Source organism: Actinacidiphila acidipaludis, from assembly GCF_019890725.1.
GTDB classification, from domain to species: Bacteria; Actinomycetota; Actinomycetes; order Streptomycetales; family Streptomycetaceae; genus Actinacidiphila; species Actinacidiphila acidipaludis.
In genome coordinates this window covers 57,318-114,204 of the sequence record NZ_JAINZZ010000019.1, presented here as the reverse complement: position 1 = coordinate 114,204, position 56,887 = coordinate 57,318, and the positions used below count along the sequence as shown (strand labels likewise).

At 72.9% G+C, this 56,887-nt stretch carries 47 protein-coding genes (1 of these 47 running past the window's edge); 17 read left to right on the top strand and 30 right to left on the bottom strand.

The features are described from left to right. Positions 1-67: 67 nt before the first annotated feature. Positions 68-1,501 carry an MFS transporter gene (locus K7862_RS17515; RefSeq protein WP_222963546.1) on the top strand — a complete coding sequence of 478 codons (1,434 nt, stop codon included), beginning with the start codon at positions 68-70 and terminating at the stop codon, positions 1,499-1,501. Between the two features lie 277 nt (positions 1,502-1,778). On the opposite strand, the gene K7862_RS17510 is transcribed toward K7862_RS17515, so the two are convergent. The 5 genes from K7862_RS17510 to K7862_RS17490 form a co-directional block, all read right to left on the bottom strand. Further along, positions 1,779-4,394: a pectate lyase-like domain-containing protein gene (locus tag K7862_RS17510; protein ID WP_222963545.1), complete on the bottom strand. Its 2,616-nt coding sequence runs from the start codon at positions 4,392-4,394 to the stop codon at positions 1,779-1,781. A gap of 449 nt (positions 4,395-4,843) precedes the next feature. Next, entirely contained in the window at positions 4,844-6,706 is a 1,863-nt protein-coding gene (locus K7862_RS17505; protein WP_262413313.1) for an alkaline phosphatase family protein, read from the bottom strand. A gap of 241 nt (positions 6,707-6,947) precedes the next feature. Beyond that, positions 6,948-8,222 carry an iron uptake transporter deferrochelatase/peroxidase subunit gene (gene efeB / locus K7862_RS17500; RefSeq protein ID WP_222963543.1) on the bottom strand — a complete coding sequence of 425 codons (1,275 nt, stop codon included), beginning with the start codon at positions 8,220-8,222 and terminating at the stop codon, positions 6,948-6,950. Further along, positions 8,219-9,556: an EfeM/EfeO family lipoprotein gene (locus K7862_RS17495; protein ID WP_308012038.1), complete on the bottom strand. Its 1,338-nt coding sequence runs from the start codon at positions 9,554-9,556 to the stop codon at positions 8,219-8,221. The genes efeB and K7862_RS17495 overlap by 4 nt, the downstream gene beginning before the upstream one ends. Before the next feature lie 138 nt (positions 9,557-9,694). Then, the gene (locus K7862_RS17490) at positions 9,695-10,555 is read right to left on the bottom strand and encodes a dienelactone hydrolase family protein (protein WP_222963541.1); all 861 of its coding nucleotides are present in this window, start codon (positions 10,553-10,555) and stop codon (positions 9,695-9,697) included. Positions 10,556-10,642: 87 nt separating this feature from the next. Here K7862_RS17490 and K7862_RS17485 point away from each other — a divergent pair, with 87 nt between their 5' ends. Continuing rightward, entirely contained in the window at positions 10,643-11,590 is a 948-nt protein-coding gene (locus K7862_RS17485; RefSeq protein ID WP_222963540.1) for a LysR family transcriptional regulator, read from the top strand. Here the strand turns inward: K7862_RS17485 and K7862_RS17480 are convergent. The 4 genes from K7862_RS17480 to K7862_RS17465 form a co-directional block, all read right to left on the bottom strand. Beyond that, complete coding sequence (locus tag K7862_RS17480) at positions 11,577-12,896, bottom strand: glycoside hydrolase family 3 N-terminal domain-containing protein (protein WP_222963539.1); 1,320 nt, start codon at positions 12,894-12,896, stop codon at positions 11,577-11,579. The two genes, K7862_RS17485 and K7862_RS17480, sit on opposite strands and share 14 nt — an antisense overlap. A 381-nt stretch (positions 12,897-13,277) precedes the next feature. Beyond that, positions 13,278-14,618 carry an RNA polymerase sigma factor gene (locus K7862_RS17475; protein WP_222963538.1) on the bottom strand — a complete coding sequence of 447 codons (1,341 nt, stop codon included), beginning with the start codon at positions 14,616-14,618 and terminating at the stop codon, positions 13,278-13,280. A gap of 7 nt (positions 14,619-14,625) precedes the next feature. Beyond that, complete coding sequence (locus K7862_RS17470) at positions 14,626-14,955, bottom strand: YciI family protein (protein ID WP_222963537.1); 330 nt, start codon at positions 14,953-14,955, stop codon at positions 14,626-14,628. Between the two features lie 112 nt (positions 14,956-15,067). Beyond that, on the bottom strand, positions 15,068-15,796 hold the full coding sequence (locus K7862_RS17465) for a YoaK family protein (RefSeq protein ID WP_222963536.1): 729 nt from the start codon (positions 15,794-15,796) through the stop codon (positions 15,068-15,070). Between the two features lie 107 nt (positions 15,797-15,903). Between K7862_RS17465 and K7862_RS17460 the strand changes: the two genes are divergently transcribed. Beyond that, entirely contained in the window at positions 15,904-17,400 is a 1,497-nt protein-coding gene (locus K7862_RS17460; RefSeq protein ID WP_222963535.1) for an MFS transporter, read from the top strand. A 202-nt stretch (positions 17,401-17,602) separates the two neighbouring features. Here the strand turns inward: K7862_RS17460 and K7862_RS17455 are convergent, their stop codons facing one another. The 3 genes from K7862_RS17455 to K7862_RS17445 all read right to left on the bottom strand — a co-directional run bounded on the left by K7862_RS17455 (position 17,603) and on the right by K7862_RS17445 (position 20,337). Then, positions 17,603-18,505 (bottom strand): RNA polymerase sigma factor SigF, encoded by a 903-nt coding sequence (locus tag K7862_RS17455; RefSeq protein ID WP_222963534.1) that lies wholly within the window; start codon positions 18,503-18,505, stop codon positions 17,603-17,605. A 78-nt stretch (positions 18,506-18,583) separates the two neighbouring features. Next, positions 18,584-19,582 (bottom strand): acetylxylan esterase, encoded by a 999-nt coding sequence (locus K7862_RS17450; protein WP_222963533.1) that lies wholly within the window; start codon positions 19,580-19,582, stop codon positions 18,584-18,586. Positions 19,583-19,752: 170 nt separating this feature from the next. After that, positions 19,753-20,337, bottom strand: a complete 585-nt coding sequence (locus K7862_RS17445; RefSeq protein WP_222963532.1) for a TetR/AcrR family transcriptional regulator — start codon at positions 20,335-20,337, stop codon at positions 19,753-19,755. A 241-nt stretch (positions 20,338-20,578) separates the two neighbouring features. Between K7862_RS17445 and K7862_RS17440 the strand changes: the two genes are divergently transcribed. After that, complete coding sequence (locus K7862_RS17440; protein WP_222963531.1) at positions 20,579-21,556, top strand: SDR family NAD(P)-dependent oxidoreductase; 978 nt, start codon at positions 20,579-20,581, stop codon at positions 21,554-21,556. Between the two features lie 131 nt (positions 21,557-21,687). Here K7862_RS17440 and K7862_RS17435 read toward each other — a convergent pair whose 3' ends face one another. Then, the gene (locus tag K7862_RS17435) at positions 21,688-22,353 is read right to left on the bottom strand and encodes a GNAT family N-acetyltransferase (RefSeq protein ID WP_222963530.1); all 666 of its coding nucleotides are present in this window, start codon (positions 22,351-22,353) and stop codon (positions 21,688-21,690) included. A 413-nt stretch (positions 22,354-22,766) separates the two neighbouring features. Here K7862_RS17435 and glgA point away from each other — a divergent pair, with 413 nt between their 5' ends. Further along, on the top strand, positions 22,767-23,930 hold the full coding sequence (gene glgA, locus K7862_RS17430; protein WP_308012037.1) for a glycogen synthase: 1,164 nt from the start codon (positions 22,767-22,769) through the stop codon (positions 23,928-23,930). A 58-nt stretch (positions 23,931-23,988) separates the two neighbouring features. Further along, entirely contained in the window at positions 23,989-25,206 is a 1,218-nt protein-coding gene (gene glgC, locus K7862_RS17425; RefSeq protein WP_222963529.1) for a glucose-1-phosphate adenylyltransferase, read from the top strand. Positions 25,207-25,354: 148 nt separating this feature from the next. On the opposite strand, the gene K7862_RS17420 is transcribed toward glgC, so the two are convergent. Then, entirely contained in the window at positions 25,355-28,480 is a 3,126-nt protein-coding gene (locus K7862_RS17420; protein ID WP_222963528.1) for a GH92 family glycosyl hydrolase, read from the bottom strand. Between the two features lie 411 nt (positions 28,481-28,891). Here K7862_RS17420 and K7862_RS17415 point away from each other — a divergent pair, with 411 nt between their 5' ends. Next, positions 28,892-29,899 carry a LacI family DNA-binding transcriptional regulator gene (locus K7862_RS17415; RefSeq protein ID WP_308012036.1) on the top strand — a complete coding sequence of 336 codons (1,008 nt, stop codon included), beginning with the start codon at positions 28,892-28,894 and terminating at the stop codon, positions 29,897-29,899. A 9-nt stretch (positions 29,900-29,908) separates the two neighbouring features. On the opposite strand, the gene K7862_RS17410 is transcribed toward K7862_RS17415, so the two are convergent. Then, positions 29,909-30,742 carry an aldo/keto reductase gene (locus K7862_RS17410; RefSeq protein ID WP_222963527.1) on the bottom strand — a complete coding sequence of 278 codons (834 nt, stop codon included), beginning with the start codon at positions 30,740-30,742 and terminating at the stop codon, positions 29,909-29,911. Between the two features lie 167 nt (positions 30,743-30,909). Here K7862_RS17410 and K7862_RS17405 point away from each other — a divergent pair, with 167 nt between their 5' ends. Further along, positions 30,910-33,009 carry a SpoIIE family protein phosphatase gene (locus K7862_RS17405; protein WP_222963526.1) on the top strand — a complete coding sequence of 700 codons (2,100 nt, stop codon included), beginning with the start codon at positions 30,910-30,912 and terminating at the stop codon, positions 33,007-33,009. Positions 33,010-33,080: 71 nt separating this feature from the next. On the opposite strand, the gene K7862_RS17400 is transcribed toward K7862_RS17405, so the two are convergent. Continuing rightward, positions 33,081-33,695: a LysE/ArgO family amino acid transporter gene (locus tag K7862_RS17400; protein WP_222963525.1), complete on the bottom strand. Its 615-nt coding sequence runs from the start codon at positions 33,693-33,695 to the stop codon at positions 33,081-33,083. A gap of 137 nt (positions 33,696-33,832) precedes the next feature. On the opposite strand from K7862_RS17400, the gene K7862_RS17395 reads away from it, so the two are divergent. Beyond that, positions 33,833-34,750: a LysR family transcriptional regulator ArgP gene (locus K7862_RS17395; RefSeq protein WP_222963524.1), complete on the top strand. Its 918-nt coding sequence runs from the start codon at positions 33,833-33,835 to the stop codon at positions 34,748-34,750. Between the two features lie 49 nt (positions 34,751-34,799). On the opposite strand, the gene K7862_RS17390 is transcribed toward K7862_RS17395, so the two are convergent. The 4 genes from K7862_RS17390 to K7862_RS17375 form a co-directional block, all read right to left on the bottom strand. Further along, positions 34,800-35,351, bottom strand: coding sequence for a cysteine hydrolase family protein (locus tag K7862_RS17390; RefSeq protein WP_222963523.1), 552 nt, complete (start codon positions 35,349-35,351; stop codon positions 34,800-34,802). Between the two features lie 201 nt (positions 35,352-35,552). Next, complete coding sequence (locus K7862_RS17385; RefSeq protein ID WP_222963566.1) at positions 35,553-36,923, bottom strand: MFS transporter; 1,371 nt, start codon at positions 36,921-36,923, stop codon at positions 35,553-35,555. 98 nt (positions 36,924-37,021) lie between these two features. Continuing rightward, positions 37,022-37,486, bottom strand: coding sequence for a MarR family winged helix-turn-helix transcriptional regulator (locus tag K7862_RS17380; protein ID WP_222963522.1), 465 nt, complete (start codon positions 37,484-37,486; stop codon positions 37,022-37,024). A gap of 225 nt (positions 37,487-37,711) precedes the next feature. Beyond that, positions 37,712-38,053 carry a hypothetical protein gene (locus K7862_RS17375; RefSeq protein WP_222963521.1) on the bottom strand — a complete coding sequence of 114 codons (342 nt, stop codon included), beginning with the start codon at positions 38,051-38,053 and terminating at the stop codon, positions 37,712-37,714. A 157-nt stretch (positions 38,054-38,210) separates the two neighbouring features. Between K7862_RS17375 and ykgO the strand changes: the two genes are divergently transcribed. Continuing rightward, positions 38,211-38,333 carry a type B 50S ribosomal protein L36 gene (ykgO, locus tag K7862_RS17370; protein WP_222963520.1) on the top strand — a complete coding sequence of 41 codons (123 nt, stop codon included), beginning with the start codon at positions 38,211-38,213 and terminating at the stop codon, positions 38,331-38,333. Between the two features lie 79 nt (positions 38,334-38,412). On the opposite strand, the gene K7862_RS17365 is transcribed toward ykgO, so the two are convergent. The 4 genes from K7862_RS17365 to K7862_RS17350 form a co-directional block, all read right to left on the bottom strand. Next, a complete protein-coding gene (locus K7862_RS17365; protein ID WP_222963519.1) occupies positions 38,413-39,084 on the bottom strand; it encodes a TetR/AcrR family transcriptional regulator in 672 nt (223 codons plus the stop codon). A gap of 84 nt (positions 39,085-39,168) precedes the next feature. Beyond that, positions 39,169-40,656, bottom strand: coding sequence for an MFS transporter (locus tag K7862_RS17360; protein ID WP_222963518.1), 1,488 nt, complete (start codon positions 40,654-40,656; stop codon positions 39,169-39,171). A 167-nt stretch (positions 40,657-40,823) separates the two neighbouring features. Beyond that, positions 40,824-42,077, bottom strand: a complete 1,254-nt coding sequence (locus tag K7862_RS17355) for an RNA polymerase sigma factor (RefSeq protein WP_222963517.1) — start codon at positions 42,075-42,077, stop codon at positions 40,824-40,826. A 220-nt stretch (positions 42,078-42,297) separates the two neighbouring features. Continuing rightward, on the bottom strand, positions 42,298-42,645 hold the full coding sequence (locus tag K7862_RS17350) for a YciI family protein (protein ID WP_222963516.1): 348 nt from the start codon (positions 42,643-42,645) through the stop codon (positions 42,298-42,300). Positions 42,646-42,993: 348 nt separating this feature from the next. Here K7862_RS17350 and uppS point away from each other — a divergent pair, with 348 nt between their 5' ends. After that, a complete protein-coding gene (gene uppS, locus K7862_RS17345) occupies positions 42,994-43,770 on the top strand; it encodes a polyprenyl diphosphate synthase (protein WP_222963515.1) in 777 nt (258 codons plus the stop codon). A 27-nt stretch (positions 43,771-43,797) separates the two neighbouring features. Beyond that, complete coding sequence (locus K7862_RS17340; RefSeq protein ID WP_222963514.1) at positions 43,798-44,529, top strand: class I SAM-dependent methyltransferase; 732 nt, start codon at positions 43,798-43,800, stop codon at positions 44,527-44,529. A gap of 45 nt (positions 44,530-44,574) precedes the next feature. Here the strand turns inward: K7862_RS17340 and K7862_RS17335 are convergent, their stop codons facing one another. Then, complete coding sequence (locus K7862_RS17335; RefSeq protein ID WP_262413311.1) at positions 44,575-46,101, bottom strand: extracellular catalytic domain type 1 short-chain-length polyhydroxyalkanoate depolymerase; 1,527 nt, start codon at positions 46,099-46,101, stop codon at positions 44,575-44,577. A 282-nt stretch (positions 46,102-46,383) separates the two neighbouring features. On the opposite strand from K7862_RS17335, the gene K7862_RS17330 reads away from it, so the two are divergent. The 3 genes from K7862_RS17330 (at position 46,384) to K7862_RS17320 (ending at position 50,806) form a co-directional block, all read left to right on the top strand. Then, on the top strand, positions 46,384-47,187 hold the full coding sequence (locus K7862_RS17330) for a 3-hydroxybutyrate dehydrogenase (protein WP_222963512.1): 804 nt from the start codon (positions 46,384-46,386) through the stop codon (positions 47,185-47,187). Between the two features lie 94 nt (positions 47,188-47,281). Beyond that, positions 47,282-48,739 carry an MFS transporter gene (locus K7862_RS17325; protein ID WP_222963511.1) on the top strand — a complete coding sequence of 486 codons (1,458 nt, stop codon included), beginning with the start codon at positions 47,282-47,284 and terminating at the stop codon, positions 48,737-48,739. Between the two features lie 84 nt (positions 48,740-48,823). After that, the gene (locus tag K7862_RS17320) at positions 48,824-50,806 is read left to right on the top strand and encodes a helix-turn-helix domain-containing protein (protein WP_222963510.1); all 1,983 of its coding nucleotides are present in this window, start codon (positions 48,824-48,826) and stop codon (positions 50,804-50,806) included. Positions 50,807-50,828: 22 nt separating this feature from the next. Here the strand turns inward: K7862_RS17320 and K7862_RS17315 are convergent, their stop codons facing one another. From K7862_RS17315 to K7862_RS17295, 5 genes are read right to left on the bottom strand one after another with little or no spacing between them, the layout of a single operon-like run. After that, positions 50,829-51,935: a branched-chain amino acid ABC transporter permease gene (locus K7862_RS17315; RefSeq protein ID WP_222963509.1), complete on the bottom strand. Its 1,107-nt coding sequence runs from the start codon at positions 51,933-51,935 to the stop codon at positions 50,829-50,831. Beyond that, positions 51,932-52,819 carry a branched-chain amino acid ABC transporter permease gene (locus K7862_RS17310; RefSeq protein ID WP_222963508.1) on the bottom strand — a complete coding sequence of 296 codons (888 nt, stop codon included), beginning with the start codon at positions 52,817-52,819 and terminating at the stop codon, positions 51,932-51,934. The genes K7862_RS17315 and K7862_RS17310 overlap by 4 nt, the downstream gene beginning before the upstream one ends. Beyond that, positions 52,819-53,646: an ABC transporter ATP-binding protein gene (locus K7862_RS17305; protein WP_222963565.1), complete on the bottom strand. Its 828-nt coding sequence runs from the start codon at positions 53,644-53,646 to the stop codon at positions 52,819-52,821. The genes K7862_RS17310 and K7862_RS17305 overlap by 1 nt, the downstream gene beginning before the upstream one ends. A 35-nt stretch (positions 53,647-53,681) precedes the next feature. After that, positions 53,682-54,425, bottom strand: a complete 744-nt coding sequence (locus K7862_RS17300) for an ABC transporter ATP-binding protein (RefSeq protein WP_222963507.1) — start codon at positions 54,423-54,425, stop codon at positions 53,682-53,684. A 3-nt stretch (positions 54,426-54,428) separates the two neighbouring features. Continuing rightward, positions 54,429-55,685, bottom strand: a complete 1,257-nt coding sequence (locus tag K7862_RS17295; RefSeq protein WP_222963506.1) for a substrate-binding domain-containing protein — start codon at positions 55,683-55,685, stop codon at positions 54,429-54,431. A 251-nt stretch (positions 55,686-55,936) separates the two neighbouring features. On the opposite strand from K7862_RS17295, the gene K7862_RS17290 reads away from it, so the two are divergent. Both K7862_RS17290 and K7862_RS17285 read left to right on the top strand, forming a co-directional pair. Continuing rightward, on the top strand, positions 55,937-56,704 hold the full coding sequence (locus K7862_RS17290; protein ID WP_222963505.1) for a CoA transferase subunit A: 768 nt from the start codon (positions 55,937-55,939) through the stop codon (positions 56,702-56,704). 2 nt (positions 56,705-56,706) lie between these two features. After that, positions 56,707-56,887, top strand: the start of a protein-coding gene (locus tag K7862_RS17285; RefSeq protein WP_222963564.1) for a CoA transferase subunit B. It continues 464 nt past the right edge of the window; 181 of the gene's 645 nt are visible here — the first part of the coding sequence; it begins with the start codon at positions 56,707-56,709; its stop codon lies beyond the right edge, outside the window.

The window sequence follows — 56,887 nt, the reverse complement described above, 5'->3', positions numbered from 1 at the left end:
CAGCAGTCTAGCGCTCGAACTGAACTGAACCGTTGAGTTCATCTGAACTGTGCCGTACAGTTCAGTTATGACGCACTCGACACTCGGTGCGAGCCTCACGCCGCATCGCGAACCACGCTCCGATTCCCGCCGCTGGGCGGCCCTGACCCTCCTCTGCCTGGCCCAGTTCATGCTGATCCTCGACGTCACGGTGGTGAACGTCGCGCTGCCCGACATCGGCGCCGACCTGCATCTCGGCCGCAGCGCCCTGACCTGGGTGGTGACGTCGTACACGCTCGCGTTCGGCGGCCTGATGCTGTTCGGCGGACGGCTGGCCGACGCGCTCGGCGCCCGTCGCACCTTCGTCGCCGGGCTCGCGCTGTTCACCGGCGCCTCGCTGGCCGCCGGGCTCGCCGGCGGCCCCGGCACCCTGCTCACCGCGCGGGTCGCCCAGGGCGTCGGGGCGGCGCTCCTGTCACCGGCCGCACTATCGCTGGTCACCTCAACGTTCGAGGAGGAGGCCGAACGCCGCCGTGCCCTGGGCGTCTGGGCCGGCATCGGCGGCGCCGGCTCGGCCGTCGGCGTGCTGCTGGGCGGCCTGCTGACCAGCGGCCCCGGCTGGAACTGGATCTTCTATGTGAACGTGCCGGTGGGCCTGCTGGTGCTCGCCCTCCTGCCGTCGCTGGTGGCCGCCCGGCGGCCGCGGCCGGCCCGGCTCGATCTGCCCGGCGCGGTCCTGGTGACCGGCGGCACCGCCGCGCTGATCAAGGGCCTGGTCACGGCGGGGGACCAGGGCTGGACGGCCCCCGAGACACTCGGCCCGCTCGGGCTCGCGGTGGCGCTCTACGCGGCCTTCGCCGTCACCGAGCGGACGGTGAGCGCCCCGCTGATCGACGTGCGGGTGCTCAGCCGGCGGCCGGTGGTGGCGGGCGCGTTCCTGATCCTGGTGGCGACCGGGCTGCTCATCGGGATGTTCTTCCTCAGCTCCGTCCACCTGCAGCGCGACCGCGGTTACAGCGCGCTCGCCACGGGCCTGGCCTTCCTGCCGGTGGCGGTCGCCACCGCGGCGGGGGCCCACATCGCCGGGCGGCTGCTGGGCACGCTCGGCGCCAGGCCGGTGGCCGCGGCCGCCATGGCCGTCACGGCGGCGGGTCTGGTCGTCCCGGCACGGATGAACGCCGGCACCGGGGTCTGGTCCACACTGGTGCCCGCGCTGTGCGTGGCCGCGTTCGGCGTCGGCGCGGTCTTCGTCACCGCCTTCACCACCGCGCTGGCGCTGGTGCCGGCGGACGTCTCCGGGCTGGCCTCCGGCGCGCTGAACACCTTCCACGAGGTGGGCGGTTCGATCGGCGTCGCCGTCGTGTCCACCGTCGCGGCGAGCGGAGTCGAACGCGGTGTGGCCGGCTCCTTCGCGCACGCCTACGCGGTCTGCGCCGGCACGGCCGCGGCCGCGGCCCTGATCGCCCTGGTGCTGGTGCCCCGCGGCAGGCCGCGGCCCGCGGGCGGGATGCACGGCCACTGAACCGCGGGCACGCCCGCCGGATCGAGGACGGCCACGCCGAACCGGCCGTGCCCGCCCGGGTCCATGGAGACCTCTCTCGAACTCGTGGCGGCCGGCGTCCTGCCGGGACGTCACGAGCCGCGGCCCCGCTGCCGGGAACGGCGGGGCCGCGGTCCTTTTCCCGTCCGCCGGCCTCGTCCGCCGGCCCGTCCGGCGGACGGGAAGGGCCGCCGTCCCGCGGGTGCGGGACGGCGGCCCTCAGATCACCGCTGTGCCGATCGCCGCGTCTCCCGACGACCTACGGGTAGGACGTCACGGTCGACGGCGTGGTGGACGTGCCGGACGTGCCCGGCCCGGTGTTGTTGATGACGTGCGCGTATTGGCCCATCCCGCCGAGCGACACCACGAGCAGGTCGTGGAACTTCACGCCGGCCGTCGTCGGCGCCTCGAACCCGTGGTCCATGACGATCGAGGGGTCGGCGGTGAAGTTGCAGTAGCTGCCGAGCCCCCAGCCCTCGTGCGTGGTCACGTTGTCGTCGACCTTGTAGGCCGCGAAGCCCCGGGTGCCGCCGTTCTGGACCGCGGCCTGGTTCGGGGCGTCGTAGGCGATCTCGTTCTGGAAGAAGATCGTCCTGCCGTTCTGGCCGGCCCACTCCACGTCGTACTTCTCGAAGTGCTCCACGAACAGGCCGGTGGCCAGCACGTTGTTGCCGTTGACCTTCAGGCCCTCGTCGGCCGGGTTGGTCGTCCAGCCGACGCCGGCCCCGTGGTCGGCGCGCCACAGCCAGGTGTGGTCGATGATCACGTCGTTGCTGTTGATCTCGAACGCCGTGCCGGCCTGGCCCGGGCCCGCGCCGCCGACCCGGGCGAACACGTCCTGGATCGTGGTGGGGTTGCCGGAGTGGCTCGCCGACGATCCCGGTGCGCCGACCTGGAGCAGCTGCGGCGACTTGCCCGTGCCGGCGTCGATCAGGAAGCCGGCCAGCCGCACCCCGTCGACGTCCGCGACCTTCATCGCGTCCACACCGTTGTCCGGCACGATCGTGGCGTAACCCAGGCCCAGCACCACGGTGTTGGCGCGGGTCACGTTGATCGGCTGGTCGACGTGGTAGATGCCGGGGGTGAACAGCAGGTTGAGGCCCTGGGCCAGCGCCGCGTTGATCGTCGCCGCCGAGACGCCCGGCTTCGCCACGTAGAACTGGCTCAGCGGGAGCGAGGTGCCCGGGGTGTTCGGCCAGGACACACCGCTGACGTTGGTGCGCAGGTTCGGCACGAACACCGCGTAGTTGCCGCTGCCGTCCAGGTACATGTACGGCTTCTCACGCGACTCGGGCGTGGTGTTGAGCGTGGTGTACACCGGGTTCGGGAAGCCCTGCGCGGGCGCGCCCTGGACACCGGAGAAGGTCATGTTCCACACGCCGTTGGTCCAGCCGCCGATCGAGCTGTCCCGGGTGTACCACTGCTGCTGCGAGTACGGTCCGACGGTGCCGTCGATCTTGCTGTCGGCGATGTAGCCGCCGCTCGCCCAGCCGTAGCCGTTCGGCGCGAGGTTGAGCCCGCCCTTGACGTGGATCCGGCGGAAGGGCGCCGCCTGCGCGACGGCCCACCGGTCGGTGCCGTTGGAGGGAGTGATGGCCAGGTTCTCCACCGAACGCCAGAAGTTCTGCGTGGCGTTGCCGTTGAACCAGCCGGCGTCGACGGTGATGTCGCCGTTGATCTGCACGTCGTCCGGGTTCTTGCCCAGGCCGGAGACCGAGGTGTAGAAGCCCACCTGGTCGTTGAGACCGCTGTAGGTGCCGGGCTTGAAGAAGACCTGGTAGCGGGCGTCGCCGAACTGGTTGCTCTCCTGCTGGGAGAAGATCTGGTCGAGCTGCGCCTGGATGTTCGGCGTGGACGGGTCGAAGACCTTCACGTTCGGCCCGAGGTCGCCGCCGCCCTGGATCGGGCCGGTGCCGCCACCGCCGCTGCCTGCGGTGCCGTAGACCTGGAACTCCCAGAGGGAGTAGCCGTATCCGGTGGCGCGGGTGGTGCCGTACATCCGGACATAGCGGCCGGAACCGTTTACGGCGAGTGTCTGCGTGCCGCCGGTCCCGGTCGTGGTGGAGTAGACGTCGGTCCACGTGGTGGCGTCGTCCGAGGTCTGGATCTTGAACGCCTTGGCGTACGCGGTCTCCCAGTTGAGCACGACCGAGCTGATCGTCGAGGTGCTGCCCAGGTCGACCTGCAGCCACTGCGGGTCGGAGGCCGCGCTGGACCAGCGGGTGCCGGTGTTGCCGTCCACGGCGGCCGAGGCCGGCGTGCCGGCGTTCTCGGTGGAGGACGCGGTGGCGGTCTTGCCCTGCGAGATCAGCGAACCGGACGGGGGAGTGGTGCCGCCTCCGCCGCTGCCGGCGGTGCCGTAGACCTGGAACTCCCAGAGGGAGTAGCCGTATCCGGTGGCGCGCGTGGTGCCGTACATCCGGACATAGCGCCCGGAACCGTTTACGGCGAGCGTCTGCGTGCCGCCGGTCCCGGTCGTGGTCGAGTAGACGTCGGTCCAGTTGGCGCCGTCCGCCGAGGTCTGGATCTTGAACGCCTTGGCGTACGCCGATTCCCAGTTGAGGGTGACGGAGCTGATGGTGGCCGTGGCGCCCAGGTCGACCTGCAGCCACTGCGGGTCGCTGAAGGCGCTGGACCAGCGGGTGCCGGTGTCGCCGTCGACCGCGGCGGACGCCGGGGTGCCGGCGTTCTCGGAGGAGGAGGCCGTCGCCGTCTTGCCCTGCGAGAGCAGGGTGTCGGCGGCGTGGGCGGAACGGGTCGGCACGAAGAGGAGCAGGGAAGCGACGAGCGCGGTGATCACCGCGGCGACGATGTTGCGCCGGCGCCACGGGGCCGCTGATCTCAGCGCCGTAGAGCCGGTGGGGGGAGCGAGCATGAGCAACTCTCCTGGTTCCACAAGTGGGGGGCAGCTAGGAGCGGCCCGGCCGTGGGCCGACCGGGCCGTGAGATGCCGTGAACAACGCGAAGTCCGGTCGGGCGCCCGCGCGTTGACGAGTGAGAGCGCTCTCCCGGTGCACTCCGGAATGTTTCTCCCTGTGTTTCATCCATGTCAAGAGTTGTGCACAGGACCCGTGCGACGGAGGGCCGTGATGACGCCCGCGCGCCACGAGGACGGAATTGTCTCCAACTCATGAACGCAGCCGCCCTCTTGACAACTCGGTGGCGTTCAAGTCCGAATCGGCCACGGAGGGACGCGGAGGGAGGGGAATCGGGGCCGGAACGGCGAAGGGGGCCGTCCCGGTGTGCGCCGGGGCGGCCCCCTCGGGGCCTCACGTCACGCCGCCGTGGAAACGGTGCGGACGGAAGGGATCAGCTGGTGCGGTTTCAGGCGGTGACGGTCGCCGAGCGGCGGTGCCGGCGGGCGTAGTACAGCGCGCCGCCTCCGACGAGCAGGGCGCCCGCGGTGATCCCGAGCGGCAGCGCCGGGGACGTGCCGCCGGTCTCCGCCAGGGTCTGCGTGGACAGGTTGTTGCCCGCGCCGTTGCCGCCGGAGGTGCCGCCCGTCGCCGAGGTGCCGGTGGCGGGCGGGTTGGTGTGGTGGGAGATGTGCTTGACCGACTTCACGGAGCCGTCGGCGTTCAGCAGCACCTGCTTGTCGTTCGGGTGCTTGAAGTCGAAGGCGCCGGAGAGGGTGTTGGCCCGCTGGTCGAACGAGGCGTCGCCGATGCGGCCGGTCTTCCAGTTGTCCTCGATGAACTTGGTGATCGAGGCCTGCTCGGTGCGGGTGTGGTCGACCGAGTTCACCTTGCTGTAGGGCGAGATGACCAGCAGCGGCTGACGGGTACCCGGGCCGCAGCGGTCCGCGTAGCCGCCGGCGGCAGCGGGGCCGGCCTGGCACGCCGGGCTGTCGACGGCCTTGCCGTTGGAGCCGACGGTGCTGTCCTTGGAGCCGGTCTCCGGCTTGGCGTACGCGTGGTCGTACCAGCCGTCCGAGTCGTCGTAGGCGATGACGACCGCGGTGTCCTTCCAGGAGGAGGACGACTGGACCGCGTTGATCTCCTTGACGAGGAAGTTCTGCTCGTCGATCGGGTCGGAGTAGGCGGCGTGGCCGTCCTGGTACTCGGCGGCCTTCAGGAAGCTGACGGCCGGCAGGCTGCCCGCCTTCAGCGCGGAGTCGAAGTCGGTCAGGTCGTAGTTGTGGTTCGCCTGGCCGTTGTGACCGATCTCGGCCGTGTTCTTGGGCGCGAGGTGGTGCGGGTTCGCCGTGGACTTGTAGTACTGGAAGGGCGAGTGGTGCGGGCTGTAGTCCACCGAGGACGCGCCGCCCACGTTGGTGTGGGTGCTGCCGGCGCAGCTCGCGTAGTCGCCCTGCTTGCCGTCCCACGCGGTGGAGGGACGGAAGCCGCCCTGGAACCAGCCCCAGGTCACGTTCTTCTCGTTGAGCAGGTCACCGATGTTCTTGCCCTGCATCGAGGCGAGCGCGTTGCTGCTGGCGTGGCTGTTGTCCGAGCAGTCGTCGAACGCCGGGTCGGGGTCGTTGATGACCGTGCCGACGCCCTTGGCGTCCGGCGAGACGACCGTGTACGCGTCGGGCGTCGCCGTCTGCTTGGGGTTCTCCGTGCCGGTCTTGGGGTCGACCGAGATCACGCCGTGCGTCTGACCCGCGACCAGGTTCAGCGCGCCGGGGGTGGAGGGGCCGTACGTGCTGCTGTACGAGTTGTCGCCCAGCGAGTAGTTCTGGGCGTAGTTCCAGAGCGCCGTGACGGTGTTGCCGTCGTAGTAGTCCATGACCAGGCCGGGCTCGCCGAACAGGCCACCGGAGCACTTGCTCGTCTCGGTGTTCTGCACGTACGCGTCGGCCTTGCCGCCGTTCGCCGCGTACTGCTCGGGGCCGTAGCCGTGGTTCTGGTCGCAGGTGACGGCCTGCGAGGGCGCCAGGCGCTTGGGGGCGTACTGGTTCGGGTTGTTCTTCAGCAGGCCCGCGTGGGCGACGGTGTCGATGTTCTTCGGCGTGTGCTTGTCCGCCGTGAACTTCGTGCCGTCGGTGTTCGCCGCCACCGGGTAGGTGCCGAAGTAGTGGTCGAACGAGACGTTCTCGTCGTAGATGACGACCAGGTGCTTGATCGGGGTGGAGGTGCTGTCGCCGCCCCCGTGGTGCGCGGGGGAGTCGGCGTGGGCCGGCGCGGTGCCGCCCAGCAGTACGAGAGCCGCCGTGCCGGCGTAGGCCCCCCAGCGTGCCGCACGCATGCGTGCGCTCGCCCGCCTTCTCTTTCCCGTACCGCTCGTGGTGCTCATGCTGTCTCAGCCTCCGCTAAGTGGCGCTAAGTAGTGCTTTTCGGCGTGCTGCGTGGAATTCGCGCACGTGTCGAACGCGATCGTCGAGGGGGTGACCTACCGGCCAACGGCCCCGTGGTGGCGTCCGGGTGAACAGCCGGTCAGATAATCCAGGACAAGTCTTGACTCGCTCTTTGCCATCTTTCGGGCGGGCTCATGCCAACAGGGAGCGGCCCAGCCAGTCGCCGCGGTCCCGCACGCCCGGCAGCGCGAAGAAGTAACCACCGCCGAACGGCGTGATGTAGTCGACCAGCGGTTCGCCCGCGAGCCGCTTCTGCACGGTCTCGAACTGCCGCTCCAGGTCCTGCTGGTAGCAGACGAAGATCAGCCCGACGTCGAGGTTGCCGTTGCCGTCCATGCCCCGGTCGTAGTTGTAGCCCCGGCGCAGCAGACGGGATCCGGCCGTGTCCGCGGTGCGCGGGTTCGCCTTGCGTATGTGGCTGTCCAGCGGGATGACGTCGCCCATCGGGTCCTGCGCGAACTGCGGGGTGTCGAACTCCCGTGAGCCGTCCAGCGGCGCGCCGGTGTCCTTGGCCCGGCCGAACATCCGCTCCTGCTCGGTGATCGAGACCCGGTCCCAGAACTCCACCAGCATCCGGATCAGCCGGACCACCTGGTACGTACCGCCGGTCGTCCAGGCGGGCTCTGCGCCGTCGCCGACCCACAGCAACTTCCCGGCCGTCGCCGGGTCGCCGACGTCCGGGTTGCCGGTGCCGTCCTTGAACCCCAGGTGGTTGCGCGGGGTGCCGCTCGGCCGCGGCGGGCTGGTGAAACCGTCGAGCCGCCAGCGCACCTGCATGCCGCCGCGGGTGTGCCGGGCGATGTCGCGGAGCGCGTGCAGCACCGTGTCCTGGTGGGGCGCGCTGAGCTGCAGGCTCAGATCGCCGTGGCACCAGGCCGGGTCGAGGTCGTCGTCCTCGAAGGCCGGCATCGCCTTCAGGCGCAGCGGCTTGCGGTCCTTCAGCCCGAACCGGTCGTCGAACAGCGACGCCCCGGCGCCCACGGTGACCGACAGCCCGTCACGCGGGACCTGCGGCCCCAACGTGCCGCTGTCCGAGGGCGGGGCCGTGATGCCCAGGGCCTGCGGAGTGCCGCCCGCGGTCAGGAACCGCGCGCGGTCGGTCACGGTGTGCAGCAGTTCGGTGAGCTCGCGCCGGTCCGCCGCCGTCACGTCGAACGCCAGGAAGGCGGTGGCCTGCTGGACGGGCCGGATGATGCCGGCCTGGTGCTCGCCGTGGAACGGCGCGTCCTGCGCCGCCACGGGCGTCGCGGCCGGAGCCGGGGTGGCCGCGTGGGCGCTCGGGCCGGTGAGCGCCGCCGTGGCGGCCCCCGCGCCGGCGACCGCGCCCACCGTGCCGACACCCAGCGCCGCTCCCCGCAGGAAACCGCGCCTGCGCAGCTCGCCCGCCGCGTCCCGGGTGTCGCTCATGCCGTCCTCCGTACGTCGAAGATCGCCGCCACCGGGGCGAGTTGTTCCAGGAGATCGCCGGTGTCGGCGTTGATCTGCTCGCGCTGGGCCCGGCCGAGCCGGTCCAGCGGGGTCCAGGCGTCGCCGTGGCCGGCGGCGTCCAGGTCGTGCTGCAGCCGTTCCACCGCGGAGTCCAGGCGCGGCAGCGCCGGGTCGCGCGGGGTGAGCAGCGGACGCAGCAGGCTCAGGATCTCCCGCGTGCCGTCGAGGTTCGCGCGGGCGGTCGCCAGGTTGGTGCCGCTGCCGTAGTCGGTGCGGCCGGTCAGCTCGAACTGCTCGGTGTTCTCGATGATCTCGTGCGCACGCAGACCCATCTCGGCCGGGTCCATCCGGGCCTGTGACCAGCCGTCGCGCAACGCCCCGACGTTCTTGTCGAGTTCGGCCGCCGGCGCCTTGAGCGCCGCCGCGGGCTGCCCGTGCCACAGGCCGTACTCCACGCGGTGGAAACCGGCGAAGGACGCGTCGTCCACGGCGCCGGGAGTGCGTGCGGCCGTGCCGTTGATCGCGCCGTCGGCGTCGCCGAAGGTGCCGTACGCGGCGCCCATGCGCTCGTACACCAGGTGCGCGGAGAGCCAGTCGCGCTTGGCGGCGGCCAGGTCCCCGCGGTCGATGTCGGCCTTGAGCGTGCCGGTGCCGCGCGCCAGGTCGCCCATCCGGGCCCCAATCCACTGCTGATAGGCGAGCGTCGGCGGAATGAGGTCGTGCTGGGTGACCGGCAGGGTCGCGGCCCCCTGCGGCTGGTGGCCGGGCACGGTGACCGAGGGCCCGGTGACCGCGTCGGTGTCCTCCGGCAGGCACTTGAAGGCGTAGGTGCCGCTGCCCAGGTCCACCAGCATCTGCCGGGTGGTCCCCGGTGCCAGGCCCTCCAACTCCCCGTAGAGCTTCCCCGACTTCGGGTCGGACAGGTAGACCTCGCTCGCGGCGGAGCCGGAGTTGTGCAGATCGAAGACCTGGGTTCCGGCGTGCGGGTGGCCCCAGCCGCGCCCGCAGCCACCCGTCGAGACGTCGATGGCGGTGTGCGGCAGGCCGTCGGCGGCCTGCGTCGCCGTCGCGCCCTTGCCGTCCGCGGAGTCACCGCCGTGTCCGCCGCCCCCGCCGGCGAGCACGGCGGCGGTGACCGCCGCGGCCACCGCCACCACGGCGCCCGCGGCCGGTGCGACGCGCCGCCGCGTCAGCGAGCGCGTGGTGGGGGAAGCGGCGGCTATCCCGCCTGGCTCGCCGTCCGCCTCCGCGATCGGCTCGGGCTCCGGTGCGGCGGCGGGCGACGCGGGTTCGGTGTCGGATTCGGCGGACACGCCGGCCTCCGGATGACGTTGCGGTGGTTCGCTGGCGCCGCTCATGCTAGGCACGCGATGTGGGGCGTACCCACCCGCTCAGGGGGCGGCGACCCACAATTCCCCCGCAGTTCACCCGCTCGACACTGTTAGGGCACCCTAACCCGGGTTTCGGGCCCCGAGCGGGTCGTGCACCGCCGTCGGCGGCAGGTCACCAGAGCGCAGTTCGGCGCAGAGCAGGGCGTCGATGCGGCGCCACGCGTCGGCGGCCTGGTCCGGACGGTAGGTGTCGCGTTCGTCGGCGAGGAAGCCGTGCGGTGTGTCCGGGTAGACGACGATCTCGTGGCGGACACCGGCGGCCGTCAGCGCCGCCGCGGTCAGCCGGGTCTGACCGGCGGTCACGACATGGTCGTCGGCGCCCACCAGGTACAGCAGCCTGCCGCCGTGCTCCGCCGCCCCGGGCGCCAGGTCCAGCAACGGGCCGGGGGCGCTCAGCGCGGTGCCCGCGACGTCCAGCCACCCCGGGTACACCATCGCGACCGCCGCCAGCGGCACTTGGGTCGCGGCGAAGAAGGCCAGGTGCCCGCCGAGGCTGAAACCGACCATGGCGGTTCTGCCCGTGGTGTGGTTGCGCCGGTCCAGGTACGCGAGCGTGGCCGTCAGGTCCTGCCGGACCTCGTCCCGGTCCAGCTGTCCCAGCAGCGCGTACCCGCGTGCCCGGCCCTCCTCGTCGGCGGTGCCGGAGTGGCCGGGGGCGGTGCGGTGGTAGAAGTCCGGCACGATCGCGAGGTGGCCGAGCCCGGCGAAACGGTCCGCGAGGCGCCGTACATAAGGAGTCAGGCCGAACATCTCGAAGCCGACGATCACCGCGGGCCGCCGACCGGGGGCGCCCGGTCCGGACGGCTCGGCGACATAGGCGGCCATGGTGCCGTCGCCGGCCGGGACGGCGACGGTCGTGGAGGAGACGGGGTACCGGACGGGGCAGGGGGAGACGGGGAGCGGGGATGACGTGGTGTCCATGCGGTCCAGGCTGCGCCGGAGGCCCCTGCGCGGTCCAAGACCCGTTTCGTCGGTGGCGATACCCTCGCAGCATGACCAGGGGGCACCGTGGATCTTGACCTGCGCAAGGTGCGCTACTTCGTTGCCGTCGCCGAGCGCCTGCACTTCAGCCGGGCGGCCGAGGAACTGCTCATCGCCCAGCCCGCGTTGAGCCGGCAGATCCGCGCGCTGGAGAAGGATCTCGGGACCGCGCTGTTCGTCCGCGACAGCCATGGCGTCGAACTGACCGCGGCCGGACGGCAGTTGCTCGACGACGCGGGGCCGCTGCTGGCGGCCGCGGACGCCGCCCGGCGCCGGGTCGACCGCGCGGCCCGCGGCGACGGCACGCTCGTCGTGGGCTTCCGCGCGGGGATCACCGTCACCGGGGCGGTCCGCGCCTTCGCCGTCTCCCATCCAGGGACCCGGGTGGAGGTGCGGCGGGTGGAGTGGGACGACCAGGCCGACGCCGTGCGGGACGGCCGCGTGGACCTGGCGTTCGTCCGGCTTCCGGTCACCGGTCCCGGGCTCGACGTCCGTCCCCTGTACCGCGAGCCGCGGATGGCCGCGCTGCCCGCCGCCCACCCGCTGGCGGCGCGTGATGCCGTCACCCGCGCCGACCTCGGGGCCCAGGCCGAGATCCTGCACCTGTGCACCGACCCCGAGCCCGGGGGCGCCCCGCCGCTCTCCGCGGTCCGCACGGTCGAGGAGAAGCTGGAGTACGTGGCGGCCGGCCGCGGTGTCACCTATCTGCCGCTGTCGGCCACCCTGCTCTACCGGCGCCCCGACGTGGTCTACCGGCCCGTCGCCGACCTGCCGCCGGACGAGGTCGCCCTCGCCACCGCGGCCGGCCGGGCCTCGCGGCTGGCCGAGGCGTTCGCCGCGACGGCCCTCCGCACGATCGTGCCGCCGGGCGCGGCTCTCCCCGTCCTACAGGAGCCCGCGGGTGACGACGGCGGGCAACCGGGACCCGCGGGAGACGACGGCCCGACGGACCGGGTGGCCGTCACCCGCAGCTGAGCAGCCCCGCGTTGTGCTTCTCGTTCAGCACCCGGTGCACGGCGTCCTGGACGTCCTTGCTGAACGCCGCGTCCTGCGGGATGCGCTTGATGACGGCCGCCGTCATCGGCCCGATGTCGCTGGGCTTCACGGTGAGGACGATGTCACCCCCGGCCGCGATGAAGTCCACCGCGCGCTGCGCCGGGGTGTGGTCCTGGACCGCGACGGCGTTGCCGAGGTCGTCGGAGATCACCACGCCCTGGAAGCCCAGGTCGCCGCGCAGCATGCCCCGGATGACCGTCGAGGAGAAGGCGGCCTGGCTGGCCGGGTCGATCTTCGTGTAGATCGCGGACGAGACCATGATGAACGGGCTGCCGGCCTGCACGGCGCTGCGGAACGGCGCCAGGTAGGCGTCGTTGCGGGTGGTGACGGTGTCCCGGACGTCGGCCGTGGTGTCCGTGTTGCCGGTCACCCGGCCCAGGCCCGGGAAGTGCTTCGCGGTGGGCAGCACGCCCGCCTGCTGCATGCCGCGCAGGAACGCCGTGCTGTGGGTGGCGACCGTCGCCGGGTTGGTGCCGTAGTTGCGGTCGAGCTTGCCGATGGGGGCGTTGACCGTCACCAGGTTCGGCGGCACGGTGTCCGCGATCGGCGCCAGGTTCATGTTGACGCCCGCCGCCCTGAGCTGACGGCCCCAGGTCGTGGCGCTGGACTGGAGCTGCGAGGTGCTCCACGTCCCCTGCGTCACCGCGCTGGGCATGGTGCTGAAGCCCGGCCCGTTCAGCACCTGGACCTTGCCGCCCTCCTGATCGGTGGAGACCAGCATGTGCACGGTCACGCCGCGCACCGTGGGCGAGAAGCCCTGGGAACGGTTGGTCACCGATTTCACCGCGGAGGTCCCGGCGGAGCTGTGGCCCATCAGGATGACGGCTCCGGTCCTGCCCTGGGTGATGGCCGCCGCCTCGGACGAGGTCACCCCGCTGGTGGAGACCGCCGTCATGAACAGCTGCCCCACCCGCTGCGCCTGGGTCATCCCGTCGTACACCCGGTTCACGCAGCTCTCCACCGCCTTGGAGGTGGTGGTGCGCGGCGGCGGCGGCACCGTGCGGTGCGTGGTCGGGGAGCCCGGCGGGGTGCTGCCCGGGGAGGTCGTGGGGGACGCGGTGGTCCCGGTGGTGCCGGACGCGGTCGGGGTGCCGGAACTGCTGGAGTTGCCGTTGCCGCAGGCGGCGACGGCCAGCAGCACGCCGAGGGCGACGGCCGCATGGCCGCCGCGGGACCTTGCGGCGCGGCGCCGCGATGAGCGGGCGTGGACGGACGTCTTGCGCACGGCGGAACCTCACACCTCGTCGACGGGTCGGAAAAGGCGGCTGGGGGCGGGAACCGGGATGCGTCCCCCTGTCTCTGCGTCACGTGAGGCCGTCGTCACCTCCTGTGACACGGAGAAACCCCCGTGAGATGGCCAGGATGCCCCCTCCGAACCCACTTACGCATCCCCGGCGACCGATTTCCGTGCCGATGCGACCGTTTTCCGGGACCCGACGATGCGACCGTGACCTGCGACGATGCCCCGAATGCCGGTGCTGTCACGATGCGTGACGGGGGGTTCGGCCCACTGGGGCAGGCACCCGGGTGCCCGGGTCACGGGGCAGGCATCCGTGCTCGGGTCACGGGGGGCAGGCACCCCAGGTTCCCCTCAGCGGCAGGCGGCTCACCGGGGGCGCCCGGCGGAGACCTCCGCCAGCCGCCGCTCCAGGAACCGGCGCTCCGCCTCCGTCGGCGCCAGCGCCAGCGCCTCGCGGTAGGCCGCCGCGGCCGGTCCCGGGCGGCCGAGCCTGCGCAGCAGATCGGCGCGGGTGGCCGGCAGGAGGTGGTACCCGGTCAGCTCCCCCTCCGACGCCAGGGCGTCGACCAGTTCCAGACCGCGTTCCGGGCCCTCGTCCATGGCGACGGCGACGGCCCGGTTGAGCTCCACGACCGGCCCGGGTGCCATCCGGGCCAACTCGGCGTAGAGGAGGGCGATCTGCTTCCAGTCGGTGTCCCGCGGCCCCGGCGCCTCCGCGTGGCAGGCGGCGACGGCCGCCTGCACCTGGTAGGGCCCCGGCCGGTGCAGGGCCAGCGCGCCCTCCAGCACGCGCACGCCCTCGGCGATCCGCGACCGGTCCCACAGCGTGCGGTCCTGCTCCTCCAGCGGTACCAGGTCGCCGGCCGCGTCGGTGCGCGCCGCCGCCCGGGCGTCGTGCAGCAGCATCAGCGCCAGCAGCCCGGCCGCCTCGGTCTGGCGCGGCATCAGGCCGGCCACCAGCCGGGCCAGCCGGATCGCCTCCGCGGTGACCCGGCGCTGATCCGGACCCGCGGCACCGGGCGCGTACCCGGCGTTGAACAGCAGGTACAGCACGGCCAGCACCGCGGCCGTCCGCTCCGGCAGCACCTCGCGCGCCGGCACCCGGAACGGGATGCCGGCGTGGCGGATCTTGTTCTTGGCCCGGGTCAGCCGCTGGGCCATGGTCTTCTCCGGCACCAGGAAGGCCCGGGCGATCTCGGCGGTGCTCAGCCCGGTGAGCGAGCGCAGCGTCAGCGCCACCTGCGCCGGGAGGGGGAGCGCCGGGTGGCAGCAGGTGAAGATCAGCCGCAGCCGGTCGTCGGGCACGGTGTCGCCGTCCCCGGCCTCCTCGGCGAGGTCGGCCGTCGCGGGCTGCCCGGGCGCGAGGCGTGCCGCCTGACGCAGTTTCACCGTTTCGTTCGCGGCCCGGCGCAGCCGGTCCAGGGCGCGGTTGCGGGCGGTCGTCGTCAGCCAGGCGCCGGGGCTGCGCGGCACTCCGTCCCGCGGCCAGCGCTCCAGGGCCCGTTCGAAGGCGTCCTGGGCGCACTCCTCCGCCAGGTCCCAGTCGCCCGTCCGGGCGATGACGGCGGCCACCACCCGGCCCCACTCCTCGGTCCAGGCCCTGGCGACCGCCTCCTTGACACGGCCGGCGGGGGCGCCGCCCGCCGCGGGGTCGGCCCCGCCGCCCGTGCCGGCCGCCGCGGCACCCCCGTCCAGCCCGTCGCTCATCGCCAGGTCACTCCGTCCAGAACGGCCGCACCTCGATCATCCCGTAGCGCGCGACCGGGTGCTTGGAGGCGACTTCGACGGCCTCGTCGAGATCGGCGCATTCGATGATGTCGAAGCCGCCCATCTGCTCCTTCGTCTCCGCGTACGGGCCGTCCGTGGTCAGCACGGCGCCGTCCCTGACCCGCACGGTCGTGGCGTCCTCGGCGTCCCGGGTGCGGTTGCCGGTCAGCCGCACGCCGCGGCGGGTCATCTCGTCGACCCAGGGCTGCGCGTCCAGTTCCTCCGGGGTGGCGTCGAACCCGTCGCCGTCACTGCAGATCAACAGCAGGTACTTCATGGCACGTCTCCTCGTGTCCGTTGCCGGCGCGGGCCCGTCCCGCGCGGTCACCCCTACGACGATCGGGAACCGGCCGCGACGACACCCCTCGGGAAAAAACCTTCCGGCGGCGTCATCCCGCCCGGACGCCGGCCGGCCTGCGGAGCGACAGCAGCGCGCCGGCCACCGCCATCAGCAGCAGTGTCGCGCACAGCAGCGGGACGTCCCGGTGCCCGTGCACGATCAGCGCGGCCCCGGCCAGCGCGCCCAGGAACATCGCCAGCACCGACAGCAGCCGCACACCCGCCCGGCTGCCCGGGCCGCCGACGAGCCGGGAGTCCGCCGCGATCCCCGTGACGGTCAGGGTCAGCACCGTGGTGGTCAGATCGGGCACCGCCACCCGCCGCGCCACCGCGTTCTGCCCGCCCATGGTCAGAGCGAGCAGCACCACCAGGACCCAGCGCGCGGTGCCGGCGGCCGGCAGGGCCACCTCGGCGCCCAGCACGCACGCCGCCGCGACCAGCAGCGCCTGAGCCGCCGTGACGGCCCGCAGAAGGCGCAGGGGCTGTCCGGGCATCAGCCGGATCAGCCACCCGCCCGCCAGCGCGCCCAGGGCGAAGGCGACGAGGGCCAGCACCGAGGCGGTGACGGAGAAGGCGCCGGCGCCCGCCAGCGAGAAGGCCAGGAACACCACGTTGCCCGTCATGTTCGCCACGAAGACCCGCCCGAGCGCCAGATAGCTGAACGCGTCCACCAGACCGGTGACGACGGTGAGGAGCAACAACAGGGGCGGAAGCGGACCCTTGGGCCCGGAAAGATCGGGAACAAGAGTGTCGCGGGCTTCGCGGAGCATGGTGCGCACGCATCCCATGATGCTCGACAGCCGTACGGTTGCCGACCCACGAGGACGTCAGCCGCCGCGCGCTGCCCGCTGACCGCTGTGAAACTGGCCAGCAGGAGGTGATCTTCATGGCGACGCCCGTCCCTGACGCCACGGACGGAAACACCGTCACCACCGACGTACCGGCACGGCTCGACCGGCTGCCGTGGTCGAAGTGGCACTGGATGATCGTGATCGGACTGGGGACCGTCTGGATCCTCGACGGTCTCGAGGTGACGATCGTCGGCAACATCGCGGGACGGCTCTCGGAGAAGGGCAGCGGACTGGCCGTCACGGCCGCCCAGATCACCGGACTCGGAGCCGCCCTGTACGTGGCGGGCGCGTGCTCGGGAGCGCTCTTCTTCGGCTGGCTGACCGACCGGTTCGGCCGCAGGAAGCTCTTCATGATCACCCTCGGCGTGTACCTGACGGCCACCGCGATGACCGCGGTGTCCTTCTCGCCCTGGTGGTTCTTCCTGTTCCGGTTCCTGACCGGCTTCGGCATCGGCGGTGAGTACGCGGCGATCAACTCCGCGATCGACGAGCTGATCCCGTCGAAGTACCGCGGCCGGGTCGACCTCATCATCAACGGCAGCTACTGGCTCGGCGCCATCGGCGGGTCCCTGCTGTCGGTGCTGGCGCTCAACACCTCGATCTTCCCGGCGAACATCGGCTGGCGCCTGACCTTCGCCCTCGGGGTCGTCCTCGGCCTGGTGATCCTGCTCGTGCGGCGGCACGTCCCGGAGAGCCCGCGCTGGCAGTTCATCCACGGCCACGGCGACGAGGCCACCGAGCTGGTGTCCGACGTCGAGCGGGAGGTCGAGGAGGAGAAGGGCCAGCGGCTTCCCGAGCCGGGCAGCACCATCACCATCCACCAGCGCAAGAGCATCGGCTTCTGGACGATCGCCAGAACCGTCTTCGGCGCCTACCCCCGCCGGGCCACGCTGGGCCTGTCGCTCTTCATCGGGCAGGCGTTCCTCTACAACGCCATCACCTTCGGCTTCGGCTCGATCCTCACCACCTTCTTCGGCGTCTCGACCGGCGACACCGGCTACTACTTCGCCGTCATCGCGGCCGGCAACTTCCTCGGGCCGCTGCTGCTCGGGCGGCTCTTCGACACCGTCGGGCGCCGGATCATGATCTCCTCGACGTATCTGCTCTCCGGCCTGCTGCTGTTCGGCACAGCGTGGCTCTTCGACCGCGGGTCGCTGAACGCCACCACGGTCACCGCGTGCTGGTGCGTCGTGCTGTTCTTCGCCTCGGCCGGCGCCAGCAGCGCGTACCTGACGGTCTCGGAGGTCTTCCCGATGGAGACCCGGGCGATGGCCATCGCCTTCTTCTACGCCGTCGGCACGGCGGCCGGCGGCATCACGGGTCCGCTGGTCTTCTCCGACCTCACCAAGTCCGGCGTGGTCTCGGACACCGTGCTCGCCTTCTGCATCGGCGCGTCGCTGATGTGCGCGGCCGGACTCGTCGCGGTGTTCACCGCGGTGAACGCCGAACAGCGGTCGCTGGAGGACATCGCCACCCCGCTGTCCTCGGCCGGGAAGCCGCAGACCGGCGCCGCCACCGCGAGCGGCGTCTGACGGCGCGCCGCCGACCGCACGCGACGGCGGCCGTGGTCCGGGGAGGGGTTCCGGGCCACGGCCGCCGGTCTGAGGGGGCGGTCTGGGGGATCAGGGGGATCGGGGACGTCCGGCGGTTTCTCGGAACGCCGTCCGGGACAGGGGAACGCGGCGCCGGAGCGCCGCGGGGGGCCGAGGGCCGGGGCCCTCGGCCGTACCGGTGTCAGCCCTGGGCGAGCAGGCCGGCGCGCAGTCTGGTCAGGGTCCGGTTCAGCAGCCGCGACACATGCATCTGCGAGTAGCCCAGACGCTCACCGATCTGCGCCTGTGTCAGCTCCTCGCCGAAGCGCAGCTGCAGCAGCACCCGGTCCCGCTCGGGGAGTTCCTCGATCAGCGGCGCCAGGCTGTGGAAGTCCTCCACCAGCTCCAGCGCGGGGTCGCACTCGCCGATCGCGTCGGCGAGGGTCCGGCCCTCTCCCTCGGCGCTGCCGTCCGCGTCGTTGTAGGGCGTGTCGAGGGAACCCGCGGTGTAGCCGTTGGCGGCGACCAGGCCCTCCAGCACCTCCTCCTCGGTGAGGTCGAGGTGGCCGGCCAGTTCGGGCACCGTGGGCTCCCGGTCGAGCAGCACCGACAGGTGCTCCTTGGCCTTGCTCAGCTCCACGCGCAGTTCCTGGAGGCGGCGCGGCACATGAACGGCCCACGAGGTGTCGCGGAAGAACCGCTTCATCTCGCCCACGATGTAGGGGATCGCGAACGTGGTGAACTCGGTCTCACGCGACAGGTCGAACCGGTCGATCGCCTTGATCAGCCCGATGGTGCCGACCTGGACGATCTCCTCGTGGTCGGTGGCCGGCCGGTTGCGGTACCTGGCGGCGGCGAAGTGCACCAGCGCCAGGTTCATCTCGATCAGCGTGTTGCGCGCGTAGGCATAGGCATGGGTGCCTTCCTCCAGGACCTGGAGCCTGTCGAAGAACAGCTTCGACAGAGCCCTGGCGTCCTTCGGGGCCACGGCTGTCGCGTCGTCGATCAGGGGAAGGCCACCGGTGGCATCGTCCACCGGCCCAGGCTGGTGGACGCCGGCGGCCGTCGTGTTCGTGTTGTCCGGCTGCTGAACCTTTACGGTCACGCTTGCGGTCACGTCATCGCCTCGCACTCATCCGACTGTTCGACGCGCGCCTGCCCCCGAAGCCACCACGTATGCACCTCAGTTTGCGGCAGTACCGTCCGCCGGTACCGCGCCGAGCCGCTCCGCGAACCAGCGCAGCTGGCTGACCTGCTGGAACGGGCCGCCGCCGTCGTGCCCGTTGAAGTCGTACACCTCGATGTGCCTGTCGCTCACGGCGTAGGAGTTGTACGCCGCGAAGACGGTTGACGGCGGGCAGACTTCGTCCTCCAGCGCGGTGGAGAACAGGGCCGGGGCGGTGGCGCGTGCGGCGAAGTGCACGCCGTCGAAGTACGACAGCGTCTCGAACACCCGCTCCCCGCGGTCCCGGTGCACCGACAGGTACCGGCCTATCTCACGGTACGGCAGCGCGTCGGTGATCGTGGCCGCCCGCCGGAAGTCGCACAGGAACGGCACATCCGGCGCAACTCCGACCAGGTCCGGCACCAACCCGGCCACCGCCAGGGTGATCCCGCCGCCCTGGCTGACGCCGGTCACCGCGGTGCGCGCGGCGTCGGTCAGCCGGTGCGAGCGGGCGGCTTCGACGGCCCGGACCGCGTCGGTGAACACCCGCCGGTAGTAGAAGTCCTGGGGGTCCTCGATGCCCCGGGTCAGGAAGCCGGGGGAGGAGGGTGCGCTGCCCACCGGGTCGGGGGTGGCGCCGGCCGACCAACCGCTGCCCTGGCCGCGGGTGTCCATCACGAAGTGCGCGAACCCGGCCGAGGCCCACAGCAGATGGGTGTGCGCGAGACCGCGGCCGCCGCCGTAGCCGATGAACTCCACCAGCAGCGGCAGCGGCTCGGTCGTCCCCGCGGGCAGCACCAGCCAGCCCTTGACCCGGTGGCCGCCGAACCCGGAGAAGGTCACGTCGTACGTCTCCAACGTGGCCAGGCCCGTGGGGACGCGGGTGAAGACGGCGTCCAGGTCGTGTCCGCGGGCCTCGGCCAGGGTCCGCGCCCAGAACGGGTCGAATCCGGCCGGTTCGGGTGAGGCGGAGCGGTAGGCGCGGAGCTCGTCCAGGGGCAGGTCGAACAGGGCCATCGGGATCCCTTCGGGGGCGGTGCGGGCTGATGATCTGCACACCGTACGGCCGCGGCCGCGGTGGCCCGCAGGGGAGTCCCACGAGATGGGACGGCGGACGGCCGGCGAGTGTCCGCCGTCTCGCGGGGTGCGCCGGGTCTCCCGGGAGTGCCGCGAGGGGCGGGGACGCCTCAGGCGGACGGTTCGGGGTGCCGCCGGAGCCCGGCGACCAGGAGGTCGAGCAGCCGGCCGGCCTGTTCGCGCTGCCCGGGCGTGCCGGTGGCCAGCGCGATGCCGCTGAGCGCGGTCACCACGTCACCCGACTCGACGTCGTCCCGCAGCGCCCCTTCGGCGGCCCCGGCGCTCAGCAGCGCTCCGACGGCGCCGGTCATCCGGTCGCGGCTGTGGGCGAACGGGTTGCCACCGGAGGCGATGACCGCCTTGAGGGCGTCGCCCATACCCCGTTTGGCCGCCGCGTAGTCGACGAAGTTGTCCATCCAGGTCCGCAGCGCCCGCACCGCGGGACCGGCGGCCAGCAGCTCGCCGGCCGAGTCGCACAGCCGGTCCAGCTCGTTGCGGTAGGCGGCCTCGACCAGCGCCTCGCGGGTCGGGAAGTGGCGGTAGAGGGTGCCGATGCCGACGCCCGCCTCCTTGGCGACGGCGTCGAGCGTCACCTCGGGGCCGTCCTGGGAGAACGCGCGGAGGGCGACGGCCAGCAGCCGGTCGCGGTTCCGCTGGGCGTCCGCGCGCAGCGGACGAGGTGCCGTGTCCGCCACGATGTGCCTCCTCGCTGTCGTGACCGGCTTCCGCGCGGGGTGCCGCCCCGCCGTCTCCGGCCGGTCCCGGGGACCCGGGAACCGTGCCGATGCGGAGCCGGCTCCGCTTGCAAGCGGAGCATCCTCCGTTTACGCTGGCGGTCGTAGCGGAGGGACCTCCGGATACATGGTACCCGCACCGGTCCACGCCGCGCACTCCCCGGCCACGCGAGGTGCCGGGGCCGGGAAGGGACGGACGGACATGACCGAGACCGCGCGCATCACCACGCCTTTCACCCGGGAGTCGACGGCCGCCGAGGTCGTCGCCGGAATCAGCCTGTCCGGCAAGCGTGCCGTCGTGACCGGGGGCGGCTCGGGCATCGGAGTGGAGACCGCCCGCGCGCTGGCCGCCGCCGGCGCCGAGGTGACCCTGGCGGTGCGCGCCGCCCAGGCCGGTGAGGAGGCCGCCCGGGACATCACCGCGACCACCGGCAATCAGCAGGTTCGCGTCGCCCTCCTCGATCTGGCCGACCCGGCGTCGGTCGCCGCGTTCGCGACCGCCTGGTACGGGCCACTGGACATCCTCGTCGGCAACGCCGGTGTCATGGCCGCACCGGAGACCCGGACCCCGCAGGGCTGGGAACTGCAGTTCGCCACCAACCACCTGGGGCACTTCGCGCTCGCCCGCGGGCTGCACCGGGCGCTGGCGCTGGCCGAGGACGGCGCGCGGGTCGTCTCGGTGAGCTCGGCGGCGCACCTGCAGTCGCCGGTGGTCTTCGAGGACATCCACTTCGACCGGCGCCCCTACGACCCGTGGCTCGCCTACGGCCAGTCCAAGACGGCCAACGTCCTCTTCGGGGTGGAGGCCGGCAAGCGCTGGGCGTCCGACGGCATCACCGTCAACGCGCTGATGCCGGGCGCGATCCGGACCAATCTCCAGCGGCACGTGTCGCAGGAGGAACTCGACGCGCTGCGGACGCGGGCCGGGGGCGGCGGACCCCAGTGGAAGACGACCGAGCAGGGCGCGGCGACCTCGGTGCTGGTGGCGACCTCCCCGCTCCTGGAAGGTGTCGGCGGCCGCTACTTCGAGGACTGTCAGGAGGCGGCCCCGCACGAGGAGGGCGGTCCTCGCCGGGGCTATGCGCCGTACGCCGTCGATCCGGAGGCGGCCGCCCGGCTGTGGCAGGTCTCGGAGGACATGCTGGACGGCTGCGGATGGATCGTCGAGGGGCAGGGCTGACGGGGGGTCGCCGGCGGGAGCGCTCCCGCCGACGCGGTCACTTGCCCGTGGTCCCGCCTGAGGGGCGGGGACGGTCGGGGTCGGTGGTGCAGCCACCCTTGCGGCAGTTCACGTCGGGGCAGGACATGGGATCACCTCTTCTGTGCCGGGTGTCGCTGGGGATGGGGTGCGGGTGCGGGTGCGGGGTCGCCGGGGTGAACCGGCGGTACGGGCCGAACAGGCCGGGCGGACCGGTCGGCCGGGAAAGGGTCGTCGAGGTCGGCGGGGACGCAGTCCAGCAGGAGCTTGTCCACGCGCCGCCCCTGCCACAGGGCGGCACTGCGCAGCCGTCCGGCGGCGCGGAACCCGGCCCCGAGGTAGGCGTTCACCGCGGCGGTGTGCGGGGCGAGCACCTCCAGCCAGACCGCGCTCAGTGACGCGATGGTGAACGCCCAGTCGAGGGTCAGGGACGTGGCTTCGGTCGCGTAGCCCCGGCCGCGGTGTTCCGGGGCGATGACAAGGGTGAACTCGGCGCTGTTGACGGCCTGGTCGACGCTGAGGGACGTGGCCCCCACCGGAACCCCGCCGTCCGCCGTGATGACTTCGAAGAGCTGGTAGTGGTCCGAGGTGTGGCTGCTGTGGAAGCGTGCCCGGAACACGTCCCACGACACCGGCCAGCGGGCACCGAATCCGACGACGGTCGCCGGATCGGTCTCCCACCGGTGGTACTCCTGCATCATCTCTTCCCTCGCTAGGGCAAGCGCCAACCGCTCTCCGGAGCGCAGCGGGACGGGTACGGTGGGGTGGGGGTCGGTCATCACACTCGGTCTCTCCTCCGTGTGCCCGGTCCTGTGCTGTGCAGCCGTCCACAAAGCGTCAATCCGCGCTCCCTCACCAGGCACCGGAACGCGGGTTTCCGCCCGGTACCGTCACGCGTGTGCTTAGCGGGCCCGGTGTGCCCGGCGCGTGCCCCGTACCAGCAGCCTCATCCGTACGCTGACACCTCAGGGGTGACGACGACTCGAGGGCCGCCGGACGACCGGCGGGGACGAACACCGCGCACCGGCCATGGCCAAAAGCAACGCCCGTCCACGAGGCACCACGCCGATCACCGGCCGCGTCCGGAACGGCGTCCGGGAGGAGTTGGACGCGATCACCGGGTGACGCGAATAGGTGGGCCCACATCCGGGGAAGGCAAGAGGCACGCGGTTGTCGACGGTGGGAGAACGCGGTGAAGGTGGGACTGCTGACCCGGGAGTATCCGCCGGACGTGTACGGCGGCGCCGGGGTCCATGTGGAGTTCCTCGCCCGCGAGTTGCGCGCCCTGGTCGACGTCGAGGTGCACTGCTGGGGCGAGGGCGGGGACGACGGAGTGATCCGGCACCGCGCCCCCGCCTCGCTGGAGGGCGCCAACGACGCCCTGCGCACCTTCGCCGTCGATCTCGCCATGGCCGCAGCCGTACAGGGCCGGGACCTGGTGCACTCGCACACCTGGTACGCCAACCTCGGCGGCCACGTCAGCAAGCTGCTCTACGGGATGCCGCACGTGCTGACGGCGCACTCGCTGGAGCCGCTGCGCCCCTGGAAGGCCGAGCAGCTCGGCGGCGGTTACGCGCTGTCCTCGTGGGCCGAGCGCACCGCGATGGAGTCGGCGGACGCCGTGGTCGCGGTCTCCGACGGAATGCGGCGCGACATACTCGACTGCTATCCGGCGCTGGACCCGGACCGGGTGCACGTCATCCGCAACGGCATCGACACCACCGCCTACCGGCCGGACCCGCGCACCGACGCGCTGTCCCGGATCGGCGTGGACCCGACCCGCCCCTATGCACTGTTCGTCGGCCGCATCACCCGGCAGAAGGGCGTGCCGCACCTGCTGCGGGCGGCCCGGACCATCGATCCGGCGGTGCAGCTCGTGCTGTGCGCGGGCGCCCCCGACACCCCGGCGCTGGACCGGGAGTTCCGCGGCCTGTTCGACGAACTGAACGCGGTGCGCGACGGCGTGCACTGGATCCCGGCCATGCTGCCGCGTCCGGTGGTGGCGCAACTCCTCACGCACGCCACGGTGTTCGTCTGCCCCTCGGTGTACGAGCCGCTCGGCATCGTCAACCTGGAGGCGATGGCCTGCGGCACCGCCGTGGTGGCCTCCGCGGTCGGCGGCATCCCCGAGGTCGTGGACGACGGCGTGACCGGGCTGCTGGTGCCGTACGACGAGGGGCAGCCCGAGGCGTTCGAGACCGCGCTCGCGGCGGCGATCGACCGGCTGGCCGGCGACCCGGACACCGCGGCGCGGATGGGGGAGGCGGGACGAGACCGCGCGGTGCGCGAGTTCGGCTGGGACACCGTCGCCCGCCGCACCGCCGACCTGTACTCCGCGGTCCTCGGCGGCAGCTGACGGCGGCGGCGTCGTACGGCACGGGCCGTACGACCGGACACGACAGAGGGGGCCCTCGATGCGCGGTGGACCTTCGGTACTCGGCATAGTGCTGGCCGGGGGCGCGGGAAAGCGGCTGATGCCGCTCACCGCGGACCGGGCCAAACCGGCCGTCGTCTTCGGCGGCACGTACCGGCTGGTGGACTTCGTGCTGTCCAACCTGGTGAACGGCGACGTGATGAAGGTGTGCGTCCTCACCCAGTACAAGTCCCACTCGCTGGACCGGCACGTCACGACCACCTGGCGGATGTCCAGCCTGCTCGGCAACTACGTGACGCCGGTGCCGGCCCAGCAGCGGCTCGGCCCGCGCTGGTTCCTGGGCAGCGCCGACGCGATCCTGCAGTCGCTGAACCTGGTGCACGACGAACAGCCCGACTACATCGCGGTGTTCGGCGCCGACCACGTCTACCGGATGGACCCGCGGCAGATGCTGGCGCAGCACATCGAGCACGGCGCCGGCGTCACCGTCGCCGGGATCAAGGTGCCCAGGACCGATGCGTCGTCGTTCGGGGTGATCACCCCCGCCGGGGACGGTATCCGGGTGGAGCGCTTCCTGGAGAAGCCCGCCGACCCGCCGGGGCTGCCCGGGGACCCGACGCGGGTCTACGCCTCGATGGGCAACTACCTGTTCACCACCAAGACCCTGCTGGACGCGCTGCACGAGGACGCCGAGGACAGCCAGTCGGTGCACGACATGGGCGGCAGCATCCTGCCGCGCCTCACCGACAAGGGCGTCGCCCAGGTCTACGACTTCGACACCAACCACGTGCCCGGCGAGACGGTCCGCGACCACGGCTACTGGCGCGACGTCGGCACCCTCGACGCCTACTACGAGGCGCACATGGACCTGGTCTCGGACCAGCCGGCGTTCACCCTGTACAACCGGCGCTGGCCGATCTACACGCACCCCGGGCAGCTGCCGCCCGCCAAGATCGCCGCGGGCGGGATCGCCGGCGAGTCGGTGATCAGTCCGGGCTGCGTGATCCGGGGGCAGGTCACCCGGTCGGTGCTCTCGCCGGGGGTGATCGTGGACGCGGGCGCCGTCGTCCAGGGCTCGGTGCTGCACGACAACGTGCGGGTCGGGCGGGGCGCGATCGTACGCGGCGCGGTGCTGGACAAGAACGTGGACGTGCCGCCCGGCGCGACCATCGGCGTCAACCCGGACCGGGACCGGGAGATGTACACCGTCTCGCCCGGCGGGGTGATCGCGCTCGGCAAGGCCCAGCGGGTGGAGTGACCGGCCGCCGGCCCTCTCTCCGCCGCAACGGATCGCTGATCGACCGCGCACCGGCACCGGCACCGGCACCGCGCAGCCGCACGGAACGGCGGCCGCCCCCTGAGTCCCGGGGACGGCCGCCGCGCACTTGCCGCGGGGTGCCGCGGAACTAGCCGCCGTACACCTCCAGTTCGTAGATCCGTGCGGCCGGGTCGGTGTTCTGCGTCGGGGTGATCACGCTCAGCCGGACGTAACGCCCGTTGCTGCTGACCGCGTTGGTGGTGGAGTCGGCGGTGTTCCCGCGGACCTGCGCCACGGTGGTCCACGTCGAGCCGTCGGAGGACACCGCCAGGTCGAAGTCCTTGGTGTCCCAGCTCGGGTCCTCACCGCCGGCGCCGGCGTGCCGGACGACCAGTGAGGACAGCGCGTGCGACGCGCCGAGGTCGACCGTCAGCGTCTTGGTGCCCGAGGCCTTCGAGCACCACTTGTCGCTGTTGCCGCCGGTGTAGCTGCCGTTGATCGCCTTGTCGGGCGTCTCGGTGGTCGCGCAGGAGTCGGACCCGGTGGCGGTCCCGCCGAGTGCCAGGTCGCTCTGCCCGCCGCCGTACACCTCCAGTTCGTAGATCCGGGTCGCGGTGTCGGAGGTCTGGGTCGGCGTGGTGACGTTCAGCCGCACATAGCGCGCCTGACGAGGGGCGACCGGGTGGTAGGTCCGGCTGGACCGCGAGCCGGTGACGCTCGCCGCGGTGGACCAGGACGAGCCGTCGGTGCTGGTCTGGATCTGGAAGGCGGCGGTGTTCCAGTCGGTGGTCTCGCCGCCGAGCGCCGCGTGCTTGACCACGAAGGACGAGACGGTCTGGGTGGAGCCCAGGTCGACCTGGAGGCTCGCGCCCGAGGTCTTGGAGCACCACTTGCTGTTGTTCATCAGGCTGCCGTCGACGGCCTTGTCGCCGCCCTCGGCGGTCGCGCACGGCGTCGAGGCGGTCACCGGCCGCCCCTTGGCCAGGTCGGTCCCCAGGTCGGGAGCCGCCGGCACCGCGGTGGCGCCGTCCTGGAAGGACGGCGGCACGTCGGAGGCGCCCGTGCCGTAGGTGCCGCTCGGCGTCGAGCCCATGGTGAAGTCCAGCGTGCCGCCCGCCGCGATGTCCGGGTAGCGCAGGTAACTGTGGGTGGTGGCCGTGCCGTTGACCTTCAGGCCCTGGACGTACGAGCCGCTGCCGGACGACGTCAGGGTGATGTTCCCGCCGGGACGCTGCAGCAGGACCGACGGGAACGAGGGGCCGTTGACGGCGAGGGTGTCGGCCCCTGGCGTCGCCGGATAGACGCCCAGCGCGGCCCACACGTACCAGGCCGACGTCGCCCCGAGGTCGTCGTTGCCCGGCAGGCCGCCGGGTCCGGTGGTGTACGACTCGGACATCACCTTGCGCACCGCGTCCGCCGCGCCCGCCGGGTCACGGGCGAAGTCGTAGGCCCACGGCACTCCGTGTTCGGGCTCGTTGCCGATGTAGTAGTAGGGGAGCGTCTGTCCGGCGTTGACCTCGGTGAAGTGGTGGTCCAGGCGCTGGACGGCGGTCTGCCGGCCGCCCATGGAGTTGATCAGGTCCGCGAAGTCGTAGGGGACCATCCAGGTGTACTGGGAGGCGTTGCCCTCGGTGAAGTTGGTCTGGCTCGCCGGGTCCAGCGGCCACACATAGCTGCCGTCGGTGTTGCGCGGCTGGACGTACCCCGACTCGTTGCTGAAGGTGTTCCGCCAGTACTGCGCCCGGGTCATGTGCGTGGTGTAACTGGAGGTGCTGCCCAGCGCCTTGGCGAACTGCGCCACGGCGAAGTCCGAGGCCGAGTACTCCAGGGAGTCCGAGGGGGCCCCGTTGAGGTAGTGCAGGCTGGTGTACGTCGACTGGCGGCCGCGGATCGCGGAGCCCTGCGTGGTGCCGCCGTTGGACGCCTTCTCCATCAGGGACAGGGCCGTGGCGGTGTCGAAGTCCCGCACCCCGAAGGCGTACATGCTGCTGACGATGATCGGGCCCGGGTCGCCGGTCATCACGAAGTCCTCGTTGGTCTGCTGCGACCACTTGGGCAGCAGGCCGCCCTGCTGGCCGTCCAGCACCATCGAGTTGGCGATGTCGGCCGCCTCGCCGGGCGCGACCAGCGCGACCAGTGCCGCCCACGAGCGGTAGATGTCCCAGCCGGAGTAGTTCTGGTAGACCGGCCGGGCCGAGTTGTGCACGGCGTTGTCGAACCCGCGGTAGTCGCCGTTGACGTCGCTGGAGACGTTCGGGCTCTGGAAGACGTGGTAGAGCGCCGTGTAGAACTTCTTGAGGTCGGCGGTGGCGCCGCCGGTCACCTGGACGCGGTTGAGGATCTGGTTCCAGGAGGTGTCCGCGGCGGTGCGGACGGCCGAGAAGTCCCAGCCGTTGTTCTCCGCGGTCACGTTCGCCTGCGCGTTGGCCACGCTGACGTAGCTCAGGCCGACCTTGGCCTGCACGGTCTGGTTGCCGGTCGTGTCGAAGGTGACGTACGCGCCGGTGCTGGTCCCGGACGCCGACGACGAGCCCGCCGAGACCGTGCCGCCCGACCAGGTGCCGAAGCCGGTCGGCGCGCGGTCGAAGCGGATGTCGAAGTAGATCTGGTAGGTCTTGCTCGACCCGCAGAAGCCGCCGGCCGTGACGCTGCCGGTGACCTCGGAACCGCTGACCTTCACCGACCCGCTGCGGCTGCCGGTCGCGCTGCGGCTGGTGTTGATCAGCAGTCCGGCGCTGGTGGACGACGGGTACGTCAGCTTGGCCATGCCGGTACGGGTGGTGGCGGTGAGCTCCACGCCGGTGCCGTACTTGTCGAGCCGGTTCTTGTAGTAGCCGGGGGAGGCGGCCTCGTTGGACTTGGTGTAACCCGAGGCGTAGCTCGTCCAGTTGGTGCCGGGCGAGGTGCTCACCGCGCCGGTGATCGGCATCAGCGGCAGGTCCTCGTCGTTGGGGCAGCCGGCGCCGTCGAAGTGGGTGAGGCTGAAGTCCTCGATCGAGGTGTCGGAGTAGCGGTAGCCGGACGGTGAGGCCGTCGGGGTGTCGGGGCTGAACTGGACGCCGCCGAAGGGGACGACGGCCCCGGGGTAGGTGCTGCCGCCGGCGCCGCCCGGCACCGGGTTGGGCGCCGAACTGTCGTCGGTGCCGACGAACGGGTCGGCGTACTGCGTGAGGTTGAGCGTCGCGGCGTGGGCCGGAGCGGAGGCGAGGCCGCCGACGCCGAGCGCGGCCAGTAACAGGGCGCTCAGCGCGCCCGCGGCTCTGGAGCGGAGCAAGGCAGGGAGCATGGGGGGAACCACCTTCTCGCGGAGGCGGCGCGGCGTCGTGACACCGGGCGGCCTCGGGGCACGGGGCTGCTCGAAGCGTGTGAACGTTACCAAGCGAGAGTGCATTGTTGATGTGTACCTGACGCGCTGTCAAGAGTGCGCGGGAGGCGCGAGGACACGGGAAACGCGGTGCGGCGGACGGGCCGTCGGATCCCGTCGGGCGAGGTCTTGACAGGCCTGCGGAAGCCGCTCATGCTGCCCGGATTCGCTGGGAACGTTACCAACCCCGGGACACGGCCCGGGGCGGACGGCGGGCGGGCGCGGAGCGCCGCTCACCCGGGGCGGCGCCCGGGCGGCCCGCGCCTGCCATCATCGACGCATCCCAGGACCGGCCCTGGTGGTCCCGCGACGAGGAGGCCTGTGAAGCGACCGACGATGAAGGACGTCGCCCGCGTCGCGGGGGTGAGCCCGATGACCGTCTCCCGCGTGGTCTCCGGCGAGGCCGGGGTGGCGCCGGACACCGCGGCCCGGGTCGAGCAGGCGGTCCGCAGGCTCGGCTACCAGCGCAACGACAACGCCAGGCACCTGCGGCAGAAGGACCTCGGTACGTCCACCATCGGCCTGGTGGTGGACGACCTGGCCAATCCCTTCTACGCACTGATGGCCCGGTCGGTGGAGGACGAGGCGCACCGCCGCGGCTACGTCGTCCTGGTCGGCAGCACCAACGACGAGCCCCGGCGCGAGCGTGAGGTCATCGCCGCCTTCACCGCCCGGCAGGTCGACGGGCTGATCCTGGTGCCCACCATCGGCGGCCACGGCTTCCTCAAGCAGCCCATGCGGGCCGGGACGCGGGTGGTGTGCGTCGACCGGCCGGCCCGCGGCCTGGCCGTGGACACCGTGACCGTCGACAACCGGGCCGGGGCCCGGCGCGCCGTCACCCACCTGCTGGACCACGGGCACACCCGCATCGCCTACCTCGGCGACCGCTACGACATCTGGACCCAGGCCGAGCGCCACGCCGGATACGTGGCGGCGCTCACCGACCGGGGCCTGCCGTCCGACCCGGCCCTGGTCCGGCACGGCCTGCGCTCGCGCGAAGGGACGCATGCCGCCCTCGCCGAGCTGCGGGAACTGGCGGATCCGCCGACCGCCGTGTTCACCAGCAACGACCTGATCACCCTCGGGGTGCTCGACGGCGTGGGCCATCCGCCGGACGTGGCGGTCGTGGGCTTCGACGACCTGCCGCTGGGGGAGCGCCTCGACCCTCCGCTGACGGTGGTCAGCCAGGACCCGGTCGCGCTCGGCGGCACCGCGGCGAACCTGCTGTTCTCACGCATCGAGGGCGACAGCTCCGCGCCGCGCTCGGTGATCCTGCTGACCCGGTTCGTCGAGCGCGGTTCCGGCCGGCTGCCTGGTCGGAACCTGTGAACGCCCCCGTCAGGGAACCCAGTTGAAGGTGTCCGGGTCGGGACCGGTGCGCTCGTCGCGGTTCAGCGCGGTGATCGCCGCCATGTCGTCGCCGGTCAGCTCGAAGTCGAACAGCCGGAAGTTCTCGGCGACCCGGGCCGGCGTCACCGACTTCGGGAAGACGATGTCGCCGCGCTGCAGGTGCCAGCGCAGCGTGACCTGGGCGGGAGAGCGGTCCAGCCGTCCGGCGATCGCGGTGATCACCGGATCGTCCAGCACCTTGCCCTGCGCGATCGGCGACCACGCCTCGGTGGCGATCCCGTTGTCCCGGCCGAAGGCACGCAGCGGGTCCTGGGTCAGATACGGGTGCAGCTCGATCTGGTTCACCGCGGGCACCACATCGCACTCGCGCATCAGCCGCTCGAGGTGGGCCCGCTGGAAGTTCGACACGCCGATGGCCTTCACCCGGCCCGAGCGGTAGACCTCCTCCATCGCCTTCCACGTCTCGACGAAGTCGCCCACCCCGGGCAGCGGCCAGTGGACCAGGAACAGGTCGAGGTACTCCAGGTCCAGGTCGTCCATGGTCCGGGCGAACGCGGCCAGCGCGTCGTCGTGCGCGTGGGCGTCGTTGTTGAGCTTGCTCGTCACGAAGATCTCGGCGCGCCCGATGCCGGAGTCCCGGACCGCCTGCCCGACCTGCCGCTCGTTGCCGTACATCTCGGCGGTGTCGATGTGCCGGTAACCGGTCTCCAGGGCCACCAGCACCGCGTCCCGGGTGCGGTCCGGCTCGATCTGGAACACCCCGAAGCCCAGCTGCGGGATGCTCACACCGTTGTTGAGAGTGACGCTGGGAACTGAGGACATGAGGGCGACTTCCTTGCTCGGTTCCCCCCTCCGCCTGGCTTCCCCGCCACCGTATGCCAGGCCGCCGGACGCGGCCTGTCGGATCCGCCGGCCGGCCCCGCACCCGCCCGGCGGTCGCGGCGGTCCTCCGCCGTGCCCGCACCCGCCCGGCGAGCGATGATCGGAGGATGACGCGGATCGGCGGCGACGCAGGGGTGCCCGAGCTCGAACCGGAGGTGTTCGACGACGCCATCGTGGCGGTCGCGCTCACCGCCGGCAGCGAGCACCGGCTCGTCTACTACAACGGCGCCTTCCGCAACCTCTTCGGCCCCCGGGAGCTGGGCGTGCGGGCCGCCGACGCGTTCACCGAGGAGAAAGCCGCCCGCTACGTCCAGATGCTCGACGAGGTCTTCCACGACGGCAAGGGCCGCCAGGTCACCGGCCCGCGCACCACCGAGGGCACCTTCCCCGGCGCACCCGGGCGGCGGCACTTCATCTACAGCTGCTCGCCGGTCGTCTCCCGCTTCGGCCGCGGCGTCCTCACCGTCTGCGTCGACACCACGGCGCAGGTCGACGCCGTGGAGCGGGCCGAGGAGCTGTCGGAGGAGCGGCACCAGGCGCTGCACCGCTACGAGGCCCTGATGGGCGCGGTGACGCAGACCGTCTGGCTGATGCAGCCCGACGGCACGATCAGCGAGCTGGTCGGCGACTTCGAGAACTTCACCGGCAACCGGTGGCGGCCGGTGATCGACGAGAAATGGCTGACCTTCGTCCACCCGCACGACCGGGCCCACCTGGTCCGCACCTGGCAGGAGGCGGCCGAGGGCACACCCTCGATGTTCGTCTGCACCTTCCGGCTGCGGACCACCTCCGGCGACTACCGGCACGTGCAGTCCCGGGCGGTGCCCATCGTCCGCGAAGGGGTGATCGTCGAGTGGATCGGCGCCACCGCCGACATCGAGGACCAGTGGCGCAACCGGCTGCGCGAGCGCCTGCTCGCCCGGGTCGCCACCGTCACCGCGGCCGACGACGTGCCGCAGGCGTTCGGCGCGGTCGCCGCGGCCGTCGTCCCCGAGCTGACCGACGCCTGTGCCGTGTTCCTGCTGCCGGCGCCGGGGGTGACCGCCGCGGGCGGTCCGCTGACCGCGGTCCGCGTCGCGTCCACCGCCCGCCCGGGTCTGCCCGGGCTCCCGCCCCTGCGCGAGGAGACCCACCCCGTCGGACCGGTCGCCCGGCAGGTCGTGGAGAGCCGCAAGCCCCGGATGCTGGTCTTCCCGGCCGGCAGTCCGCCGGACGGCGTCCTGCCCGACCTGTCGCTCGACTGGCTGCGCGCCGCCCGCGCCACCAGCCTGACCCTGGTGCCGATCGTCATCGACGCGGCCGTCGTCGCCTTCGCCTGCGCCGCCGGGTGCGCCGACAGCCCGCCGCCCGGCCCCCGCGACCTGGCGCTGCTCGGCGAGGTGCTGCACGAGGTCCGCGACCCGCTGCGCCAGGCCATGGAACTGGAACGCACCCGGCACACCGCGCTCACCCTCCAGCGGGCCCTGCTCACGCCGACCCCGCGGGTCCCCGGCGCGGAACTAGCCGCGCACTACCAGCCGGCCAGCAAGACCGTGGAGGTCGGCGGCGACTGGTACGACGCGCTGCTGCTGCCGGACGGCTCGGTGACCCTGACCATCGGCGACATCGCCGGCCACGACCTGGACGCGGCGACCTCGATGAGCCAGCTGCGCAGCATGCTGCGGGTCATCGCCTACGACCAGTCGCGGCCGCTCAGCCCCGCCGAGAGCCTGGCCCAGCTCGACCGGGTCGTCGACGGGCTCGCCATCGCCCCGCTCGTCACCGCCGTCCACACGGTGCTGCGCCCCGGACCGGACGGCCGCTGGCACGCCGCGTGGTCCAACGCCGGGCACCCGCCGCCCCTTCTGCTCCCCGCCGAGGGCGCGCCGCGGTTCCTGGAGGGCGAGGGCCCCGACCTGCCGTTGTGCGTGGCGCCCGGGCTGGCCCGCAACACCTGGCACCACGATCTGGGCACGGAGGACACCCTGCTGCTCTACACCGACGGCCTGATCGAGGTCCCCGGCACCGACCTCGCCGATGGCATGGCCGACCTCGCCACGGCGGCTGAGGCCGCCGTCCGGCGGGGACTGCCGCTGGCCGAGCTGTGCGCCCTGCTCCTCGCCGGTGTCGGCGAACGCCGGGACGACGCCGCGGTGATCGGCTTCCGGCCCGTGGGGGGGCCGCCCCGGCCGGTGTGGCCGATGCGCTGGGAGGCGCACCGGTCCTGACCGGCGGGTCCGCCGGGTCCGCCGGTTCTCACGGGCCCGCGGGCACGGCCGCGGCCCACCCGCGAGAGGCGTCAGACCCTGGTCAGCATGACCACGCCCAGTGTGACCATCGTGCAGGCGATGCAGGCGTCCAGCACCCGCCAGGCCACGGGCCGGGAGAACGGCCGGCGCAGCACGCGCGCGCCGAAACCGAGACCGCTGAACCACAGCACGCTGCCGGTCGCCGCCCCCACCCCGAACGGCCATCGCGCCCCGCCGTAGCCGTTGGCCACCGAGCCGAGCAGCAGGAGCGTGTCGAGATAGACGTGCGGGTTGAGCCATGTCATCGCCAGACAGGTCAGGACGGCCGCGCGCAGGGAGCCGCCCACCGTGCCGCCCTCGGCGGTCAGGGCGGCCGGGCGCATCGCGCGGCGCGCCGCCAGCAGACCGTAGCCGACGAGGAACAGGCCGCCCACGCAGGCGATGGCCGACACCGCGGACGGCCAGTGACGCACCACCGTGCCGATGCCGCCCACCCCCGCGGCGATGAGCACCGCGTCGGAGAGAGCGCAGATCGCCACGATCGCCGGTACGTGCTCCCGCCGGATGCCCTGACGCAGGACGAACGCGTTCTGGGCGCCGATCGCCACGATGAGGGACAGGCCGGTGCCGAGTCCGGCGAGGGCCGCGAGGAGTGCCTGGTGCATGGTCCGAGGCTAGAAGCGGGTCACTGATGAAACCAGCTAATGATTCTTAGCGGGCATTAGCGCGGCTTAAGGTCGTGTCCAGGCCGTCGATCCGGCGGCCCCTCGACACGACCGCCGCCGGACCGGGAGCCGCCACGATGTTCGATCTGCCGCTGGACCAGGTGCGGACCCTGCTGGCCGCCGTGGACGAGGGAACGTTCGAGGCCGCCGCCGAGACCCTGCACCTCACCCCGTCGGCGGTGAGCCAGCGGATCAAGAGCCTGGAGCAGCGCACCGGGAGGGTCCTGCTGCTGCGCACCAAGCCGGTGCGGGCCACCGCGTCCGGGGAGATCGTCGTGCGCTTCGGCCGTCAGCTCGCCCGGCTGGAGCACGACGCCGGCGCCGAGCTCGGGCTCACGGCCACGGCCGGCCCCGCCGCGCTCCCCGTCGCGGTCAACGCCGACTCGCTCGCCACCTGGTTCCTGCCCGCGCTCACCGAGGTCGCCGCCCGGCACACCGTCACCTTCGACCTGCACCGGGAGGACCAGGACCACACCACCGCGCTGCTGCGGCAGGGCCGGGTCATGGCGGCGGTCACCTCGTCGCCCGAGGCGGTGCAGGGCTGTTCGGTGCGGCCGCTGGGCACGATGCGGTACCGGGCGATGGCGGCACCGGCCTTCTTCCGGCGCCGTCTCGCGGCGGGCCCGCTGGCGCGGTCGCTGGCCGCGGCGCCGATGGTGGTCTTCGACCGCAAGGACGACCTGCAGGACCGCTTCCTGCGCGCGCTCGCCACGCCCGGCACGGCCGAGCGGGACGCGGCGGGCCGGACCCGGCACCATGTGCCCTCCTCCGAGGCCTTCGTCGCGGCGGTGGCCGCGGGGCTGGGCTGGGGCATGATCCCGGACGCCCAGTCCGCCCCCCACCGGGCCGCAGGCAGCCTCGTCGACCTGCCGGAGGGCCCGCCCGTCGACGTTCCCCTGTACTGGCAGCAGTGGAAGCTGGACTCGCCGGCGCTCGCCGCGGTCGCCGACGCGGTGGCCCGCGCCGCGGCGGTCGCCCTGTCGCCGGCGGGGTGAGCGCACCTCCGCCGGCGAGCGGGTCGGCGGCCGGGCGCGGCACAGGGCGTCAGGCCAGGGACGCGGCCCAGTCGTCGATGGTGGTGACCTCGGCCTGACGGGGGAAGATCTTCTCGGTCAGGAGCCGGTGGTTCTCCGGGTCCGCGTCGGCGCAGCCGTCCGACAGGACGGTGAGCCCGAAGTCGAGGTCGGCGGCCTGACGCACCGTCGACAGCACGACGCCGCTGGTGGCGATGCCGGCCAGCACCAGGTGGCCGATTCCGCCCGAACGCAGCAGGAGCTCCAGATCGCTGCCGGCGAACGCGCTCACCCGCTTCTTCACCACCACGACCTCGTCCTTCTCCGGCGCCACGCCGGGGTGGACGGCCGCGCCCTCGTCGTCGGGGGTGAACGCCCCGGGCGGCAGGGCGCCGAAGGTCTTGTTGGCCGGGTTGGCCTCGGGGTGCCCGGCGCGGAACCCGACGACCACGTACATCACGGGGACGCCGGCCCGGCGCGCGGCCGCTACCGCCCGGGCGACCCGCGGCACGTAGTCGGGGTCGGGCACACGCCCGACGATGTTCTGCTGGACGTCCATCACGAGCAGGGCGGACTTGGTCATGCTGCTGAACCTCTCAGGGGTCGTGGAGCGGGCCGCCGCGGCGCGGTCACCACGGCGGAGCCGGAGGCGGAGGCCTCCAGGGAAAGCGGATGATCGGGGGAAGCGGATGATCGGGGGAAGCGGGCTGTCAGGGGAAGACGGGCGCCGGCACGGGCACGCGGGCGGTCACCGTCCGGCGGGGAGGCGAGGGGAAAGCCCGGCTCACCGCCCGCCGGTACGGGCCGCGGGTCGTTCGCCGGCGTCCGGCTCGGCCGCGCCGACGCGGCCCAGTGAGCGGTCCAGGACGGTCACCACCAGGAAGAGCACGGCCGTCGCGACCAGGAACCACGCCAGGTGGTGCAGCCCGCCGGTGTCCGCGCGCTGCTGGAAGAACGCGCCGCTCGCCGCCGAGGCGACGATCGCGCCGAGGTAGCCGAAGGTGCGCAGCAACCCGGCGGAGGAGCCCATGCGTTCGGGGTCGGCCTGGTGGAACACGGCGTTCTGCAAGGCCAGGCTGTTCAGGCCCTGCGGGACACCGAAGACGACGGCCACGAGTGCGAGCATCCAGACGCTGCTGCCGGAGTGCAGCAGGAGCAGCAGCGCGCAGCCGGCGATCTGGCCGACGGCGCCGACCAGGAACTTGCCCCGGACGCCGCGCCGCCGCCCGGTCACGGTGGACACCAAGATGGCCGTCGCGAACAGCGGGAGCTGGGCGAGTCCGGTCTGCGACGCCGACAGGCCGCGGCCCTCCTCCATCCACTGGGTGTAGCCGTAGAGGAAGGCGTACGACACCACGTAGGCGAGCAGGCCGCGGCCGTAGGTGGCGAGCAGCGGCAGGTTGCCGCTCAGCACCCGCAGATCGATGAACGGCTCGGCGACCCGCAGTTCGCGCCACGCGAAGGCGCTCCCGACGGCGGCCGTGGCGAGCAGCAGGTACCAGTGACCGGCTGCCGGTTCCATCAGGAAGAGCAGCAGGCTGATCAGCGGCACCGCGAACAGCGCCATGCCCGGCAGGTCCAGGCCGGACAGCCGCCGCTGTCCTTCGGCGCCGGCGCCGGGGGTGGTCGCGGGCAGGCGGGTCAGGCCGAGCAGGATCCCGGCCGCCGCGAGCGGGATGTTGACGGCGAGCGTGGCCCGCCAGCCGCCCAGGCCGATGAGCAGTCCGCCGAGGCTGGGGCCGATCACGGCGATGGTCTGCGTGGTGACGGCGAGGGCGGTGAGCACGCCGGCCGGGCTGTCGTTGCCGGTGCGTCCGGCCTCGCTGCGGATGAGGTACATGGCGGCTGGATAGCCGGCGCAGGTGCCGAAGCCGAGCAGCACCCGGGCGACGACGAGCACGCCCAGGTTCGGGGCCAGGGTGCCGACGATCCCGGCGACGCCGGTCAGCGCGGTCCCGGCGAGGAACAGCCGCCGCGGGCCGAAGAGGTCGATCAGCCGGCCGACGACCGGCTGCCCGATGGCCGTGGCGAGGTACAGGGCGGAGATCAGCCAGGCGGTGCTGGACGGCGGCGCACCGAAAGCGGCGCCGATCGGCACCAGTGACACCGAGATGATCGAGGAGTTGACCGGGTTGAGGACCGACCCGAGCATCATCGGCGCGAGCAGCCGCCGGTCGAAGGAGTCGCCCGGGCGCTCGCCGCGGCCGGGCTGGGCGCGGTGTATGAGGCGGGTCAGGCGCGTCGGCTTCACGTTCACGACTTCGCGACCCGGTCGAGCAGCGCCATCGCCTCGATCACGGTCCCGCGCTCCTCTTCGGTGAGGTGCTCCTCCAGCACGCGGGTGAGCCACCCCTCTCCGGCGCGGCGGGTGTCTGCGAGGAAGGCGCGACCGGGATCGGCGACGGAGACCACCTGGCGGCGGCCGTCGTCGGGGTCCGGACGCCGGGCGACGAGCCCGCGCTCCTCCAGGACCGCCACCGCGGCGGCCACGGACTGGTGCCGCACCTGCTCGGCCGCGGCCAGTTCGCTGACCGAGGCGTCGCCGTCCTTGTCCAGCCGGCTGAGGACGGAGAGCTGGGAGGGCGTGAGCTCGCTGGTGTCGTACGTCTTGCGCAGCCTCCGGCGCAGGCGGCCGAGGACCACCCGCACGTCGCGCGCGGCCTGGACCGCCGACTCCGACACGGCCGGTCCGGGGCCGGCCTCCGTGGTTTCACTCATGTCGTCACCGTACGTTATGCAGTCTGGACTGCGCAACTGAGGTTGAACACCTCAGCCTGTATATCGCCCAGATGTCCCGCCGGCTCGGCGGCGGGTCTCGCGAGCTGGGCCGCGGATGCCGGACGCGGCAGCGCCCCGGACGGCGGTCAGGCGTCACGGGGCGCTGTGGTGATCGAAGTGGCTGAGGGTGGCGGGACGCGGCCGCCGCGGGCCGCGGGGGAGGGATCAGTCGTCCGGGCCCTCGTGGTCGTGGGTGCCGTCGTCGTCGACGTCGTCGGGGCTGGTGAAGTCGGGGCTGCTGAACCCGGGGCTGGAGAAGCCGGCCTCGTCGGGGACCAGGTCGTCGGCGCCCACCGCCTCGTAGTCCGGGCCCTCGAAGGGAGGCACCGTGAACTCCGGCACCTCGAAGTCGCGGATCCCGCCGTCGGGCCCGCCGAAGTCCGGGCTGGAGAAGTCGGGGCTCGAGAAGCCGGGACTGGAGAAGTCCGGGCCGTCCTCCTCCGGGTCCTCCCCGTCCGGCCGACCCCGTTGCTCCGCGTTCCTGTCCGCGTTCCTGTCTGCGTTCATGCCTGCCCCCTCCGCCCCGCCGGAACGACTCCGGAATGAATGCGACCGTGCCGCGGTTGTCATGCCTGCACAAACAGTACGACCCTCCCGGGACGCGACTGATGTGCGCCGGCAGTACCCGCCGCTTCACGTCGGCGACGAGCAGAAAGGCATCCCGATGAAGGTACGCAACTCGCTTCGGTCCCTGAAGAACCGTCCGGGGGCCCAGATCGTCCGGCGGCACGGCAAGGTCTACGTGATCAACCGCAAGGACCCCCGTTCCAAGGCCCGCCAGGGCTGACCGCCGGAACCGGCAGCGGCCCGGGGGACGCCTCCCTCCGCCGGAGCCGGGACCGATGAACGTGCGCGCGGCGCCGGCCCTAGCGAGGGCCGGCGCCGCGCGCGTCGTCGTGGCCGGGGGCGCCGGACCCGCCGGCGCCGTTGATGCGACCGAGCTCGGCCCGGGTGACGGCGGGACCCGAGGCGGCGGTCACCGGGGCACGCAGCCCGGCCAGATGGATGTCGAGATAGCGCTGCCACGCGCCGGGCACGACCGCGCCGCTGGTCTCCACGACCCCGCGCAGCCCCCAGATGAGGGCCATCACGTCGCCGAGCTCCACCTCCGGGGCGACCCGGCCGGCCTTCCGCGCCTGCCCGAGCAGCTCGGTGATCAGGTCACGCAACTGCTCGACGCACGAGGTCTTCGAATGGCCGACGAGCTGGTCGGCGTAACCGCGGTGGGCGCTGAGGGAGCGGCCGATCACCCGCATGAACGCGTCGAGCCCGGCGCCGTCGGGCACCGCCAGCGCGTCGCGTGCCTCCAGGACGAGTTCGCGGAGCATCTCCTCGGCGATCTCGTCGACCAGGGCCTGCTTGTTGGGGAAGCGCCGGTAGACCGTGCCGACGCCGACGCCGGCCCGGGAGGCGATCAGCTCCATGCTCGCGTCGGTGCCGAACTCGGACAGCACCTCCCGTGCGGCCGCCATCACGAGCTGGTGGTTGCGCACCGCGTCCCGGCGCAACGGCCGGGCCTGCGTGTCGCCGGCTGCCATCGTCACTCCGCTCGTCGGTGGTCGTTCCGGCGCGGGCGCCGGGACCCCGCCCCGCTCGCCCGCGCCGTCACTGCCGTGTCCTGCTCATTCGGCCCTGTCGCCCACGACCGTACTCCCGGCGGTGGCGGGCGTCGCCGCTCCGTCGGCCGGCACGGCGTACTCCGGGTCGCCGGAGACGGCGATGCGGCTCGGCCGGTGGGTCACCGGGATGAGCACCGCGGCGAAGGCGGCGATCAGCAGGGCCGCGCCCAGCAGCGCGAAACCGTGGGTGTAGCCGGCCTCGCGCGGCAGTCCGTCGGCCGCGGGGCTCGCGGTGACCACGCTGGCCATCAGGGCGGCGCCGATCGAGCCGCCGATCGTCCGGATGTTGGCGTTCATGCCGCTGGCGACACCGGTCTGCTCGGCCGGGACGGCGCTCACGATGAGGCTGGACATGGCGGCGAAGGCCAGGCCGAAGCCGGCGCCCATCACCGCGGTGGCCACGTACAGCTCCCAGGTGTGGGTGTGGGCGAAGGCCAGCAGCGCCATGGACACGGTGCCGACCAGCGCGCCCGCCAGGACCACGGTCTTGCCGCCGAGCCGGACGGCGAGCCGGTTGGACCACAGGCCCACGGCGAACATGGTCACGCTCATCGGCAGCAGGATCAGCCCGGACTGCGTGATGCTCGCGCCGAAGCCGTAGCCGGTGGACTTCGGGGACTGCACGAACTCCGGGAGGAACGCGAACACCGCGTACATCCCCACGCCGAAGAGCAGCGCCACCAGGTTGTTGGTCCACACCGCGGGGCGGCGCATCATCGACATGTCGATGAGCGGCGTCGCCGTCCGGCGCTCGATCTCCACCCAGCCGACGGCCAGCACGACCGCGGCGGTGAAGAGCCCGATCACCCGGCTGGAACCCCAGCCCCAGACCGGGGCCTGGCTCAGGGCGACCAGCAGGGCCACCAGCCACGCGGACAGCAGCACCGCGGGCGCCCAGCTGATCCGGCCGGGGGTGCGCACGGGGGAGCGCGGGACGAAGACCGCGGCCGCCACGGCCGCGGCGACGGTGAGGATCATCGGCAGCCAGAACAGCCAGTGGTAGTCCAGCGCGTTGACGATCGGACCGGCCAGCACGATGCCCAGCCCGGCGCCGACCGCGCTGAGCGAGGCGATCGCGCCGATGGCGCCGCTGAGCTTCTCGCGCGGGAACTCGTCGCGGATGATGCCGAAGGCCAGCGGCAGGACACCGCCGCCGATGCCCTGGATCACCCGGGCGATGATCATGACCTGGACGTTGCCGGCGAGCGCCGCCAGCAGCGAGCCGGCGGCCAGCGCGCCCAAGGTGGCGACGAAGACACGTTCCTTGCCGACCATGTCGCCGATGCGGCCCATGATCGGGGTGAATATCGAGGCGGACAGCAGATAGGCCGTCAGCACCCACGTCACGGTGTTCTGCGTGGTGTGCAGATCGGCCTGGATGGTCGGAAGAACCGGGGTGACCAGGGACTGCAGCAGGGCGTACGCGGTGACGCTCGCCGCAAGCACGGCGAAGGTGACCTGATGGTGCGTGCGCCGTGTCTCGGACGCCATGGAACTCCTTCGGGAAAGCCGGAAACGGAACGGTGATTCCGCCGCATCTCCAGGCTAAGCCATCTGGAATGCCCATTCCGTTTCGTTCGGGTGCGGGAAAGGGCACATCGGAAGCGGGAACAAAAACGCGGCGGCGGGTGACGCGCGCCGGCGCGAGGGGGCCGGGGTCACCCGCCGCCGCGCGCCTCCCGGTTCCTGGCTCGCAGAAAGTCCTGTTCGGCGGCGTTGCCGGTACACGCCAGCGCCGCCTCGTAGGCGTCCGCCGCCTCGGTGTCCCGCCCGAGACGGCGCAGCAGGTCCGCCCGGATCGCATACGACAGGTGGTAGCCCGTCAGCTCCGGGCCCAGCGCGTCCACCAGCGCCAGCCCCGCCGCGGGTCCCTCGACCTCGGCGACCGCGACGGCCCGGTGCAGCGCCACCACCGGGCTCGGCGTGATCGCCGCCAACTGGTCGTAGAGGACGACGATCTGCGGCCAGTCCGTCGCGGCGGCCGACGGCGCGTCGCTGTGCACCGCGTTGATCGCCGCCTGGATCTGGTACGGGCCCGGCCGGCCGCGGCGCAGGCAGCGCCGCACCAGCTCCTGCCCCTCGGCGACCAGCGCGGCGTCCCAGCGTGACCGGTCCTGGTCGGCGAGCAGCACCAGGCCGCCACCGGGGGAGACCCGGGCGGCCCGCCGGGAGTCCGACAGCAGCATGAGCGCGAGCAGGCCCAGCGCCTCGGGCTCGTCCGGCATCAGCTCCACCAGCAGCCGGCCGAGCCGGATCGCCTCCGTGCACAGCGGTTCACGGACGAGACGGTCGCCCGAGCTCGCCGCATAGCCCTCGTTGAAGATCAGATAGACGACGGACAGCACCGCCCGCAGCCGGTCCGGCAGATCACTCTCGTACGGCACCCGGTACGGGATCCCGGCCTGCCGGATCTTGTTCTTGGCCCGCACCAGGCGCTGGGCCATCGTCGGCTCGGGCACCAGGAACGCCCGCGCGATCTCCGCGGTGGTCAGGCCGCCCAGCAGCCGCAGTGTCAGGGCCACCTGGGCGCCGGTGCCCAGCGACGGGTGGCAGCAGGTGAAGATCAGTCGCAGACGGTCGTCCCGCACGGCGCCCTCGTCCTCCCCGTCCCTTGCCTCGGCGGCCCGGGCCGCCAGCAACGCCGCGGCCTGGGCCTGCCGTTCGTCCCGGGTGGCCTCACGGCGCAGCCGGTCGATCGCGCGGTTGCGCGCGGTGGTGATGATCCAGCCGGCCGGGCTGGGCGGCAGGCCGGTCGCCGGCCAGCGTTCGACGGCGACGGTGAACGCGTCCTGCACCGCCTCCTCGGCCACGTCGATGTCGCCGAACACGCCGACCAGGACGGACACCGCGCGCCCGTACTCCGCCCGGAAGACCCGCTCGACCTCCCGGGCGCCCACCCGCGGCTCGTCCATCCGTGCGTCGTCCCCTTCCGCCGGCCGACCTTCCTGCGTCAGTCCTGCCTCCCTTTTCGGTCGGCCTTCCTGCTTCTTCCCTTCGCGGACGACCTCGTTCCTCGGTCGGCCACTGCGGGAACTCGTGCGTCAGGCCTGCCTCCCTTTTCGGTCGGTCTTCCTGCTTCTTCCCTTCGCGGACGACCTCGTTCCTCGGTCGGCCACTGCGGGAACTCGTGCGTCAGTCCTGCACGAACGACCGGACCTCGATCGGCAGGGAGATCGCCGTCGCCGCCTTCCGGCCCCACTCCAGGGCGGCGTCCAGGTCGGGGGCCTTCACGATGCAGATGCCGCCGAGGTACTCCTTGCCCTCGATGAAGGGGCCGTCCGTCATCACCGTCTCGCCGCCGGTCACCTGGACCACCGTCGCGGTCTCCGGCGCGTGCAGGCCGCCGGCGAAGACCCAGGCGCCCGCGGCCTTGAGCTCGTCGTGGAACGCCTCGACGTCGGCCATGATCGCCTTGAGCTCCTCGGGTGCCGGCGGCTCGCCGCCGGTGGGGGTGACCACGCTCAGCAGGTACTGCTTCATGGGGTGCTCCTCGGTTCCGCCACCGGCCGCTCGCCGGTGTCTCACCTTCTACACGAACGGGCACCCCCGGGATCGACAGCCGCGCCCCGAGGATGTGCGCCGAGGTTTACACGCCCTCTCCCACGCGCTAACTTTCCCTTGTGGGAGCGCTCCCACGCTGCGCGCCGAAGGGCCCGGCCCACCGGCCGGCGGCCCTGACTCCGCGTCACCAGACACCCGGCCTGCCGCCCCAATCCCTTTCCCCGCACCGGCGGCAGGCCGGGTACCCCGCGTGGCCGTGATCCGCCCGTGTTCCCGTGCGCGCGGGCCGTCGGCCCGTAAGCTCGGGGGCGGTGAAAGGAGTACGGCATGCGGATCACCGACCCTCTGTACGCCGTCTACACCCGCCGGCTGCGACGTCAGGTACAGGAGGGCGCGCTGCCCCGGCACGTCGGCCTGATCATGGACGGCAACCGCCGCTGGGCCCGCCAGATGGGCATGGCCAACCCGAGCCTGGGCCACAAGTACGGCGCCGAGCACGTCGACGAGGTGCTGGCCTGGTGCGAGTCGCTGGGCATCCAGCACGTCACCGTCTTCGTCTGCTCCACCGAGAACCTCCGGCGCCGCGGCGACAGCGAGGTCACCTTCCTCATGGGTCTGATCGAACAGGTCGTCACCGACAAGCTGGCCAGGCCCGACGCGCAGTGGCAGGTGCACATCGCCGGCACCCTCGACGCGCTGCCCGACTCCACCGCGCACGCCCTGAAGCGGGCCGTGGACGCCACCCGGGACTGCGCCACCGGCTGCCACGTCACCCTCGCCATCGGTTACGGCGGGCGTCAGGAGGTGATCGACGCGCTGCGGGAGCTGATGACCGAACGCGCCGAGGCGGGGGAGACCCTGGCCGACCTCGCGGCCTCCCTGGACGTCGACGACATCGCCCGCCACCTGTACACCGCCGGACGCCCCGACCCCGACCTCGTCATCCGCACCAGCGGCGAGCAGCGGATGTCCAACTTCCTGCTGTGGCAGAGCGCGTACTCCGAGCTGTACTTCTGCGACGCCTACTGGCCGGCCTTCCGGGAGATCGACTTCCTGCGGGCGCTGCGCAGTTACTCCGCCCGCGAGCGGCGGTACGGCGGCTGACCGGGGCGGCCCGCCTATCCTGGGCCGGTGTTCTCACCCGAAGGTCCCTCGCTGCGCGAACTGGCCGTCCAGGCGCTGTCGTCCGTCGAGCACGGATACGACCTGCTGGCGCCGAAGTTCGACCACACGCCGTTCCGCACCCCGGACCGCGTCCTGGACGCGGTCGCCGGGGCGCTGGCGCCGCTCGGCCCGTTCGGCCGGGGACTCGACGTCTGCTGCGGGACGGGCGCGGGCCTGCGGGTGCTGGAGCCGCTGTGCGAGGCCGGTGTCACCGGTGTCGACTTCAGCGCCGGGATGATGGCCGCGGCGCGCGGGAACGCCCCCGCGGCGGACCCGTCCGGCCCCCGGGTGGACTGGGTGCAGGCCGACGTGCGGGCGATGCCGTTCGGGCCGGCCTTCGATCTCGCGGTCAGCTTCGGGGCGTTCGGGCACTTCCTGCCGGCCGAGCGGCCGGACCTGTTCGCCGGGGTGCTGCGGGCGCTGCGCCCCGGCGGGCTGTTCGCCTTCCCGGTCGGCGCGCCGCCGCCGGTCACCTCGCCCTGGTACTGGGCGCTGGCGGGCTTCGACGCCGGGATGCGGGTGCGCAACCGGCTGTGGCGGCCGCCGTTCGTGATGTACTACCGCACCTTCCCGCTCACCGCGGTCCAGGAGGATCTGCGGCGGGCCGGCTTCACCGTCGGGTCCGTCCCGCTGGCGGAGTTCGGCCGCCGGGCCGACGGCAGCCCGCGCTGCCGGCTGGTGCTGGCCCGGCGGCCGTGAGGCGGCGCCGGCCGCGACCGTGGGGGTGGTCGCGGCCGCGCCCGGTCAGCAGGTGCCGTCGGCGATCACGTAGAAGTCCGTCCCGGTCTGCTTGAGCGTGTGCACGGTGAAGACGTTCCACAGGCCCATCGCCTGGTTCGAGCCGTCGGCGTAGACGTAGCCGCCGCTCTGGTGGGCGCGCCCGGCCGCCACCTGGTTGTAGTTGTTGTCGGTGAAGCACGCCCCGCTGCCGCCGCCACCGCCGCCGGTGGTCGTCGCGGTCACCGCGCCCGACGCCGGGCCGGCCGTGCCCGAGGAGTCGACGGCGGCGACGGTGTAGGTATAGGACGTCCCGGCCGTGAGCCCGCTGTCGGTGAACGTCGTGCCCGTCACCGAGCCGGCCGCGGTGCCGTTGCGGTACACCGTGTACGAGGCGGCGCCGCTCACCGCGCCCCAGCTCAGCGAGGCCGAGGTGGAGGTGGTGCCGGTCACCGTCAGGCCCGTCGGCGCGGGCAGCGTGCCCGTGCCGCCGCCACCGCCGCCCGAGCCGTCCAGACCCCAGAAACGCGCCGTGTAGTAGCTGGAGCAGATGGTGTCGATGTAGTAGCTGCCGGTGCTGCCGCACTGCTCGGTGCCCGATCCCGGGTCCACCGCCAGCCCGTGGTTCATCCCGGAGATCTGGTACAGCTCGACGGCCGGCTTGCCCTGCGGGTCGTTGTAGACGCTCAGGGTGGTGCCGCCCGGCAGCGACTGCGTGCCCGACGCGGTCTGGCCGATGCCCCACACGTTGGTCCACTGGTCGCGCAGCTCCGTGGCGTTGACCGGCTGGACGGTGGTGTCGGAGGTGCCCTGCCAGATGGCGACGCGCGGCCACGGCCCGGAGTAACCGGAGTCGGACGAGCGGACCTTGTCACCCCACTGCGCGGGCGTGAGGTTCATGCTGCCGTACTGGCACTGGGAGGCGGCGGTCTGGGTGGCGGCGCACTGCGCGGGGAGCCCCGAGTCGACCGCGCCGCCGGCGAAGGCGTCCGGGTAGTCGGCGAGAAGGTCGGCCGTCATGCCGCCGCCCGCCGACAGGCCGGTGACGTACACCCGGTGGGTGTCCGAGTGGTACTGGGACTCGGCCGACGACACCATCGACAGCACCGAGGCGGCCTCGCCCTTGCCCCGGGTGTCCTTGGTGGAGTCGAACCAGCTGAAGCAGGACAGCGAGTTGTTGGCCGAGCTCGTCTGCGGGAAGACCAGCGCGAAGCCCCACAGGTCGGCGTACTTCTGCCAGCCCGAGTGGGTGAAGTAGTCGCTCGCGCTCTGTGTGCAGCCGTGCATCGCGACGACCAGGGGCGCGCCGGACGGCAGACCGGCCGGCGCGTACTCGTACATGGCGAGGTTGCCCGGGTTGGACCCGAAGGACGTCACCTGGGTCAGGCCGGCGGCACCGGCCGGCGCCGCCGCGGCGAGGACGCCCAGTCCGGCCGCCAGGAGCGCGAGGACGGACAGCACCGCGGCCAGGGCGGGGTGGCGCCGCGGGCGCCGGGCGGAGGGCGTGGGGGCGGGGGAGTGGGGGGTGGCGGAGGGAAGGGGGGTCAGTGGCATGGTCGGCTCCATGGGGGGATCCGGTCGTCCGGCTGGCGTGGACGCTAGAACCGGCGCGCGAGGCCGGACACGTGACGGACCCCCACCTCGGCGCCGGTCAAGTGGCGCCCGCCGCCATTGCGGCACCGGCCCCGCGGTGGGAGTGCCCTGCCGCGCCGCCTCCGCGCCCGCGTGGCCCGGCGCACGGCCGCCGCGACATGGCGCACGCCACCATGCCTCCACCGGGAAGTATGGCCACCGCCCACGTGTGCGCGGTCCCGCAACGTTCCTAGCGTGGCGGCCATGGAGAGCACTCACAGCCCCGGTTCCGGCGGGGCCACCGCGGACGGCCCCGGCGGCGCGCGCTTCCTGGCCGGGCGGACGGCACTGATCACCGGTGCCGCCAGCGGGATCGGCCGGGCGTGCGCGGTGGCCTTCGCGCAGGCCGGCGCGGCCGTCTACGTGGTGGACCGGGCCGCGGACGCCGCCAAGGAGGTCGCCGCCGAGATCGGCGGCACCTGCCTGGTCACCGACCTGTCCGACCCCGGCGCCGTCGACGCGCTGCCGGACGACGCGGACATCGTCGTCAACAACGCCGGGCTGCAGCACGTCGCCCCGGTCCACGAGTTCCCGCCGGAGCGCTTCGCGCTGATCCAGCGGGTGATGGTCGAGGCGCCGTTCCGGATCCTGCGCCGCACCCTGCCCCACATGTACGCCCAGGGCTGGGGACGGGTGGTCAACATCTCCTCGGTGCACGGCCTGCGGGCCAGCCCGTACAAGTCCGCCTACATCGTGGCCAAGCACGGGCTCGAAGGGCTGAGCAAGACCGTCGCCCTGGAGGGCGCCGAACACGGTGTGACCAGCAACTGCATCAACCCCGGGTACGTGCGCACCCCGCTGGTCGAGGACCAGATCGCCGGACAGGCCGCCCACCACGGCATCCCCGAGTCCGAGGTGGTGGCCAGCGTGATGCTCGACCGGACCGCCATCAAGCGGCTCATCGAACCCGCCGAGGTGGCCGCCGCCGCGCTGTGGCTCTGCTCGCCGCACACCGGCTACATCACCGGCGCCTCGCTGCCCGTCGACGGCGGCTGGACCGCTCACTGACCGCCGCCGCCGGCGTGCCGTCCCCAGGCCCGCCGGCGCACGGCATCCCCCCACGCCCGTCCCCCCGCTCCCTCCCTCCGAGAACGGTGACACCATGGCCCCTCACACCGGCGTGAACGGCCCCCCGCCCGCTCAGCCGCCGGCCGCCTCCGGCCCGGCCCCCACCCGCCCCGCCGATCTGCGCCGTGTCGTCGCGGCCAGCCTGATCGGCACCACCGTCGAGTGGTACGACTACTTCCTCTACGGCTCGGCCGCGGCGCTCGTCTTCGGCAAGGTCTTCTTCCCCCACTCCGACCCGCTGACCGGCACACTGCTGTCGTTCCTCACCTATGCCATCGGCTTCGCCGCGCGGCCCGTCGGCGCCATGGTCTTCGGTCACTTCGGCGACCGCATCGGCCGCAAGAAGCTGCTGGTGCTCAGCCTGCTGATGATGGGTGGCGCGACCACGCTGATCGGCTGCGTGCCCAGCTACGCGAGCATCGGCGTGAGCGCGCCGGTGCTGCTCACCACGCTGCGCGTCATCCAGGGCTTCGCGCTGGGCGGCGAGTGGGGCGGCGCCGTCCTGCTGGTCTCCGAGCACGGCGACGCCCGCAGGCGCGGCTTCTGGGCCTCCTGGCCGCAGGGCGGCGCACCAGCCGGCAACCTCATCGCCGTCGGTGTGCTGTCCCTGATGACGACCGTGCAGAGCGACGCGACCTTCACCGCCTGGGGCTGGCGCATCCCGTTCCTGTTCTCCGCGGTGCTGGTCGGCATCGGCCTGTGGATCCGGCTGTCCGTCGACGAGTCCCCGCTCTTCCAGGACGCGCTGGCCAAGTCCGAGGAGCGCAAGGCGGAGGAGCGCGAGCGGGAGGGCGTCGTGGACCGGCTGCCCGGGCTCGCGGTGCTGCGCGACCACTGGCGGGACGTGCTCGTCGCCATGGGCGCCCGGATGGCGGAGAACATCTCGTACTACGTCATCACCACCTTCGTCCTCGCCTACTGCGTCGACCACCTCCACATCGGCAAGCAGACCGCGCTCAACGCGGTGCTGATCGGCTCCGGCATCCAGTTCTGCCTGATCCCGCTGTTCGGCGCGCTCTCCGACCGGGTCGGCCGCAAGCCGGTGTACCTGGTGGGCGCCGTCGGCACCGGCGCCTGGGCCTGGGCGTTCTTCACCCTTCTCGACACCAGGGACTTCCCGTCCCTGGTGCTGGCCGTGACCGTCGGGCTGGTCTTCCACAGCGCGATGTACGCCCCGCAGGCCGCCTTCTTCTCCGAACTGTTCGCGACCCGCATGCGGTACTCCGGGGCGTCCTTCGGCGCGCAGTTCGCGTCGGTCGCCGCCGGCGCGCCCGCCCCGCTCATCGCGGTGGCGCTGCTCAAGTCGTACGGCGACGCGACCCCGGTGTCGGTCTACGTCTCGCTCGCGGCGGTCGTCACCGTCGTGGCGCTGCTCTTCGCCCGCGAGACCCGCGGCCGGAACCTCACCAGCCTGCGTGATCCGGCCGACGACGAAGCCGGGTCCTCCTCGGTAGTCTCTGCGTCCACGGAGGTTCCCGCCTCGCCGGCGTGACGTCCCCCACCCGCACGCACCCCCCGGTGAGGGGCCGCAACCGCGGCCCCTCACCTGCCCGTTCCTACCCGCACGGTGGTCCCGATGTCAGAACCTCCCGCGCCGATAGCGCCCTACCTGCGCCGGCTGCTCGACCTCATCGCCGAGGACGCGCCGGCCGAGGAGTACGGGGCCGTCGCGGTGCAGGCCAGGGCCGCCGGGGCGGCCGCGCCCGACCTGGCGGAGCTCGAACAGGCCGTCGGCACCGCGCTGCGGGTGCGCCGCGTGCTGCGCCAGCACCGCCGCCGCGAGACCGAACTGGCCGCGCTCTTCGACACCGCAGGCGACCTCGCGGCACTCCGCGACCTCGACGCGGTCCTGCAGTCCATCGTCCGCCGGGCCCGCATGCTGCTCGGCACCGACACCGCGTACCTGACGCTGCGCGACGACGAGGCCGGCGACACCTACATGCGGGTCACCGACGGCTCCGTCTCCCCCCTCTTCCAGACGCTGCGGCTCAGCTACGGCGACGGCCTCGGCGGGCTCGTCGCCCAGACCGCCCAGCCCTACGCCAGCCCCGACTACCGCACCGACCAGCGGTTCCGGCACACCGGCTCGATCGACGAGGGCGTGCTGGACGAGGGCCTGGTCGGCATCCTCGGCGTGCCGCTGGTGCTCGGCGGACGCGGCGGCCCCCGCGCGGCGGGCACCGCCGCCGACGGGTCCCGGCCGGCCGGCGCCACGCGCGGCGGGGCCGAGGGCGACGTCATCGGCGTGCTGTTCGCCGCCGACCGCACACCCCGCCCGTTCACCCCGGACGAGGTCGCGCTGCTGTGCTCGCTGGCCGCGCACGCCGCGATCGCCATCGACACCGCGAAGTCCATCACCGAGCTCGCCGAGGCCGGCGCGGTCATCCGCGAGCACGCCGCGGCCATGCAGCGCGCCGAGGAGGCGCACGACCGGCTCACCGACCTGGTGCTGCGCGGCGGCGACCTCTCGGAGGTGGCCGCCGCCGTCGCCGGGCTGCTCGACGGCCCGATCACCATCCACGACCCCGAGGGCCGTACCCTCGCCGCGGTCGGACGCCGGGGCGAGGCGTTCGGCGCGGCCGTGCCGGAGACCGTCTCGCTGGTCCGGCACGCCGCCGACTCGCACGCCGCGGCCCGCGCGGTCTTCCGCGACAGCCGCTGGACCTGCGCGGTGCTCGCCGGGCAGGAACTCCTCGGCAGCCTGGTGCTCTACGGACGCGGCCGTCTCGACGACTCCGACCGCCGGCTGTTCGAGCGCGCCGGGGTGGTCACCGCGCTCCTGCTGCTGCTCAGCCGCTCGGTCGCGGAGACCGAGAACCGGGTGCGCGGCGAGCTGGTCGCCGACCTGCTGACCGCGCCCGACCGCGACCCGGCCGGGCTCGTGGTCCGCGGCCGCCGGCTGGGGATCGACCTCGGCCGGCCCTGCCTGCTGCTGGTGGCCGAGACGGCCCCCGCCCACCACGACAAACTGTCCGCCGCGGCGGGCCGCTACCTCTTCGGCAGCGACGGCATCAGCGCCGAGCAGTCCGGCACCGTCGTGCTGCTGCTCCCGCACGACGGCACCCGGCCCGGCGAGGCCGCCCGCGCGGCCGTCACCCAGCTCACGCCGCTCGTCGGCGCGCCCGTCACCGTGGCGGCGGGCGGCCCGGCCGCCGGTCCGCGGGCGATCGCCGACGCGCACGCCGAGGCGGTGCGCTGCCTGCGGGCCCTGCAGGCGCTCGGCCGGATCGGCGACGGCGCCAGCTCCGCCGAACTCGGCTTCCTGGGCGTCCTGCTGGGCAACGACCGCGACGTCGAGTCGTTCGTGACCGCGACGCTCGGGCCGCTGCTGGACTACGACGCGCGGCGCGGCACCGAACTCGTCCGCACCCTCGGCGCGTACTTCGCCTGCGGCGGGACCCTGACCCGCACCAAGGACGAACTGCACCTGCACGTCAACACGGTCGTGCAGCGCCTGGACCGGATCCAGGCGCTGCTGGGCGCCGGCTGGAACGACCCGGAGCGCGCGCTGGAACTCCAGCTCGCGCTCCGGTTGCACCTGCTGTCGGGGTCCGGCTGAGCCGGTGCGGGCGGGCCGCGGGTCAGGCGGCCGGGGCCCGTGCCGTTCGGACGCGGGCCGTGCGCAGCCGTTCGGGGAGCCGGACCACGCCGCCGGGCAGCACATAGACGACGACCACGAACAGTGTGCCCAGCAGGAACAGCGGCTGCGACAGCGGCACCCGCAGCACCGACGGCAGCCCGGCGACCGTGCCGGACCCCGCGAGGTCCCCGAGCCGCTGGTCGGCCCAGGTGTAGACGACACCGCCGATCAGCGGCCCCCAGCGCGAACCCGAACCGCCCAGCACCACCATCACCAGCAGCGAGAGGGTGAAGTCGGACGTGGTGGTCTGCGGGGTCGCGCCGCCGGTCAGCAGCAGGTGCACCACTCCGCCCGCCGCCGCCAGCGCCCCGGCCAGGACGAACGCGGTCAGCTTGAAGCCGTACGGGCGCAGGCCCAGTACCTCGACACGGCGTTCGTTCTCCTTGATGCCCTCCCACACCCGGCCGGTGGGCGAACGCACCGCCCAGTGCACCACGACGAGGGTCAGCACCAGATAGGCCAGCGCGATCCAGTACAGGTTCGCGGTGTTGCCGATGCCCGCCAGCGACGCGGGCAGCTTGTCCGCCGGGATCGCCCGGCCCTCCTCCCCGCCGGTCACCCCGCCGGGATCGCGCTCCACCAGGAGCGAACCGGCCTGCGCGAACGCCAGTGTGACCATCGAGAACGCGATGCCGGACACCCGCAGCGACACCGACCCGAGCAGCGCGGCCAGGGCGGTGCCGGACAGCAGTCCCAGCAGCACCGACGGGACGAACGGCAGACCGAACTCGGCCATGAAGATGTCGGTGAGGTAGCTGCCCGCGGCGAAGTACAGCGCGTGCCCGAACGACAGCAGGCCGGTCCGGCCGAGCAGCAGGTCGTAGCCGGTGGCCAGCGCCCCGAACACCAGGCAGAGAGCCAGGAGTTGCAGGCTGCCCGCCGAGCCGATCGGCCCGTCGAGCAGGCCCGGCAGCGGCAGTGCGCTGTAGGGGACGGCGATCAGGACCAGCAGCACCACGGCCGGCCACCATCGCGTCCAGCGGCGGGGACCGGCCGGCGCCACCGCCTTTTCGCGGGCCGGCCCGCGGACCGGAGTGGCGGTGGTCATGCGAGCCTCCCGGTGAGGCCGCTCGGCCGCAGCAGCAGCAGAACGGCGAGCAGCACGACCACGGCGAGGTCGCCGAGGCCGGACGCGGTGTAGTAGTTGGCGAACTGCTGGACCAGGCCGACGCCGACCGCGGCCAGCGCGGCGCCGGCGACCGAGCCCATACCGCCCATCACCACGACCACGAACGCGAAGATCAGCAGGGACGTGCCCTGCCCCGGGTCGACCGAGCCGTAGTACAGCCCGCCGAGCGCGCCGCCCAGTGCGGCCGCGGCGCCGCCGATCGCGAAGACCAGGGTGAATGCCCGCCGTACGTCGATGCCCAGCGCGGTGACCATCGCCCGGTCCTCCACCCCGGCGCGGACCACCAGGCCGTGGCGGGTGCGGCCGAGGAACAGCCGCAGCGCGACGAGCACCACGAGCGCGGCGCCCACCAGCACCAGCCGGTTGACCGGGATGCGGGCGCCCAGCAGGCCGAAGGTGCCGGACAGCGCGTGCGGCCCGGGGAAGGTGCGCGCGTCGGATCCCCAGATCGCCGACAGCAGCGCCGGCACCGCGAGGCCCACGCCGACGGTGGCCAGCACCTGTTCCCTGGGCCGCTCGTACAGCGGCCGGATCAGCACCAGTTCCAGGAGGACGGCGGCGAGGGTCCCGACCGCGGTGCCGAAGGCGACCGCCAGCACGAAACCCGCGCCGGAGGAGCCGGCGCCCGGCAGGTGGCCGGAGGCGGCCCACCAGCTCCCGTAGGCGCCGATGGACAGCAGCGCGCCGTGCGCGAAGTTGAGCACGTCCATCAGGCCGAAGATCAGCGACAGCCCGGAGGCCACCAGGAAGTACAGGGCACCCAGCCCGAGTCCGGTGACGGCGAGCAGGACGACGGTGGCCATCAGGCGTCCGCCTCCTCGGGTGCGGGGGAGTCCGCTGGTCGCGGTGACACGGTCGTTCCTTCCGGGGAGTCGGGGCGGGGACTGCCCGCCGCCGGACGTGCTGAGCCTGCCGTCGGCGCCGCGCCCGCCGTCCTGAGCGCCTCTGCCGAACCCACGCCCAGCAGCCGCCGGGTGGCGTCCGCGTCGGCGAGCAGCTCGGCGGCCGGCCCGCGGTGCGCGGTGCGGCCGTCGGCCAGCACGACGCAGGAGGTGGCCAGCCGTCGCACCAGGGCGAGGTTCTGTTCGACGAGGAGCACGGGGACGGCCTCGGCCGCGCGTTCCAGGACCTGGGCCACCTCGGTGACCACCCGGGGCGCGAGCCCCTTCGTCGGCTCGTCGGCGATGATCAGCCGGTTGCCGTTGAGCAGGGTGCGGCCGATGGCCACCATCTGCTGCTGCCCGCCGGACAGCGTGCCGGCCAACTGCCGTGCCCGTGCCTTCAGTTCGGGGAACAGTTCGTGCACCAGCGGATAGTCGGGGGTCCCGGCGCCCGGCCGCTCGGCCAGCCGCAGGTTCTCGGCGACCGTCAGCCCGGCGAACACCCCGCGGTCCTCGGGGGCGTAGCCGATGCCCCGGCGGACCAGCGCGTGCGTGGCCGTCCTGACCGTCTCCTCGCCGCCGAACCGCACGCTGCCGGAGCGCGGCACCAGGCCCAGTACACCGCGGACGGTGGTGGTCTTGCCCGCGCCGTTGCGGCCGAGGAGCGCGGTGACACCGGCCGGCGCCACGTCGAGGTCCACCCCGTGCAGGATGTGCCGGCCGCCCAGCACCACCCGCAGGTCCCGCACGCACAGCAGGGGTTCCGTCGCCTCCGTGTGTGCCGTCACAACGCCTCCCCGAGGTAGGCCGCCTGCACGGTCGCGTCCGCCATGACCGCCTGCGGGGTATCGAGCGCCAGCAGCGTGCCGTGGTGCATCACCGCCAGCCGGTCGGCCAGGCCCAGCAGCACGTCCATGTGGTGCTCGACCATCAGGACCGTGCGGCCCTCGTCGCGGTGCAGCGAGCGGATCAGCCCGGTGAGCGCCGGCACCTCCTCGGCGCTCACCCCCGCCATCGGTTCGTCGAGGAGCATCAGCCGGGGCTCGCCGACCAGCAGCACGGCCAGTTCGAGCTTGCGCTTCTCGCCGTGCGACAGCGACCCGGCGAGCGTCTCGGCGCGGTGCGCCAGGCCGGTGCGCTCCAGCACGCCCGTCACCTGGGCGGTGTAGGCGCCGGCCCGCCGCCACAGGCGGTACGAGCCGCCGCCCGCCGCCTGCGCGGCGAGCCGCACATGGTCGGCGACCGTCATCGCCGGCCACAGGCTGGACGTCTGGAACGTGCGGCCGAGGCCGCGGCGGGCCCTGGCCGCCACACCCTCGGCGGTGACGTCCGTGCCGTCCAGCGCGATGGACCCCCGGCCCGCCGGAGCCAGGCCGCTGATCAGGTTGAACAGGGAGGTCTTGCCGGCGCCGTTGGGACCGATGAAGGCCAGGAACTCGCCCTCGTGCACGTCGAAGGAGACGTCCTCGACGATGGTCGCGCCGCCGACCGACCAGCCCAGGCCGTGCAGGTGCAGTACGGGGGTCACAGGTCAGCCCGCCATCGCCTTCTGCGGCGGCGTCACCGAGGTCATCGGCAGCCGGCCGATCAGCTGCGGCTTCGCCGCCGCGCCGCCGCCGGTCAGCTTCGCGGTGAACATCGGCTGCAGCAGGGCGTGGTCGGCGGCCCGGACCTGCTCGTCACCCTTGGGGCCCTGGAACGACCAGCCCTCCAGCGCCTTGGCCATCGCCGTCGGGTCGGTGGCGCTGCCCGCCTCGATGGCGTGCACGATCATCTGCGCGGCGGTGAAGCCGTCCGGGCTGAACAGGTCGGGTGTGCCCCCCTTGGCGGTGATGCCGTCCAGCATCGCCTTCTCCACCGGGGTCCCGGCCGCGCCGGGGAAGTAGTGCGCCAGGAACGACACCTTCGCCCCGGCCTTGCCGAACAGCGGGTAGGAGGCGACGCCGGCCAGGCCCGTGACGACCTTGGTGGAGGTCACCACGCCCTGCTGGTCCAGCGCGGTCCACAGCGCCGGGGCGCTCGCGCCGGCCCACGCCACGAACACCAGGTCGGGCTTCTTCGACTTCACCTGCTGCGCGAACGGCGTCAGGTCGCTCGCGCTCGGCGGCGCGAGAACGGAGTCGACCGTCGCGCCCTGCGCGCCCAGCACCTGCTTGACCGCGGCCACGTTCGCCTGCCCGAACGCCGAGTTCTGGGCGAGCACGGTGACCTTCTTGCCCTTGGAGTCGCCGAGCAGCGAGCCCGCGGTGAGGATGTCCTGGTAGGACTGCCGGCCCGAGCGGAAGGTGTAGGCGTTCACGCCGGTGAGCGCGTCGGTGGCGGCCGGCCCGGAGATGTAGAGCACCTTGTTCTGCGCGGCCAGCGGCGCGAGTTGGAGCGCCACGCCGGAGTCGGTGGTGCCCGCGAGGATCCTGGTGCCCTTGCCGATCAGCGACTTGGCCTCGGCCACGGCCTTCGCCGGGTCGCCCGCGTCGTCCTGCTCGGTCACCTGCACCGGGTGCCCGGCGACCTTGCCGGTGTTGTGGGTGGCGTACGCCAGACCGGCGTCGAAGCCGTCCAGGTACTGCTTGCCGTAGGCGGCCAGCGGCCCGCTGCGCGAGTACACCAGGCCCACCTTCACCGGTGCGGAGGCGCTGCTGCCGCCGTTGTCCGACGACGAACTCCCGGCCTGGCCGGCCTTGCTGCACCCGGCCAGCAGCACTCCGGCGGCCAGCAGCGCGAGCGCGGTGACGGTTCTGCTTCTGTGCGGACCCGAAGGCCCCGGCGTGGTGGACGTACGGATGCGCATGGCGACCGGCTCCCGGAGAGGTGGATGGTTGGGTGAACCGTAGAAGCGCCCCGGCGAACCGGACATGTGGGCGGCACACGCACTGTGCGGCCGAGCGGTGTCGGCGGGGACCATGGCGGGTGCCGTCCGCGCTCGGAAAAGGTGGCAGGACCGGGCGCCGTCGCCACAGACGGGCCCGCGGCCCCGGACCCCGCGCACGACGCACGGTCCGGCACACCCCTCACTTCGATCCCCACGGGGAAGGCGGACGCATGGACAAGGTGGTGGCCTCGGCCGACCACGCGGTGGCGGACATCCCGGACGGCGCGACGCTCGCCGTCGGCGGCTTCGGACTCTGCGGCATCCCCTCGACGCTGATCGCCACGCTGGTCCGGTCCGGAACCGGGGATCTGCGGGTGGTCTCCAACAACTGCGGCGTCGACGACTGGGGGCTGGGACTGCTGCTGGGCCTCGGCCGGATCAGCCGTATGACCTCCTCCTACGTCGGTGAGAACAAGGAGTTCGCGCGCCGCTACCTGTCGGGCGAGCTGGAGGTCGAACTCACTCCGCAGGGCACGCTCGCCGAACGGCTGCGGGCCGGCGGCGCGGGCATCCCCGCGTTCTACACCCCGGCCGGGGCCGGCACCCAGGTCGAGGAGGGCGGGCTGCCCTGGCGGTACGCCGCCGACGGGTCGATCGCGGTGGCCTCACCGCCGAAGGAGGTACGGGAGTTCGGCGGTGTCCGGCACCTGATGGAGGAGGCGATCACCACCGACTTCGCCCTCGTGCGGGCCACGGTCGCCGACCGGCACGGCAACTGCGCCTTCCACGCGGCGGCCCGCAACTTCAACCCGCTGTGCGCGACGGCCGCCCGCACCACCGTCGTCGAGGCGGAACGCATCGTGGAACCGGGGGAGTTGCCGCCGGACGCGGTGCACCTGCCCGGTGTCTACGTCGACCGGGTGGTGGCCGCCGATCCGCGCGACAAGCGGATCGAGCGCCGTACCGTCCGCACCCCGCAGGCCCAGGAGGAGAAGTGACCGTGCCCCTCGACCGCGACCAGCTCGCCGCCCGCGCCGCCCGTGAACTGCGCGACGGGCAGTACGTGAACCTCGGCATCGGGCTGCCGACGCTGATCCCCGGCCATCTGCCCCCGGGCGTGCACGTCGTGCTGCACTCCGAGAACGGCATCCTCGGCACCGGCCCGTACCCGGAGGCCGGCG

Bases quoted from the DNA above. Each gene is read 5' to 3' on its own strand.
- K7862_RS17515 (WP_222963546.1), top strand. From the start codon at position 68: ATGACGCACTCGACACTCGGTGCGAGCCTCACGCCGCATCGCGAACCA.
- K7862_RS17510 (WP_222963545.1), bottom strand. From the start codon at position 4,394: ATGCTCGCTCCCCCCACCGGCTCTACGGCGCTGAGATCAGCGGCCCCG.
- K7862_RS17505 (WP_262413313.1), bottom strand. From the start codon at position 6,706: ATGCGTGCGGCACGCTGGGGGGCCTACGCCGGCACGGCGGCTCTCGTA.
- efeB (WP_222963543.1), bottom strand. From the start codon at position 8,222: ATGAGCGACACCCGGGACGCGGCGGGCGAGCTGCGCAGGCGCGGTTTC.
- K7862_RS17490 (WP_222963541.1), bottom strand. From the start codon at position 10,555: ATGGACACCACGTCATCCCCGCTCCCCGTCTCCCCCTGCCCCGTCCGG.
- K7862_RS17475 (WP_222963538.1), bottom strand. From the start codon at position 14,618: ATGAGCGACGGGCTGGACGGGGGTGCCGCGGCGGCCGGCACGGGCGGC.
- K7862_RS17470 (WP_222963537.1), bottom strand. From the start codon at position 14,955: ATGAAGTACCTGCTGTTGATCTGCAGTGACGGCGACGGGTTCGACGCC.
- K7862_RS17460 (WP_222963535.1), top strand. From the start codon at position 15,904: ATGGCGACGCCCGTCCCTGACGCCACGGACGGAAACACCGTCACCACC.
- K7862_RS17450 (WP_222963533.1), bottom strand. From the start codon at position 19,582: ATGGCCCTGTTCGACCTGCCCCTGGACGAGCTCCGCGCCTACCGCTCC.
- K7862_RS17440 (WP_222963531.1), top strand. From the start codon at position 20,579: ATGACCGAGACCGCGCGCATCACCACGCCTTTCACCCGGGAGTCGACG.
- K7862_RS17435 (WP_222963530.1), bottom strand. From the start codon at position 22,353: ATGACCGACCCCCACCCCACCGTACCCGTCCCGCTGCGCTCCGGAGAG.
- glgC (WP_222963529.1), top strand. From the start codon at position 23,989: ATGCGCGGTGGACCTTCGGTACTCGGCATAGTGCTGGCCGGGGGCGCG.
- K7862_RS17410 (WP_222963527.1), bottom strand. From the start codon at position 30,742: ATGTCCTCAGTTCCCAGCGTCACTCTCAACAACGGTGTGAGCATCCCG.
- K7862_RS17405 (WP_222963526.1), top strand. From the start codon at position 30,910: ATGACGCGGATCGGCGGCGACGCAGGGGTGCCCGAGCTCGAACCGGAG.
- K7862_RS17400 (WP_222963525.1), bottom strand. From the start codon at position 33,695: ATGCACCAGGCACTCCTCGCGGCCCTCGCCGGACTCGGCACCGGCCTG.
- K7862_RS17395 (WP_222963524.1), top strand. From the start codon at position 33,833: ATGTTCGATCTGCCGCTGGACCAGGTGCGGACCCTGCTGGCCGCCGTG.
- K7862_RS17390 (WP_222963523.1), bottom strand. From the start codon at position 35,351: ATGACCAAGTCCGCCCTGCTCGTGATGGACGTCCAGCAGAACATCGTC.
- K7862_RS17385 (WP_222963566.1), bottom strand. From the start codon at position 36,923: ATGATGCTCGGGTCGGTCCTCAACCCGGTCAACTCCTCGATCATCTCG.
- K7862_RS17380 (WP_222963522.1), bottom strand. From the start codon at position 37,486: ATGAGTGAAACCACGGAGGCCGGCCCCGGACCGGCCGTGTCGGAGTCG.
- K7862_RS17375 (WP_222963521.1), bottom strand. From the start codon at position 38,053: ATGAACGCAGACAGGAACGCGGACAGGAACGCGGAGCAACGGGGTCGG.
- ykgO (WP_222963520.1), top strand. From the start codon at position 38,211: ATGAAGGTACGCAACTCGCTTCGGTCCCTGAAGAACCGTCCGGGGGCC.
- K7862_RS17365 (WP_222963519.1), bottom strand. From the start codon at position 39,084: ATGGCAGCCGGCGACACGCAGGCCCGGCCGTTGCGCCGGGACGCGGTG.
- K7862_RS17360 (WP_222963518.1), bottom strand. From the start codon at position 40,656: ATGGCGTCCGAGACACGGCGCACGCACCATCAGGTCACCTTCGCCGTG.
- K7862_RS17355 (WP_222963517.1), bottom strand. From the start codon at position 42,077: ATGGACGAGCCGCGGGTGGGCGCCCGGGAGGTCGAGCGGGTCTTCCGG.
- K7862_RS17350 (WP_222963516.1), bottom strand. From the start codon at position 42,645: ATGAAGCAGTACCTGCTGAGCGTGGTCACCCCCACCGGCGGCGAGCCG.
- uppS (WP_222963515.1), top strand. From the start codon at position 42,994: ATGCGGATCACCGACCCTCTGTACGCCGTCTACACCCGCCGGCTGCGA.
- K7862_RS17335 (WP_262413311.1), bottom strand. From the start codon at position 46,101: ATGCCACTGACCCCCCTTCCCTCCGCCACCCCCCACTCCCCCGCCCCC.
- K7862_RS17330 (WP_222963512.1), top strand. From the start codon at position 46,384: ATGGAGAGCACTCACAGCCCCGGTTCCGGCGGGGCCACCGCGGACGGC.
- K7862_RS17325 (WP_222963511.1), top strand. From the start codon at position 47,282: ATGGCCCCTCACACCGGCGTGAACGGCCCCCCGCCCGCTCAGCCGCCG.
- K7862_RS17320 (WP_222963510.1), top strand. From the start codon at position 48,824: ATGTCAGAACCTCCCGCGCCGATAGCGCCCTACCTGCGCCGGCTGCTC.
- K7862_RS17315 (WP_222963509.1), bottom strand. From the start codon at position 51,935: ATGACCACCGCCACTCCGGTCCGCGGGCCGGCCCGCGAAAAGGCGGTG.
- K7862_RS17310 (WP_222963508.1), bottom strand. From the start codon at position 52,819: ATGGCCACCGTCGTCCTGCTCGCCGTCACCGGACTCGGGCTGGGTGCC.
- K7862_RS17295 (WP_222963506.1), bottom strand. From the start codon at position 55,685: ATGCGCATCCGTACGTCCACCACGCCGGGGCCTTCGGGTCCGCACAGA.
- K7862_RS17290 (WP_222963505.1), top strand. From the start codon at position 55,937: ATGGACAAGGTGGTGGCCTCGGCCGACCACGCGGTGGCGGACATCCCG.